Consider the following 57,671-nt stretch of genomic DNA (forward strand, 5'->3'; position numbering starts at 1 on the left):
AAACGATTTGATTCATGGTATAATGTTTAAACATAAGGATACCTCCGTTAATTTATTGTGTGGTAACTTTAATTTTATCAGATGGTATCCTTATTTGAATTCAAAAACCAGTTAAATCTAAAAAAAAATAAAGAGTGGCACTCACCCCATCTCATTAGGGTGAGTGCCACTCTATTTTTTATTTACTGGGTTTTGTCCCAGCCTCTTTATTTTCCCTTATTCATAGCATCTCCCATCAGCTATGCAAGTTGGGATAATATTTTGGAGAAGTCAACTCGATCTCCTAGTGTTGGTTGTTTTGTTGGCTTCATATATGCTTTATCTTTTTCGATGGCCTTAAAGACCTCATACGTTGTTAAAGCATCATCTAAGGCGCGATGATGTCTACCGATGCCTTTACTTCCATATTCCTCAAGCACTCTCCATAGCCCACTTTGATTTTTATGACCGAAAAATCTTTGATACTCTTTAGATAGATCACGCTCTCTTTCTTTTATTGGGCATTCTAGATTAGAGTATCGGCAATTGTTACGTAGCACTTTCATATCTTGATTTCCCCAAGTAACAACTTTTGTTGGCCCAAATGACATATACATGTTGAGCAACTCCACAAGGTGGGCAAGTGGTATACCTTGATCAACCTGCTCTTGTTGAATACCTAAAAAGCCAACACAACGTTCTGTTAGTTTTGGAAACAATACAGGCTTAACAAAAGACGAATATGTATCATATATTTTTTCGTCAATGACTGATACAACACCAACCTCAATAATTTCAGGACGAAACATACTTGGATTTCCCTTACTTTGGCTCATAGTAAATTCAAAATCAATAAATAAATGTTGTTGTGTCACGTAGATCCCCCCATTTATTTTTTTCTTTCATTTTATTGATGTGACTCGCCAGCGAATGTGTATAAAAAACGTTCTTGACTATTACTTACAATTCTAAAATTTTGATGAAACTCGTTTCTGTCTTTTTATACGTAACCGTAGTACAATTGGTTTCATATTTTATTTTTTTCGATATAAAATAATCTTTTGCGTTGTTTGCGTTCGTTCGATTTCAAACGCCTAACACAAGTATTTAACGAACTTTCGACTATGGGTCTTTATGCAACTTTAATTTTGGAGTGAAAAACATGATTGAGATTGACAAAAAACAGCTGCAAATCCTAAGTAAAGCCTGCTTCAATTGCAGTGATTCATATTTTCAACCTGGACATTCTAGTTTACCTACTATTGGTTGCTGCAGTTACAGTCCTGTAATCAGTCTTTATGAAATTAATCAAATGGTACAACAAACTGACCGTAATTTTTTTATTAATACAATTTATAAGAATGATAACTGTACCATTAATGACTATAACATTATTATCCATGCGCATGTACATCCTCTTTTTGAAGAAGAAAACACGGATCAACTCTCATCCATCGAACAATCTGATTTAAAATTAAGTTATTCGACCTGTCAATTCTTCAAAAGGAATAAAGGCTGTTCGCTCAAACCTTCCTATAAAAATGCAACATGTCGATCGTTTATCTGCTCTACCATTGAAAATCAACTAGACATTCCACACCAAAAGCAGTTAACGGAATGGTCTCGATCTATCCAACTTGAGACCAAAACGTTTAACGATACCCACCAAGCTATTTTAAAAGAGAAAGGGTTATCCTTAACTAAAAATGTCAATGCCATACTCGCTTATCTAGAAGACCTCTAAAACAAAGGTTATTTTCTTATTCTTCAAAAACTTCACGCATAGCGTGAAGAGCTTCGCTTGGCTTACGTTCCAAAAGCAAGAGCAATAATCTTTGAGAAATGAGCCAAGGTTAATAAATTTTATAAATTTTCTGCCTATTTTAGTGAAATCAGTTGACCATCCTCTACTTCTGTTATAGTATAGTTATAAGAAAACAAACTGTTATAAAACAGACGGGAGTTAGGAGGCGATTGTCAATGTGTCAAACTGAAAAATATCGTCATGTATGGTTTCTTTATTTATCTAATTGTGAAAAATACGGGATCGAAAGTAAATTAGACTTTTATCAGTTTGTAAATTCTATGACCGTAGATCAAATTGAGCAATTATTTGAACAATCACAATAACCCAATAGAAGAAAGTCATTCATGGAGGTCAGCGAATGAAGGATGATGTTAGTGCTGTCATATTTCAATTATAGAAAACGTCTGTTTCAATCAACATCGAAACAGACGTTTTTATTTTGTTCACGTTCTTATGATAAGATTAACATATATAAAGAGATCGGGGAGATTACTACAAATGAAAAGGTTATTACTGGGCATTATATACTTATATCAAAAAATAATTTCGCCACTGAAACCACCTACCTGCCGCTTTCATCCAACTTGTTCGCATTACGGATTTGAAGCGATTAAGCGATTTGGGGCTATTAAAGGCAGTTGGTTGACGCTAAAAAGAATATTAAAGTGTCATCCGTTTCACCCAGGTGGATTTGACCCCGTCCCAGAAAAAGAAAAACATAAAAAAAACTAAACGAGGTGATCCTTTGAATTATAATCATGATATTGACTACGATCGAGATGGCGATCGCGAAGATGAACTAACTGAAGAAGAAGTCGTGAATATGCTCAAATCTAGTTTACGTCAAGAAGAAGAAATGTTGAAAACATACACAATTTTAGCAGAACGTATTCATGATAATGATGTATTAAAAAATCGATTAGAAAATTTTGCACAAGGTAATGCCAAACGTTCCCGCCAACTAGAAGATGAAATTAATCAAAACGAGGAAACTCATTAAGTTTGGAGGACTCATAGGACCTTATTTTGCTAAATTCTATAAAGGCTTAAGTTACGTACGGAGGTGCTAATCATACTATGATTAGCACCTCCGTTTTGTATGTCCTATTCAATAATCCCTCCTCGATACCTTATTAACCCATTACATTAGTGTCACATTTTCTCAATTAACCTCAACTGTAGTTTCTTCCTTTTCCTGAATCGCTAATTTCAACAAGTTCTTCAGGGTATGGCTCAAAAAATGTTTGTTCGAGCATATAATCATTTTCAAATCGATACGCCCATGCTTTTAAAATACTTACAACGCTACTAATAGGAAGTTTCTTTTCACGATACTTTTCTAATGTCGATAAAAAGTATTCCTTTTCTTTCGTTGATAAATTTGGAGAAAAATAGCCGAATATGCGCTGGCAGACATTGATGTTTGAGGTGTATCGAGGAATCCGACTAAAAAGCTGATACAATTCATCTTCATATAAACTAAACGTTTCTTCAATGGATCTTTTATCTTTATTACTTAGGATTTGTCCGAGAAGTTTTAACCTTTTTTGGTTATATGCCATAAATAAATATTTATTTTTCTTATGAAAATCATTGAGTTGACTTAGTTTTAAGGATGATTTTACCTTTTTAAACTCTGTCGTCGTAAATAATTTCGTTAAATAGTGTTCCCGGATCTTAAAGTTTTTTAGTCTTCCTTCATCTTCAATTGATGTTTTCGGATAATACTGTAGTACTTTCGCTGTAAACGCACCACTACTCGTTCGAACAGTCGGTGACTTTTCTAAACCTGAATACACTTTTACATCTGTGATTCCACAACTAGGTGAGCGATTTTTCAGAATAAATCCATCAACATCTTTTAACTCATCTAAAAAGCTATCTGCAAATTCTTCCATATCTGTTGTCAAATCTTTTCCTGTTTTCGGTTGTACCAAACGGTCTTTTTCACCTTCAGCAACAAGACGAATAACTTCTCGAGGTGTTCCTAAACCGATTTCGACTTCTGGACATACAGGAATGAATTCAACATACGGCTTTAAATTATGTACAGTTTGGTCCGTTAATTTATCTCCATTATAGCGGCAAGCAGAAAATTCAATACATTGACTGACCACAACTTTTGGTTTACAAAACTCTTTCATACATCCACCAACCTATTCTAGTTAATTCATTAAACTTACCTGTTATCGCAACGTTTTATTAGAGTATGTAATCCTAATTTTAAAATGCAAATTCTTCATTTAATGTTTGATAAGTGGTCTCCCCTATTATCAAAACAGTGCCTATACTTTTTTCCTAAGGATTTGATGCTCTAAATTCTTTTAGTACTAATGTATAAAATTGTACTGGAAAAAGGATAATAATCGAAGAAGAAAATGACAAGCATTAAGTTTAATTTATACGATTTTTGGTCGAAATCCAATGATTACCTCCGATAATTTCAAAATGGAAACTGTCTGATTATTTTTATTGCAAAGGAGATTAATTACTTATGCACAAAATTGCCTTATTAATTCTCATAACCGTTACGATGTCTACATTTATAGGCTGCCAGGATCGTCCTGAAGATATTACACAAAGTATAGAAAAACAACATATGCGAGCTACTGATGGGATTGAACCGCTCCACCCTTCAAATAAAGACCAAAATAAAACAAGAAGAGATGTAACTCAGAGTGCTGTTTCCTATGCTTCAGAATTTGGATTTTACTTAAACCAATTATACGCTCACCTAGAACCGTTAAATAATTTGTTCTACACTGAAAAACCAACAGAAAAGGATGTCCGTGATGCTCGAGAACACGTTCGAAAGGCTCAGGATTGGAGTGAGTATATCATTAGTTTAGATACACCTCCAGAGTTCGAAAATCTTTATACAGTACATAGTAGTACCCTCCTTGAACTTGACTCTCTTATGAAAAGTTTAGAGGATATGGACTTAAATGATGAGGTCTACTTTAGAAGAGCTCGATTATATTACGAAAATAGTATTATTGCCGTAAAGTCCATGGAGCGTGAATATAAAGGCGTACTCGAAGAACAAGGTATTAAATAAAAAAAATTACAGTGCCAGGCACCTTCACTACATTAAAGTGATGAAGGTACCTGGCACCGTTTAAGGTTATTATTCAGGTCTTGGGAAGATGTTTTTTCTAATTTCTGATAGTTGGCCACCAATTCCTTGGAACGGCTCGGCAATATCGTTCCCTTCAAGTGCTGCACGAATACGATTTACATTTCTTCGATCTGTAGCGATACGCACTCGATCTAGATCAACCACTTCAGATAGCTCTTCTTCAACTTCTTGAATAAGCTTCGGTCGATTTTGTTCTGGTGACTCAATACCAATTAGCAACACACCTTCATGGGGGAGCACATAAACTTCGTTGATATTCTCGATTGCTAACAATCTTTGTCGAATGGAATCCTTAGTATCAAGATTTTGAAGCTTTTCGTTATCAATTTGCTTATGTCTTAAATGAGGACGATCCCCAAGCACATACTTTCCTCTTATTGTATTAGGAATATTATTGTAAATCCTTGCTCCGCTTCGATTTGTACCTTGTGTTTTAAACCCTAAATTACGTTCGCTTGTATAATACATATTATTTTCAGCAATCGGTTGTGCTCGATCGGTACGCCCCTTTGGTACACCATCGGGAACCATCATATCACTTATAGGACCTTCATGATTTCTAGCTTGATTGGTTCCAAAACCACTAAACCCCTCTTCACGAAAATGATTTGCCCCCATTGGGTGCTTCTGTTCCACAACGCCACATCCGGAGAACATCGCTAAGAACAACATAAGCATGACGATAACCAAGGTTAGTTTTTTCATCATAATTCTCCTTTCTTATTACTTATAAGTTGTGTACAATTAGTCGATTTCATGAGAAGAAGTTAGCGGAAATTGTTTCTTTACAAGAGAAAAACTTATAGAAATATACTCATATCTTGTCGATTTGTTGTTTTTTATAAAAGTTCATGACTACTTTTAGGGAATGTATTTAATTATCACTAAAAATACGTATAATTGTCGTTGTGTGTAAAATAAATTCAAACTTTCTCACATAGTAGCAGTCAGACCATAAGTTTACACAAAAATTAATATTGATGAAAAATGGAGTGGAAGAAATGTTATTATATGCGATTGAACGAAAAAGAAGTCAGATGATCTTACTAGCTGAAAAGTATGGCTATACTTCCGAGGCAACGGTTAAGTGTAGTCAAGAATTGGACAAGTTATTGAACCTGGCCCAGCAGAATACCTGTATGAATGTGAAGATGGCCAAATAGCACCAATTATTGTTTACCTTGCACAGCTACTATTGTTAAAAAAAAGCATCTTTACCACTATACTTATATAATTAACCCTTTGTTTAAAAGTAAGTACTTTCTTCTACTTCGATGTGTAAGGAGTTATCTGTGGACGGTGTAAAAATAGCTTGTCAAGAAATTCTTATACGTCTTCAACTAATGGATGGCGTCAAAATCTCTTATCAAACACAAGAAGAGATCGAGTGTATCATTAGAAGTACATATACCACCTTGTTTATGCTGATGGCAACTTGAAGACGAAAAACAACAAATAAAAATATCATAGTTGCTAATTCTACAAACAAAAAGTGCCAGCAACTTTTACACTTATAAAGAAACTGACCAATTTTTCTTTATAAGTACTAGTGTTCTGGCACTTTAGAAGACATTAATTAATTACTTTCCCACGTTCAAATGGACGTTGCAAAATTCTACCAAGGTCCCTCATAAAATTTTCAGCTTCTATACCTTCTTCATAAGGAGCTCCCTCTCTCAAATTATACAGTTGTCTTTGGAATTCGGAAAACCCTTGGTCATCGTGAATGACACGAATTTCAACATCATTTGCGATAGATGAATGTACTGTTTCTTCCACCTTGTTTTCTATTTCATCGTTCCACTCTTCGGTTGTATAAACACTTACTAAGACTATTCTCCCTTGTATATATACATGTGCGTCATCAACTTCTTCTAATTGCAACAGTTGCTTCGTTAAAGGCCTGTTTCCATTATAAAATTCAATGTAATCCGCATTATCAGTTCTAGTGTTTGTCCCGTGACCTGTATTTCTTCTAGACGTAATAAGTTGTCTACTTACTAATGGAGTTCTCCCATCAATAGCCATCTCCGGATCTAACTCGGGAACTTGTTGTTCTTCACGGATTTTCTGAATTCTTTGTTCATTTTGTTGAACTCCTGCCCCTGTACCACAAGCAGTTAAAACAATAACAAAAGCCATTAACGATAAAAAGCAGAAACATACTTTTTTCACGGTACACTCCCCTTTCTTTTATTATCGTTTAATTTTTATCAACATAATACCCCTGTAAACTATAGGAAATTGCAAAAACAGCAGTGTTAAAGCAACGTTTTGAAACGAGCCTCGCCTTAATAACTGAAAGATCGTGCGCCAAATCGATGTTGACTATAGATACATCCAGGGGGGAATGGAGATTTTTAGAAAACCTAAAAGAATTTTCGATTAACCATTGCAATCAATTCAACAATTTGTTAAGGTAGACACAACAAATGAATATTCTTTACTTCTAATTGAAGTGAGGATAGAGGTGCAAAAACCATGAGTAAGCAATGGGAGGAGGATGAGCTCTATTGAACATTGTTGAAAGGGGGATTTGCCGAAGTCTACGGTTCTCATACTAACCAAGGGCTGGTTCTGTATTGAATAAATGCAGTACTGTCATATAGTACATACTATATGGAGGGCTATCTTACGCAAGGATAAATGTCTAATTGTCATTCCTAGCAACAATGAGCAGCTCTTCTCATTGTTGCTTTTTATTGTTATTACATTTGTATTTTGAAATGCACTAAGGGGGAAAATAAAATGAATTTTGGAAAAGTCTTAACAGCTATGGTTACACCGTTTGACGTATATGGAAATCTCGATCTACAAGCTACCGAGCAATTAGTAAATCACCTGATCGCGAATGGTTCCGACGGACTTGTTGTCGCAGGAACTACAGGTGAATCACCTACTTTGTCTACAGAAGAAAAATTAACACTTTTCAAACAGGTAGTTCAGGTTGTAAATGGTCGAGTACCTGTCATTGCAGGAACAGGTTCAAACAGTACATCAGCATCAATTGAACTAACAAAACAAGCAGAAGAAATTGGTGTCAATGGCATCATGCTCGTAGCCCCTTATTATAATAAACCTTCTCAAGAAGGACTTTATCAACACTTTAAAGCGATCGCTGAGCAAACGAAATTGCCTGTTATGATCTACAACATTCCTGGGCGCAGCGCTGTTAACATCTCGGTAGAAACAACTGTCCGTTTATCGTTCATTCCTAATATCGTTGCAACTAAAGAAGCAAGCGGTGACTTAGAAGCAATGGCGAAGATTATTAGTGAAACAGATAGCAACTTTAGTCTCTATAGTGGAGATGATAGTCTAACATTACCGATCTTATCAATTGGAGGTACAGGCATTGTCTCGGTTTCTGCCCATATTATCGGGAATGAAATGCAAAACATGGTAACAAGCTTCCTGAAAGGAAATGTATATGAAGCTGCAGAACAACACCGCACCTTATTACCATTAATGAAATCACTATTTACAGCACCTAGTCCATCACCAGTTAAAGCAGCGTTAAATATGAAAGGAATTACGGTAGGTTCAGTTCGCCTTCCTCTCGTTCCTTTAACAGAAGAAGAAGAACAACAATTACGAACGACCATTCTTCCTGAAGTTTCTTACAATGTTGGATAAAAAATGGCTTAAATAGGGCAACTTTTACCTAATCACTAAAACCCCGAGATGACCTAATGAGGTTCCTCGGGGTTTTCTCTATCCAACCTTTTGCACAGTCCTCTTTTTAAATACTCGCCTCGTCACATATTCATCAATGAACCCGGTACCTAATAAAACACCTAGTACGATAAAAACAAAACCAGTTAATTGTAATAACGTTATTTGTTCGCCTAACCACAAAGCTGAAAAAACTAATCCAAAGAAAGGAACAAAATTATTAAATACAGCTGTCTGCCCTGCCCCAAGTCGGTGGATCGCAGCATTAAATAAGAAATGACCTAAAGCTGTAGCGAAAATCGAAGAAACTAAAAATATGCCCCAGATCCACCCGGTTTGTTCGATCATTTGAGACGTTCCTGCCGGCTCTGCAAATAAGCTGAAAACAAATAAAAAACTGGATCCTACAACTAACATTACTGCTGTCATTACTCTTGAATCGATCGTATTTGTTCCTTTCTTAATATATATAAAAGAAACCGCCTGAACGAACATCGCAATAAATATAGAGACATCTCCCGCATTTATCGATGTGAAACTTTCTCCACTTTGTAAAATGATTGAAGCTACACCACAGAAAGCGAAAACAATACCAATAACCCGTAACCTCGATAATGTATCTTTTAACATGACAGAAGCCAAAATTGATGTTGTCAGAGGCAGTAATGCTAATATTAATGCTGTATTAGAGGCGGTTGTCATTGTTAAACCCCAGGCCAGGAAAAAATGGTGACCCGTCACTCCGAAAATCGTTGCTATCAAAATGTATTTCCATTCTACCTTTGTGAATTTCCTTAATTGTTTAATAAGTATACATACTGTAATTGCTACAACTCCCGCTAAGAAAACTCGAAAAGACGTCATGGTAACCGTTGGAAAAACATCAACAAGCATTTTAATAAATACGACATTCATCCCCCAAATAACCATGACCATCATTAGCAATAGGTATGTAAAAATATTAGAGTTTTTGTTATTCAAAGTTGATCTCCCCTTTTATAATAGCTGCAACCAATGAAACAGATAGAGGAATAATGCTAATACAAACATACAAACAAAGACAAATTGACTGTTCTTTTTGGCAATATCAATCGAAGAATAGTTCATCAATCCAGAGGCCATTAAAACCGAACCAGAAAAAGGTGACACTTGCGTTGCTAATGTCCATGCAATCAACAAAAGGATGGCCATGAACTCAGAACTAACGGAAAAAAGTTGCGGTGACAGTGCACTACCAATTCCAATTACGATGACAACCGGATGAATTCCAAAAATCGATAAAAGAATGGCAAAGCTTATGACGATTAAAGCCATTACATAAATATATCCTTGTGACACAGTCAAGATCATTTGAGATACATGGGCTCCAATATCGGTTAATGAAAGTGCTGCACCAAAAAAACCTGCACTAATAAAAATTACAATTTCATTTTTTAAGCGGACAAAACATTGATTAACATAAGAAAACAGCTCTCTTATATAATCTTTGAACTGATTTGAAAAGACCGCCCATAATAATGGATAAAAAAATCCGAGCAGCGATACAACAGTTAACATATTAACGGGCAAGATGAATTCTAGTAGGAACGAACATATAAATAGCCCTGCACCAAAAAGCACTAATCGACGGAGGGACGGGAGCCCTTTTTCCTGTTCTTTTCTCGACGCCTTAGGTTGAACATGATTTTCATCATCCTCGAATTTCAATCGAGGAAAGAAGATAATGGAAATGAGCGCGTATATCATTCCAATGATTAGTCCGTATAACCCGATTGAACCCCATGAGACATCGAAGAGTACTAACACAAGTCCTACATTTACAAAATAGGGAGACCAGAACATACAAAAACCAAAGGCTCGAAGTAAGATCATTACCATTTTCTTTTTAAAAAAATTGGATAAACTTCCTTCTATAATTCGATGTACCAGAACCATTGAACCTAAATTAAGTACGGCACCCATCGTTGCTGTTAGTAGAAACCCTAGACGATAAGGATGCGAGTTACTGTTCTTTTCCTGTTCCATTCGTTCAATACGAACTTTTAACGTTGTCAATAATCCAGCTAATGAAATAAAAACCCCTATTAACGGTACGAGCAAAAAGAGGGATAATAAATTAATGTTATAGCCAAAAGCTAATAAAAATGAAGTTGCATCTGTATCAGCAATAAAAAAAACAACCATTCCAATCGTTAATAATGGAATCGTAATGATGATGCTGCTCTTTCTGACAAAAGGTAATGCAGCAAACAACAAAACTGCAGCTAATAAACTATACGTCACACTCAATAGCAAACTAGAATAAAAGACTGATAATAAATACAATGTAACTGTTAAAAAGCAGACCAAGCCTATAATTGTATTCCACTTCATACTCATATATATCTGCTCCCTTACAACTGAAAAAAGCTGCATATGCAGCTTAACCTCTAAAACTTAAATTATAAAAATGTAAACAAAGATATGATATATATCCCTATACAAGAAAACCCAATCGCAAAAAATATAGCAGCTAAGCGCTTATTGGCCTTCATAATAAAGAAAAAACCTAGGCCGCCAAACACCCCAGTTAATAGAAAGAAACCAATTCCTAATAAAACAATCATCATTCCTGGATCCATTTATACAATCTCCTAACAGTTCTTATCTCTATATTAACAAATATTTTAGATTTTGTAACGGATTAAGAATTATTTCAGTTCAAGCCTTTTTAAAATGATATCTATTGGTACACCATCTGATGTATCAATATCACTAAAACTTACAGTTCTCAAATCCCTTTTCCCTACTTCTTTCGTTTGATTATCTTGTTGTTCAGTCTTCAGGTTTCGAGCATCCCAATCTTTTGCCCAGGATATACTGTCCACTTTTTGTTTTTCTACCGTCATTCGTTCTAAGGAAGAAGCCGCCTTTCCTGTTTTCGGCTTTTCTTGGGCTGATACTAATTGTACAATAACAACACTCCAAACGACTCCAAATAACAAAGCCGCTAGAACTACTACAAATCGTTGTTTTACTAAATCCATAAGAACTTTTCCCCCACCCTATATATACCTCTTTTTATCTAGTATTCTTATATTATCATAGGTATATATTCTCTAATAGATGGGTTTTAGACATTTTTTTGACTTTTCTTCCTGACTAGTCACCTATTCATGACGTTCTTTATACTCATTTTTATTTTCACAATATCTTTATCGAACACTAATTGTATCTATTTTCCTATGTTGAACTGGAAAATTTGATCTTCAAATATTTGCTGACCTTGGGCATACGTTCGTTCACAGAATGTCACTTGCTTTGATTTACTAATCGTAATAACCGTCGAACATCTCGTTCCGTATGCCTCCATTTTAATAAACATTGGTGATAAATGTTTTTCTAATTCTATTCCTACCCCTGTTTCAGGTAATAATTGTTCTTCTGCTTTCTCGTCGTTTGTAAGACCCTCTAATAATTGACCTATGATATCGTTTTTCTCGTTTCGAAGAGTTTGTTCTACTAAAGTTTTTCCACGCTTAACTTTTGGCCACGACGTATTTAATAAAGCGTTACTGACACTATGGATACCAGGTTGGATCTGTTCAATAGTATTTTGGCGATTGGAGTAATAAAAGAGTTCCTCTACAGTACCACATAATAAATTAAATCCTAAATAATCATTCCTGCGATCTCTTACTGCGTTTAGGTAGTCTCTTGCGGATAAGTCATTTTTTAAGAAATCAAGCACTAGTTCTCCACGCGACTTTTCATCTTTCTTTTCTCGTACTTCACGATAATTTGTCAGTGCAGCGAAACGTCCTTTTGTCGTAACACCAAGCCACGTTCCACCCTGCTCGAGGTCTTTTCCGGCAATGAGACCAGGTACTTCTTTCCAATAATCAGCCTTTGCTGTAGGTCTTTCAAAAAATTCATCGCGGTTTGCTGCTAAGATTAAATCATATTGGTCATGTGATTGATAGGCAAAATTAATTAAACACATCATGGACACTCCTTGTAGTTAAAGGTAAAAGATTGGTATAATTTTTTAGACATAGTATAGTATGAAACTTTATTTCACTCAAATCGTAAATACTAATACGAATGGAAGAGGAGGCATAGATATGACTGAAAAAGAAACGTATTCAAAAGAACTTCTTGATATGTTTAAAGAAGAACAAGATGTAGATAAAGTTTTACATAAAATTGGCGGACTAGGTGAAGCGGCTCAAAAAGAAGCAGGAGAATCTCTTGAGGCGTTGAAACGACCTGTAAAAGAAATGTTGTCTCAGCCCAATAATGACCTACCCGCTCAACTGCACAAGTTAAAGGAAGTCGTTGGTGAACTCGAACCTGATTATTTAAAAGATGGGCAACTAAAAAAACTCGTTAATAAAGTATTACGTCGCAGTCCAATTGAACAGTATGCAAAAAAGTATCAGACCGTTGAAGCTCAAATTGAGGCCATTATTGGAGGCCTGCTCCACGGTAAGGATAAACTTCAAGAAGATTCACTCATGCTTAAAGAGTTAAAAGTGGTTGCAAGAAAACGTATTACAAACTTAAATGAGCAAATCGAAATTGGTAAACAGTTAAATGAAATGCTTGAAGCTGAGATGACAACGGAAGAATGGAAAGATAACGCCACGGCTCTACAAAAAGGACAGCAAAAAGTGATTTCCCGTATCAAAAATATGTCTCAAGCGATTATGGTATTGCAACAATCTGTCGCTTCCATCGATCTTATTATCGAGAATAATGATAAGTTAGAAGAAGCGATATTTAACGCAATTACTATGACGAAAAACATTATAACAGTAACTGCATCTATCCAACTTGCATTAGGAAACCAGCAAAAAGTGATCAAAGCCGTTCAAAATGTTAATCAAGCTACAGAGTCAATGTTACTTACGAATGCACAGATGTTAAAAGATAATACAGAACAGACCTTAAAAACGTTAGAAGAGCCGGCAATTGCTCTTGAATCATTTAAAAAGGCCTATGAGGATGTGTTTTCTGCTATCCAACTTACTGAACAATCGAATGAGCGGATCATTTCCAGTGGAAAACGGTTCATCGCAGAAATAGATGAATTAAATGATCGAATGAAAACAAAGTTACTTCAGTAGATTGCTCATTGGCCATTTAAAGGAGCGAAAGCGATGTTAAATCGTTTACTAGAAATTCCTTGGATAGAAAGTATTTTACCTGATCGACTTCGTCCCGTCCAAGATGAAATTTTATCAGACGAAGCAACATTGGAAACTTTACATGAAGCTGAACGCATTCTAGAACATGTCATAAAGCAATCAGGTAAATATAGTAAAAATCGAACTGTGAAAAAGAAACATCATGAATATGTCATCACTGTAAAAATTAAAAAGAAAATGATTAGTCTAACGATTTTAGATACGTATTATTCTAAATCAAAGTATAAAAAACGTATTTACATCCAATGTTACCGTAAATACTTCAAAGCAGATCACGGTGTCGGAAAATGTAAAGAAGCATCGATTCACTACACAAAAAATAAAAAAACTTTTGTACGAAGTGTCAAAAAATCACCATTTACACAAAATTTATTTTATAAAATTGATAAATTAGATGATGCCTTACTTGGACAACTTATTCAAAGTGATAACAAAGAAGAAAATTACACCCCGCAAACCAATCAATTAAAAAGTAATGATCAAGTAAAAAGTTTAGTTATGGAAACCAATCGGTTGATCAGCCATACACGTAAGCTTCATATCGATCCACTTATTGAAAAAAGATTAGAACAAATTATTGATCATACTGAAATGTTATTGCCTGACTTTTCATTACTAGAAATTGAAGAAAGACATATGATGAAGCGAATGTTAAATGAAGACATTCCTAACTTAGTCCATACGTATCTCTCTTTATCCCCTGAGAACAAAAAAGAACAGCGAGAAAATGTCTTCGTAACATTATCTAAAATGGAGTTAACTCTCATTCGTTTAAAAGAAGACCTTGAAAAAGCACGAGTCCAACGGATGGAACATTTATTAAAACTCAATCATTTAAGATATACCAATGACAGACACGAATAACTAAACAGGTGATGCTTAGGTCACCTGTTTTCAACTTTTAAATCGTTTAAATTTTTCAAATATTACATCGATTACACTTAAACTGCTTTACATCGCTCGCCCCTTCTTATAAACTCTGATTGTAAGGGTTTTCAAGTATGATAGAATTGAAACTAGGAGGATACTATGACACAAAAAATATTTGATTTAGGAAATCGAATTCATCTCATTGATGGATTTGACCTTGGGTTACCTTATCGAACAGGTACATACGTTATCCAAGATGAAAAAATTACAATTGTAGAAACTGGGCCGAGTCTTTCCGTTCCTCATATTTTAAATGGTCTTAAAGATTTAAACATCGACCCTAACGACATTTCTTACATAATTGTTACTCACATTCATCTAGACCATTCTGGTGGCGCTGGATTACTTTTAAAAGATTGTCCAAATGCTAAAGTTGTCGTTCATCCTAAAGGTGCTCGTCATTTGATTGACCCATCTCGACTCATTTTAGGAGCAAAAGCCGTTTATGGCGATGACTTCGATCGATTATTTGATCCAATCTTACCTATTCCTGAAGAAAAAGTGATTATTAAAGAAGATCTAGAAACTTTAGCATTGAGTGAAACATGTGAACTAACTTTCTACGATACCCCAGGACATAGTGATCATCACTTTAGTATTTATGATCCAGTCAGTAACGGTATATTTACAGGTGATACGATTGGTGTAAATTATAATCAAGTACTTGCAGATACTGACATTCAGCTTTATCTTCCTTCAACATCACCAAATCAATTTAAGCCTGATGCCATGTTAGCTTCTCTAGAAAGAATTCACGGTCTGAATGTCGACTGTGTTTATTTTGGGCACTTTAATGTTGCCCGGGATGTTGAGGAAGTGTACAAGCAAATTAAAACGTGGTTACCTATTTTTGTTGAAATTGGTGAAAGAGCTGAAGAAACAGGAAAAGACCATCACTGGATTGCAGAACAACTGTTACTAGCTGTCAAAGAAGATTTACAAAAGTATAATATTCCTGACACACACCCTGTTTATGAATTTATTAAACTAGATACATCTGTTTGTTCAATGGGCATTGCAGACTATCTTGCTAAGAAAAAACGTTAATGTGATAAGGCTGACACTACGTCGGCCTCTTTTTTTTTGACTTTCAATTAAACTAAACCTATTTTTCTAGCGAGAGAATTTACAAACGAAATTTACAGAAACCTATTTATCAGATAAAATTAAAACAAACCACATTCCATATTTCTATGAACATATTATAATTCATAAAGCGAGGGTAACCATGGACCGAAAACAAGCTGAAACACTAGTAGGCAAACTAGTTATTATAAACGAGAACGAACAAGGACAATATATTGGAAAACTCCAAGAAGTTATTACAGCACCTAGAAAACCGTGGCGAGGATTAGTGAAGATCGTCTCTGTCGAAGCTCTACCAAAACCTACTATTCAAAACGGTGTTGAACTTGGTTTACCTCTTTATACAGAAGGAGAAACAATTGAAGTAAGCGGTACAAAGATTGTAACCTTTGAAGGCGATAGTGCTGCTATCACGTACAAGGAAGGTCTCGAATTAGCGATCATTAAACAACTTAACTATCATAATGATAAAAGTAAAGAGCATTCTACAATATTTGAAGCATTATCTGGTTATCTACATGAAGTCGAACCTACTAAGGCTCCTACAATTCTTCAAGGTTTATCACTAATAGAAACAGCTGATAGTGAGCAAACAGATTACTTATATTATACTCTGGAGAATCGAAATAACAGCCCTATTCTAGTTGAGGAAATTCATAGAAAAGAAGTCCCGTTGAACGGCTGTCCGTTTGAATTTGAATTAAAAACAAGTCGTGGCTGGGTAAAAGGGTCCTATTATTCAAATTGGGTGTTTGAAGCTTTATCTGGTAGAAAATATAAACTGAAGGAAGATAAAGTTCTACGTCTAAACAAACAACACCTTGAACCATACGAACTATTTTTAAATGAACTTGACAAGCCAGCTCTTCAGTCTTTTGAACATTTTTTAAAAACAAATCATTTAACGCATCAACAAATGATAAACTGTCATAACTCTTTAGTAGGTCAACTATTATTTACTTCTGAACAAAAAGAGTTTATTGGCACAAACTTTATCACGTATAAAGATCATAACGACATGATCATCATCCAACATCACTATGAGCGTAAATTAAATGAAGGACTAGATACTGTTTATGATCGCTTTGAGTTAACCTCTTCTAGAGGGATCCGTTCCATCGTAACGTACACAAACTCGTTTACATCAGGGAAATAAGAAAAGCGTAAGCACCCGTTTTGCGACGCTGAACTGGAGCACACCGTATGAATTAAGGAAACACGGCGAATTCTAATGAGCCGATGTTGACTTATCGTAAGGAGGTGAGCGAAGTCTCGCTGGGCGCTGGAGCCTAGACATCATCGAAATATTATACTTTCTCACCTAAGTTAAAAAGGAGTGATCAATGATCACTCCTTTTTACTATGTGATAACCAAGATAACATAGCTAGACCTGTCTTATGATCTAAATCAACAACAGAAAACGTCTTACCAAACAAACTTGACAGTACTGACAATTGTATCGTCGTTAAGGACCGATAACGTTGGATAGGTGAAGAAACCAATTCTCCACTTTGCACCTTATTTTTTTTAATCAAAACGATATTCTTAGACAGGACTCGATAGGATAAGGTTACTTGATTTTCCTTTGTTCCGATAGCTGCATCACGGTATTGCAAAAAGCCTATAAACGAAAGGAAAATGAATATTCCAGCAAAATAGACGACAGCTGGAAAGAAATAAGCAATTGCACCAAAGATTAAAACCGGCAATAATAACATTCGAAATTGAAATCGGATCCAGGCCCGTTTTGGTGCTCGCACTAACTCTTCACTAATCTTATATTCCTGAATAAAAACTTCAAGTGCCTTATTTATATCCTGATGTCTGATCAGTGGAAACAATACTGTAGATCGTTGCTCTTCATTGGTCCCGCCACCTTTACTTTCGACATATACAGCACTGTAACCAAACGGTTGACGAAATATATTTCGGACAATTCTTACAGCCGTTACCCGGTCAGTTTGTAACGTGAGTTGTCTTCTTTCTAATAAGCCCCTAGTAATCGTTAATTCATTTCCAACCTTTTCAACAGAAAAGTTCCCATACTTAAATACCGTAATGACAATCGAAATGATCCAAGCAATAGCAATAATAAAAAAACTATAAAATAAAACTACTACATAAGACGTACCTGTAAAATACTCAATGAACTCATCAAATATCGTGATCGAAAAGAATTGTTCAATTTGCGGAAACAAAGCAATGACGGCAGAAAGAACAATTCCAATACCACTTGAAGTCATTGATGCAATCACTAACTCTTTTTTAGAGAGCACCCATTGAATAGGCTTTTCTACATCAAGCTCACCATGAACCTCGTCTTCTACTGGGATATTATTTGATTGAGGTACACTATCCTTTTGTAAAAGAAAATTTCTAGTCTTTATACCTTCTTCTTTACTTATGGCAATTAAATGAACTTCAGGTTCGTTCCCACCGCCAGCTGTTTCAATTTTTACACTGATTAATCCAAACAATCTTTGAATTAATCCTGAGGTCAAATCAACGCTCTGTACGCGTTCAAGACGGATATATCTCCGTTTCTTGACGAAGACGCCCTCTTTCACTCGTAATTCACCTTCAACCCATTCGTAACGAAAGGTGAACCAGTACAAAATACTATGTACGAGTGAAAAAAACATGAGGAAAAGGATAATATAAAAGTAGATTGATCCGAAAAGCGTTGTATCTCTTGTCGTTCCAAATATTAACCCAAACAGGATTGGGACAATTAAATGTTTTAATGAAGTAAAAAAAGAAATGAGTATCGCTGACCAATGAAGTCGATAGCTTTCATTATTCATCATCATCATCCGCCACAGATGCTAATTTAACAATTTGATTTCTTAACTCATCTGCAATAGGAGTCGTTAAAGCTGGAATTCGATGCGTTGTTGCAGCCGTCGAAATGGTTACGGCCGCTAAATCAAATTTTCGTAATAACGGTCCTTGTTCTGTATCAACATGTTGCACCCGAATCATTGGAATTAAGGTACGCCTTACAATAATCACACCATATTGCAGTTCAATTTCCTCATCGTACACTTCATAACTAAATCTCTTCCAACGAAAATACGGGGCTACAATGACATTGACGATAACAAAAATAACAAACGCAGGAATTAAGATATACAACATCCACACAGGCATTGGAAAATATAGCATTAAAATACCATAGCCAATTGGAACTAATGCGACAAATAGAGATTCTATACTGGCTCGAATCCTCCAAACCGTTAGCGCTTGTCTAGCAATCGCTAGACTTGGAGCAGGTCGTGCACTCATAAACTCTTGACTACTCATCATCTGTGACATAAATGATATTCACACCTAATGATTTCAATAATTCAATCACTTTAGTGTTCAATTCATTATCATGAACCAACCCTAAAGATTCAACGAGTTCCAGTTCCTCTAAGTATCCTTCTTCAGCATCTTCAATTAATTCAATAATATCTTCTAAGTGTTTTTCGTTTAGTTGTTGAATTAACTCTTCTTTGTTCACTGAACAAACCTCCCATTAACATACTCATTTTATTTTAACGTGAATATTCATCAATTGGAACATTTCCCATAAAAAGGTTTGGTTTGTGCTCATTTCTTTTAAAACTCCTTAAAAAATACGCTTATAACTAGTCATTACTATCTTTTTTTAATACGGCTTCCGTCATTTGTTTCCAAACAGACCCTTTAGCTTCTTCCCCTTTTTGAATTCGCTCAATAGCCATATTAATTTGCATACTGACTTCAAATTCACTGTCATTTTTAGCTTCATTTAATGCAGGGAGTACCTGCTCATCGCCAACTTCATAAAGAAACATCGCAGCACGCCAACGAACAAGTTTACTTTCATCTTTTAATGCTTCTACCATAGCCGGGGTTGCCTCTTTATTACCAATATCTGATAAACAATCACCTGCCGTTCTTCTTACTGTTACCGACGTATCTTTTAACGCTTTATATAAGTATTGAAGCCCCGCATCTTCAAGCATCCCTAAATATACAGTCGCCTGTCTGCGGATGGAGGCTTTCTCATCTTCTAATGCTTTTAACAAAATTGGAAGGTCTTCTTCTGTTGGATTCATCCGATCAAGAGCTTCATACCGTTTTTTCCAATCGGGATTTTCCAACATCTCCATTGTTACTTTCTTATACAAGTTTTGCTTATCCACTGGTTTGGAAGAACTTTCTTCACTTAATAACTGGTTAATTCGTTCCTCAGAGTAGGCTGCTTCAATTTCTTCTGCAACGGTTTTAGCAACTTCTTCTAACTCACCATACCTCACATCTTGCTCTACCCATTTTCGTTCTAGTACAACATTATCGTTATCTGATTGAACTTTTTGTAATGCAGCCATAAACCGCTCGGGTAAACCAACACGTACTTCACGCTCTCCATCCGTTACTTTTACTTGCATTGGAATTTGTTTAAACATTTGAAGCTGTACTCGTACTTCTCCAAACGACTGCTCATTATTTTGTGAAATTTGACCTTCTTTCTCACTTACGGGTGCCTCACCAAAAACTTCTCGAACTTTTGGTAAAATAACTTTCCAGTCGAATTTTGCATTTCTCTCTAGTGCAATAAAATCTGCAACGTGATAAACCCCTTTTATCCCTTCAACGGTAAACAGTTGTTGAATGAATTCAGGTGCGTCATTTGCATTTTCTTTTGTGTAATTATTACGTTTTCCTGTTGCCAACGTTTCAGATAGTATTAGCTTCATTGTATTTGGACTCGGAGTTGGTTCAATTGTTTTTATATACATGGTCATTCATCCTTCCACTATCTTTTTATATTTAGGTGTTTTCGTATACTTAGTTGCTTTTAGGCCGTTTTTGCTTCACGCAATGTGTGAAGAGAATAGAACCTTTAATTATTATTATGCTACCATATCACTTCAATCTGTTCTAAATATGTGCTTTATGATCGGATAATAGGGTTTATGTATAAATAGAGGCTGTGTCAATAGAGACCCTATTAACACAGCCTTACATTACTTTTGCAAGTCCATTCATTATTTCAATGAAAGTTGCTCGTTCACCAAACGTCTCTCGTACGACCAGTTCCTCATCTAGTATTATGGTAGTTGGTACACCTTTACATTCGAATAAGTCATAAACTTTTGTACCTTCATCTAATAATACAGGAAACTGATACTGATTTTGTTTCGTGTAATTAATACCCTCACGTTTATTTCCTTCTCGGCCTACGACATTTATCGTAATAAAACCTAACTCACTTTTGTTCATTTTCTGATACAGCTGATGTTTTTGAACAAGATCACGTTGTGAATCAGGACACCAGGACGTCCAAAAAGTAACCATACACGGTTTCCCTCTAAATTCTGATAAACTGACTTCACGATTTTCCTGAATGTCGAATAATCGAATACTTGAAATATCCATGGAACAGTTTTTAGCAGTGCGTATTAAATGCAGACGTTAGATTAGTAACGATACTTTCAACTGATTGATCTTCAATTTGCTCTCTCGGAATGAAATGTGCGATTTCCTTCCCTTTGAAAAGAGCCATTGACGGTGAAGATGGTTCATATCCTGTAATATATTCACGCATCTTTGCAGTTGCATCACGGTCTTGTCCAGCAAAGACAGTTACAATGTGGTCTGGTTTCTTTTCGTTATTTTGAGAAACAACAGCCGCCGGACGTGCTAATCCAGCCGCACAGCCACAAACCGAGTTAATAACAACAAGTGTAGTTCCTTCTACTGTTTCCATGAAATTTTCAACTTCCTCTACAGTAGTTAGTTCTGCAAAACCTGCATTTGTTAATTCTGCTCGCATAGGCTGAACAACTTGACGCATATATTCTTCATAAGACATTGACATATTTCATTTCCCCTTTCCATTCCATACAAAATCATCATACTATAGTGAAAACATTTAAATCAAATTTAAAAGAACGTATTAATACTTCTCTAGAATTTTATCTAGGTACTCAATCGAACGAAAAGCATAAACTTCCTCAACAATTTTTCCATGTTTCAAAATTAATAATAAAGGTACACTTTTAATTTTTAAGGAATGTGCAACATCAGGAACTGCATTAATATTACACTTATTAATTTGTAAAGTTGGATGTATCTCAGTTGTAATCACTTCTAACATTTTTGTTGCTAACTTACATGTCCCGCAAAAAGGGGAAAAAAAGTAAACTAAAGATACTCCTACTTGACTTCCTAACATTTGAATTAATTGATGCCTCGATATTTCTTTCATTAAACCACCTCAATCAAAATGGGAAGAAAAAAGGAATAGCAAACAACATAACGATAAATAATAGCAGTTGAAGCGGCACACCAATCTTAACAAAATCACTAAACTTATAGCCCCCAGCCGTCATAACGAGAGCATTTGTTGGTGAAGCCACTGGTGTGGCAAATGCCATACTAGCAGCAATACTCACAGATAACAGCAATGGATAAGGACTAACTCCCATATTAATCGCCGCAGTAACGGCAATTGGTGCAAATAAAACCGCTGTAGCTGTATTTGAAATAAATTGACTAAAGAACATGGTTGCTAAATAAAACCCTGCTAGTACAGCGAGTGGACCATACCCTCCTAAAACTGAGATAAGTCCATCGGCCAAGAACTGTACTCCACCTGTATTCTCAAGGGCTGTTGCCATCGGCAGCATCGCCGCAATTAAAATTACGCTTTCCCAATTAATTCTTCCGTATGCATCGTCCATATTACGTAAGCAACCTGTAATGACCATTAATACAGCAGCAATAATAACTGCCGTTACAGCAGGTACAATCTCAAATGTCATTAAGAGTAACATCATAAGCATTATAACCCCAGCAATTGGAGCTTTCCCACTAGCTGCTGCCATACTTGCTTGTTCTTGCGGCTGTCCAACAACAACCACATCTTGTGTTTCTTTCGCTAGTAATTCAATATCAGCCCATGCCCCTTGAACGAGGAGCGCATCCCCAAAACGAAGCTTTACATTGGACATATTATCTAACACATATTGACCTTTTCGATTAATCCCAATTATATTTAAGTTGTACTTTTCCCTAAATGCTAATTTTTGTATTGTCGAATTAATAAGCCTAGAGTGTGGTGTTAAAAGTACTTCAGCAATTCCTAATTCTCTAGAAACTAGTTTTTCCGCATCTGTTGAACTCTCGTCGGTTAACTTCAATCCATAGTCTTCACATAATTTTTCTATATTTTCTTGTGGCCCTTGTAGATATAAAATATCTTGTTCGTGAATTATACTTTTTGGGCCTGCCATTTCATGATAAGTCACTGGTAAGATCTTTGTTCCATCTTTGGATCTTCGTTGAATTTTTAATACGCAAAGTTGATAGTTTCCAGGAAGTCTAATATCAGCTAATTTTTGATTTGCCATTTGAGACCCTTGCAATACCCTCACAGTGTATAGCTTATCACTAATTTGATAATTCTTTGCCATCTCCGCCGGGCTTATCGTACCATCACGTCTATCCTGATTTTTCAGACCATCTTTCGGTAATAAAAGAGGACCGAAAATAACAAGAAAGACAATTCCTGTTACAAAAGCGACAAGCCCCAATGGTGTAAAATCAAAAAAAGATAACCGTTCATACCCATAATCGGCTAACGTTTGACTTACAATTAAATTTGGCGGTGTACCGATTAAGGTCAGGACACCTCCTAAACTACTTGCAAATGCTAGTGGAATTAGAAATTTTGCTGGACTCTTTTTCATACTCATTGCCAAACTAACAACGACCGGTAATAAAACAGCCACTGTCCCTGTATTACTCATAAACCCGCTTAAGATCCCTACAATGATCATAAGTAAAATAAGAAGCCTTAGTTCACTGTTTTTTGAAGCTCTCATTAATATATGACCTGCCTGGCTCGCGAGACCTGTTCGGAAAATCCCGCCCCCCACAATGAAAAGACCTGCGATCATAATAACCACTGAATTTGAAAATCCATTCAGTGCCTCTTGGGTTGAAATGATACCGGTTAAAACGAGGGTTAACAATGATAATAAGGCCACCAGATCAGTACGAATATTCCCTATCATAAAAAACACAGTCGTAACAGCTAATATTGTGAAAGTTAGAATTAATTCCGGCTCCACCTGCGCCACCTCAAAAAATGGAGCCTGACCATTTAACAATTCCTTTAAGTCAGGCTCAAATGAATTTCCCCTCAATTCAATGTTCTATCAATGGATTATTCGATTAGAACATTACGATTTTATACGTACTATTGATCAAACGAGTACGTTTCTTTTTAATACTTCATTCGCTTTTGAAAGTGCTGCTCCCTTTTCAATCGAAGCCCCTTCTTCTATGAGAAGGTCTTCTAAAGCACTAAGCATTAACGTCACATTTTGTTGTTTAGCGTTATAGCCCATTAATCCAATTCTCCAGACTTTTCCTTTTAATTCTCCTAAGCCGCCTCCAATTTCAAGATCATATTTTTCTAACAAGCGACTTCTTACCTTTGCATCATTCACACCATCTGGAATACAAACTGAAGTTAATTGATGGAGACGATGTTCTTTATTAACTAGCAGTTTAAGCCCCATTGCTTCTAAGCCTTGTTGAAGAGCTTCTCCGTATAACGCATGACGAGCATATACATTATCAACACCTTCATTAACAATTAATCGCAATGACTCACGTAATGAATAAGCCATCGTTATTGGTGCTGTGTGATGATAGGATCGTTCTTCTCCCCAGTAGCTAACAATCATCGATAAATCCAAATACCAACTTTGTACTTTTGATTTCCGTTTATTCATGACTTCAACAGCACGGTCACTCATTGTTACAGGAGCTAACCCTGGAGGTGCACTTAGACACTTTTGGGTACCACTATAAGCTGCATCAATTTTTAATTTATCAATTTCAGTTGGGCAGCCTCCAAGTGATGTAACCATATCACACACAAGTAAAGCATCAGTATTATGTACAATTTCACTTATCTTCTCTAATGGTTGTCTAACACCAGTTGATGTTTCAGCATGGACGAGCGCGACTAATTTAGTATCTGGATGATCTTCCAACGCTTCTTTTACCTTTTGGGGGTCAATAATTTCTCCCCACGGTGCCTTAACTGGAATAACAGTTGCACCGCAACGCTCTGCAACATCAACCATACGCGTGCCAAATAGGCCATTGACACCAATAATCACCTTATCTCCGGGTTCTACCAAATTGACAAAAACAGTCTCCATCCCTGCACTACCGGTTCCACTCATGGCAATCGTTAATTTATTCTCCGTTTGATAAACTTTTCTTAATAAATCCATCGTCTCATTCATAATCGTTAAAAACGCAGGATCAAGATGTCCTAACAATGGAGTAGACATAGCACGTAAAACGTGTGGATGAACATTACTTGGTCCTGGGCCCATTAAAACTCGTTCTGGTGGTAATAATTCTGCTACCATTTGTTTCACACTCCTAAACAATTATTTACTACTACAATACCATATTTTTAATAATTCTCCTTTTATTTCTTAGTTTATATTTTAACTTATAGCGCTGTTAAAGAGAATTGTTTAACATAGCTTAACTTATAAAAAAGTTGAATCTTCTGGGAGTTCGCCTACACACATATAACAAATTTTACATAGCTTATAACTGTAAGATGAATTAATTGAAGGAGGTGCTTAGAATGGGACACACTTATAGCGGTGGTTTCACTCTAATTGTTGTATTGTTCATCTTGTTAATTATAGTTGGTGCAGCTTACACTTGGTAATTAAAAAAAGCAACGGTCCTAGTTCATCAAACTAGGACCTAACGCTAGACAATAACAATGGCACTGATACCTTCTAGGTTACTTTGTGCTCGTTTTCACTCTCATAAAGAAAAGAGGCTGATTTTTTGTCAGCCTCTTTTCTCATTAATAATCTGATCGTTGTAAGATCATTTGATTTTGCATTTGTCTAAGACGTTGTTGTGCTCTACCTAACTGGTCTCTTTGTTCGGCCGTTGCACTTCTTGATAACGCCTCAATTTCTTGACTGATTTCCTCTAATTTTTGTTGAGCATTTGTATACTCGGCAGCATCTCCCTCTTGAACTTGCATACCTAAACTCAATTGTTCTTGAGCTTGTTCAATGACCTGATTTGCTTTTAATAAATAGAAATCGACTTGTTGATGGATAGCCACACCATTTCCTCCTCTTTACAATCACAGTTCAATGGTATTAATTTGTCTTTTATTGAACTGTTTTATTCCTGAGAACTGAACATTTTCTTTTTCTATCAATAAGTCTTAGCTGCTTTTGCTACGCAACAAAGTATGTATATACGAATCATAAGCAATATACGTATTTGGAAACACTTCACACGCTTCTGTTTTTAATAAATCCGATTTACCCTCATACCTGGCACTAATATGTGTTAAAATCAGCGTCTTCACTTTTGCATTTCTTGCAATTTTAGCAGCGTCATAAGCTGTAGAATGGCCATATTGATGAGCCATTTCTTGATTTTCGATACTAAAAGTTGCTTCGTGAATAAGTACATCTGCATTTATAGCTAATTTAACAGCTGCATCACACGGTTTGGTATCCCCTAAAATAGTAATAATTCGACCTGAAATGTCTGGTCCAACAAAGTCTGCACCATCAATCCATTCACCCGAACTCAAATGAACTTTCTCTTTGGCTTTTATTTTTTTATACAGCGGTCCAGGCGTAATTCCTTTTTCTTTTAATTTGTCCACTAACAGCTCCCCGCTTTGAGCTTTTTCTTCTATGCGAAAACCATAGGTAGGCATGACATGCTCTAATAATAAGCATTGAACCGAAACATCTTTATCTTCAAAGATCTTCCCTTCTTCTAGCTCTACAACCGATAAAGGGTACAGTAAAGTTGTATTTGAAAGAGAGAGACATTGCTCAATATATGCTTTTATACCCTTTGGACCGTAAATCGTAAGTGGTGTAACTCCACCTTGAAAAGAACGGCTCCCAAGCAATCCTGGTAAGCCGAAAATATGGTCTCCATGAAGATGGGTAATAAATATTTTTTCAAGCTTACTTAACTTAATGGAAGACCGCAGAATTTGTTGTTGAGTACCTTCCCCACAATCAACCATCCACAAACTCCCGTTGCATTGTAAAAAACGGATAGCAATTGCACTCACATTTCGTTTCGTTGATGGTACCCCAGCTCCTGTACCTAAAAAATGAAATTCCAACTAACTTCCCTCCAACTATGAAAATTCTTGTTTGCTTTAAACTTATATCCCAATGTAACAGTTCATTTTACTATGTGAATCGGCCTACTTTCAATAAAATAGTCATGGTATTACTTTATTTTAGTAATAAAGTATTAAGACAAACTAGCTTCGTTCTATTCATTAGGAACACTCATACAATAGCTCATAAAGTGTCATTTTCATAATTTTTATATCGAAAAGTCTTATGAGTCCTACATATGAAAATGATGATGTTCGTGAGTGAACTATTGTCATCATTCGTTACGTCTAGTGAAGAACATTCAGGCATGGAATGTAAAAAAACAGCTTAGGAGGAAGATGATGACTCTATTTCAATATTCGACTGGAACTCTTTTAGCATCCTCAGTTATTTTAAGTTCATTGATGAGTGTAGGTGAAAGTAATTTAGATGTTAGTGAACAAACATTATCATCAACAGAACCAAAAGTAGACACACACGTAATTAAGCGTGAACCCTTTTTAACATTACGTTTTGGTAAAGAAGGAGAAGCTGTATCTCAGTTGCAATTTTTCTTAGCTACGTTTAAATACTATAATGGGAAAATGGATGGACTATATGGACTACTTACGAAACAAGCAGTAAGAGACTATCAAAGATCTCACTCTTTAAAAGCTGATGGAATCGCAGGACAGAAGACATTAAATCACCTTTATCATGAACATACGGATGTATTTCATACGATAAGTCAGAAAAAAATGAGTGACATTGTACATTACCAAGAAGATAAAAACGATACAACTTCTGTCCTTCTTTCTGCTGAGCCATCTGAAACATTAACGAAAATATCCGAGCTTTCTTCTGATCTTTTATTGACGGTCGGGGATAAAGGAAAAGCTGTCACCTTAATCCAAGATAAGCTTCAAAGTTTAGGATATTATAAACAAATAGATGGAATATACGGACCGAAAACCAAAACGGCAATAATGAACTACCAAATGGCTCATCAACTCAATGTTGATGGGATAGCAGGACCTCAAACGATACAACATATGACTAGTGATAGTAAAAAGAAGACCTATACAGATTACAAAAAAACAATAGAAAGAGCACCCCAAAATATCCAGCAAGAACAAGCTGTTGTTATTTCTGAAAAGACAAATACACATGTAGAAACCACCGTTGCATCTACTGACAGTACAACTGCTGTCACAGAAGAGGCTGTGGACTCATCTCCTAAGAAACCTAAAAAAGTGGAGGAGAATGTTTCAACACCTGCAGCCAATACGTCTGTTATCTCAACTGCAAAGTCCTTAATAGGAACACCTTATAAATGGGGTGGAACGACAAGGGCTGGTTTCGATTGTAGTGGTTTTTTACAATATGTTTATAACCAACATGGAAAGTCGATCCCAAGAACAACATCATCTATTTGGGGATCCAGTACTTCTACCTCTAGCCCACAACCCGGTGACCTTGTCTTTTTTACAACATATAAATCAGGACCTTCCCACGTAGGAATTTATCTCGGTGACCGTCAGTTTATTCATGCAGGTTCATCAACAGGGGTAACGATTAGTAGTGTCGATGGTTCATACTGGAACTCTCGCTATCTCGGAGCAAGAACGTTAAATTAAAATGAACGTATCTTTTACATCTAATAAATAGTAGGAACACTACATTAAATTCATCAAAACCTAACGTTCCCTGGTCCAGACTTTAGTTATAGAAAAAGCGGAAAGGTGAGTACATCACCTTTCCGCTTTTTTAAATGGCTGTTTTCGTATACTTTGTTGCTATTGCTTTGGAAAAAGAGCCTTTTTTAATTCCAGTCTATTTTTGTACTTGAGTCGACATAGCTGAAAATTGCGCATCTTCCTCTTGTACTTGCTTTTCATTAATAGGACTCTTTTTATATCGTCCAATAATTGAACTTGCAATAAATATGGCAGCTACAGAAAGTAACGCATTCGACCAACCGACTAATATTCCAGCTAAGAAGATAATTAAGAAATCACTTGCAAAAATAGTAATCCCACGGTTAATTTTGAACCTTTGATCTAAGTATAACGCTAAAATGTGGATACCACCGAGTGAAGAACCATTATTTAAAACAAGCGTAACACCTATTCCAATAAAAAGTCCCCCTACAATTGTTGCGAGCCAATCTGGGAAAGGCGTCACTTGAAAAACCTGAAACCATTCACTAAGAAAAGAAATCGCAGTAATGGAAACAAGGCTGGAAATTGTAAACCTCATCCCTAACTTTTGAATGGAGATGACAAAAAACGGTAAGTTTACAAGGAAGAATAAAATCCCCCAAGACCAAGTCGTTAAGAAGTCTAATATTGTAGCGACTCCTGCTGTACCTCCAAAGGTGAACTGATGAATAGCCAATATCCTTAAACCTAATGATGTTATTAATAATCCGGCTATAATAAATAACCAGCGTGTTATTAATTGATTCAATGAAATTCTCTCCTTCTATGTATCTACTATTAACAATACGCAAATCTACTCAACTTTTCAATGCATAACAGTGAATATTTATAAATTCGAATTTTCTAATTAATTACAGTTTTTTGGCTAATTTGTGAAAAGTAAGGAAGGTGTGATTTTTATCACAGTGAAGTTTTTACCCATCGCTTAACATGTATTTTAAATACATGTTTGATATTGGAGGGATCTTTATGTTTTGTCATCAATGTGAGCAAACACCTACTGGTGGATGTAAGATCGTTGGAGTTTGTGGGAAAAATGAAGATATTGCTAGCTTACAAGATACAATTGTTTTTGCATTAAAAGGAATTGCTGCGTATGCTACTCATGCTAGACAATTAGGTTATTCAGATCCAGAAGTTGATAAAGTAACACATGAAGCACTTTATATGACATTAACGAATTCAAACTTTAATATGCAAGAACATATCGATATGGCATTAAAAGTTGGGAATGCTGCTGTACGTATCATGGAACTGTTAGACCGAGCTCATACAGATCGCCTTGGTATCCCGCAACCGATTACTGTCAGTCAAAACAAAGTTGAAGGAAAAGCAATTATTGTTACTGGACACAACTTGCTCGCCCTTGAGGAACTATTAAAACAGTCCGAAGGCAAAGGAGTAAACATTTATACACACTCGGAAATGTTACCTGCCCATGGATATCCAGAGCTAAGAAAGTACGCGCACTTAAAAGGGAACATCGGTAAAGCTTGGTTTGATCAGCGTCGTTTGTTTGAAAAATTTCCTGGCGCAATTCTTGCAACAACAAACTGTGTAATGCCGATAAAAGGCAGCTATTCTGATCGTTTCTATTCCTATGATATTGCTGGTTTAGAAGGTGTCCATAAGATAGAAAATGATGACTTCACTGGATTAATCCAAAAAGCACTGGAATTACCTGATGCTAATATGGAAAGTGAAGATACATTAACAACTGGGTTCCACCATGAGACCGTTATCGGCTTAGCACCTGAAATTATTGATGCGGTTAAAGGCGGAAAAATAAAGCGTTTCTTTGTCATTGCAGGTTGTGATGCACCTGGTCCTGGCGGGAATTATTATCGTGAATTAGCTACCTCACTCCCTAATGACACCATTATTTTAACAACATCCTGTGGAAAGTTCCGTTTTAATGATGTTGAATATGGAACGATCGCTGGAACTAATATTCCAAGGTTTGTAGATTTAGGTCAATGTAATAATTCTGTATCAACTGTAAAGATTGCAATGGCTTTAGCAGATGCGTTTGATTGTGAAGTAAACGAATTGCCAGTGAGCATTGTTTTATCATGGTTTGAGCAAAAAGCAGTTGCCATCCTACTAGGACTATTTAGTTTAGGAATTAAGGATATCAGAATCGGACCAAAGCCACCCGAATTTGTTACACCTGGTGTATTAAATGTACTTCAAGAAGCTTTTAATCTACAACTCATCAGCAATGCAAAAGATGATATGGAAAGCATGCTGTCGCTAAATTAATTCAAAGATAAAAAGTACAAAAGTAGCGTGTCAGGTTAACGCGTCAGTTATTAGCGATAAATTTTGAATAGTACACAAAATAGAGGTGCAAATCAAACTATGATTTGCACCTCTATCTGTAGTGAGAGAAGTAGCATTTCTATTTATCTCTTGTTTAGCGGTCTCAGAGGCCGTTATTCGCAGCAAAAACAGCAGTTTTATTAGAGTTTTTAGAGTTATTTCTCTCGATCTGAAACCACTGGTGCCTGGCACCAGTCTTTTTTTACCATTGTTTAGTTGTGTGAAGTAGATTATCTGAAGCTGAAGCAATGTTAGACGATGCTTTTGCAATTTCACCTATTACTCGCGTAAACTCGTCTAGATCGGTTTGAATTTCTCTATTTTTCTCTTTGGTTTCTTTCATTTGGTCAATAATCTCGATAAAAGAAGCTTCAGTAACCTTCATATTTTGATTACTTTGTTCAACCAATGTTTCTACTTTTTTCATGCTGGCATTATTTTTATAGATTTGTTCATTTGTTTTTTCAATTAATTTCTTTACGCCTTCAACCGATTGATTGGTTTGCTCTGAAAGTTTTCGTACTTCTTCCGCAACGACAGCAAATCCTTTTCCATGTTCACCTGCACGCGCTGCTTCTATTGCTGCATTTAAGGCCAAGAGGTTGGTTTCATTTGCGATCGATTGAACAATCGTTACGATTTCATTAATTTGTTTTGCCGTACCTTCGAGTTCAGTAATATCTTTGGTAATAATATTTGTTGTTTCTTGGATATCTTTAATATTATTGCTTAAATGATCAATTTGCTTCTTACCATTGTTCGCTTTTTCTTCTGCAAGACTAGCAATTTCTAGTCCTTTAGTTGACTTAATGGCCATTTCATCTGTTTGCGCATTTACTTCTTCAATCGCTGAATTCGTTTCCTGTGCTAGCGAGGCTAAACTAGCTGACGTTTCATCCATTAATGCTTTTACTTCACTCTTCGTTTCTTCTTCTTTTTGTTTTAAGCGTAATATTTCTTCATCATAAGCTTCCACCACTAATTGTTGTTCAAGATTAATTAATTTAGTTACGGCTTTCAAAGCAATTAAGATGTCACTTCCATTTTCAAATTCCTTCTCAACAAGTCCTACAAAATGATTGAGCAACCCTTGATATGCACAGATATACCATTTTTGTTCTAGACCAATTCGAACATGCGCTTTTGCAATACGAATACGTTTCTCTATAAATACCTCATCTATTGTACCACTGAACATTTCGATTAAGTGAGTTTGTAATGTTCCTTTTAATCTATCTATAGTAGAGTGATTAGAAATAATGTTTACTAAATCCGGTGACTGCCCAATTGTCGAATAAAACATATCCGTAAGAACTTCCACATTTCTTTCTACAAATGGCTTCAATTCCTGAATAACCTTTAAATCATCTAGTGTTAAATTTATGATTTTCACTTGCTCCTTCAATTCTTTTTTATCACTAGGTATTATGAGAAAAGCCTCATGCTTCTGACTTTTTTCTGCCAGACTCTCCTCTTGTTTAGAGCGAAAAAATTGTGTAATCCCCACTACTTAACTCCCCCTACATTTTTACTATACTATCATTTTATTATACCAATAGAATTCTAGTAATTCTACATTTTCCGACAATATTAAAAAACAAAGCTATGTTAAATAATACTGTGGAAATCCGTTGATTTTGGGCTCATCGTGTGAAATGTTAATTTCACACGCCTTTCAGGAACTAAAAGGTTGAAAAAATAACATGTAATTATTGGAGAAAATGCATTTTCTCCAATAATTACATGTTATTTTTTCAGGAATGAGACCAAAATCAACAATACTCATTAACAGCGCTAAAAACAAAAAGGGCCGACTATTAGCAAAATGTCAGCCTCTTCCCTTAGTGATCTCTATCCATGTTAATTAGCATTCGCTAAATTAAATAATATGTTTATCAATAATATGAACGAGCTCTACAATTTCTGGTTTACTTACTTGTGCATCTGCACCTACTCTTATCCCTTTATGGTAGAGGTCACCTGTAATTAATGACGAGAATATGATTACTGGTAAAACATTTAAATGAACATCATCTTTAATTCTCTTGGTTAAATGGTGACCGTCCATCTTCGGCATTTCCAAATCTGTAATGACTAATTGTATCTCTTGTTCAACAGCTGTTTCAGATTGCTTAAGCTGTTCGAGAAACTCCCACGCTTCTTTACCGTCATCGAAAAACTGGACATTCACATAACCAGCTTCAGATAATGTATCTTGAAGTAATTTTCTTAAAATTGGAGAATCTTCTGCTACAATAATTTTTTTCATACTACGTTCCCGTTTTCCAAGCGACTTTAATTGACCTACATTAATTCCAGATTCCGGATTAATATCAACGACAATTTTTTCATAGTCCAATAAGAGAAGCATTTGCTCATCCATCTTTACAACACCGATCGTCGATGCTTCTAAGCCTTGTGATAATTCAGTCGGCTTCTCAATCTGTTCCCAAGAAATACGGTGAATTCTTGATACATTATGAACGTGGAATGCAACTTTCATTTGATTTAGTTCAGCTACAATGAACTTATCTTTCTGACTGTCTTCTGAAGGAGGAAAACCTAGCACTTTTGCTAAATCAACTACTGTAATGACTTCATCTCGTAATCGGATAATCCCCTCTACATTCGGATGACTATTTGGTACTTTCACGATAGGTAATGGGTTGATAATTTCTCTTACCTTTAGAACATTTATACCAAATGTCCCTTCATCAATCGTAAATGCAATTACCTCTAGTTCATTAGTTCCACTTTCAAGCAAAATTCCTTTATGTTCGGACATTTTACTTCCTCCCCTACTCATATCTCTTTGTAGTACTATACTACCATTAAACTTGTTAATAATCACGCTTTAGATGAGCAGGTTAAACAAACTTTCATTTTTATTTATTTCATTGTACTCGAAGCCTTTTTTATTTAAGCGTTCAATAAAGAGATGGTAATCTTCATCACGTTTTAATTCAATCCCGACTAATGCAGGGCCATTTGCTTTATTGTTCTTTTTCGTATATTCAAATCGAGTAATATCGTCTTCTGGTCCTAACACATCTTCAATAAATTCGCGAAGCGCCCCAGCTCGTTGTGGGAACTGAATGATAAAGTAATGTTGTAAACCTTCATAAATCAATGAACGCTCCCTCATTTCCTGCATCCGACCAATGTCGTTATTTCCTCCACTAACTATACATACTACGGTTTTTCCTTTAATTTCATTCTTATAGAAATCAAGGGCAGCGATAGGCATTGCGCCAGCAGGCTCAGCAACAATGGCGTTTTGATTGTATAATTCAAGGATCGTTGTGCATATTTTCCCTTCTGGAACAAGGACAATATCATCTAAAACGTTTTTGCAAATATCAAATGGAAGTTGTCCAACCTTCTTAACTGCAGCTCCATCTACAAATTTATCAATTTTATCAAGCTCTACAACTTGACCAGCATCAATTGAGTTTTTCATTCCTGGTGCTCCTGCAGGTTCTGCTCCGATGATCTTCGTTTTAGGACTAATACTCTTAATGTACGTACCAACACCCGATATTAAGCCACCGCCACCAATTGAGCTAAACAAGTAGTCGATTTTTTCGTCAATATCATTCATAATCTCCATTCCAACGGTTCCTTGACCCGCAATGATCTTTTCCTGATCAAAAGGATGGATAAATGCCATTTTATGTTCCGTACTGTATTTCATTGCTTCATTAAAAGAGTCATCAAACGTATCCCCTGTTAGCATTACTTCCACATACTCTTTTCCAAAAAACTTTACTTGATCTACTTTTTGACGCGGAGTCGTAGAAGGCATAAAGATTTTCCCTTTAATTTTTAAAGTACGACATGAATAGGCTACTCCTTGAGCATGATTTCCAGCACTTGCACAAACTACGCCTTGCTCAAGCTCTTCTTGCGGATGACTTTGGATTTGATAATAAGCACCTCGTATTTTAAAAGAACGAACAACTTGTAAGTCCTCTCTTTTTAAGTACACATTACACTGATATCTTTCTGATAAAACTTGATCCTTCTGTAAAGGTGTGTGAAAGACAACATCCTTTAACGTTTGATTCGCAATAATAATATCTTCTATATTAATTTTCCCCATTGTGTGTATTCCCTTTCTGAAGTAGAAATTAATTAGGTTGTCTTTATAAATGGCTTTTATCGCTGTGTCGTCCTTCATGAATTTAATGAACTAAAAACATGAAACATAAGGAACAAATACTTATAAGACAACCTTTTGACCGAACGAAATATCCTTTAACATCTTATCATAAGTTCATTACTTTGAAAAATCTTTTCAAGGCAATTTATATTGCCATTCCCTTTATAGAAAACTATAATGTAAATGTTGGTATCATTTGTAATGACAGAGCTGATCTGTCATAATTATGCGTAAAAAGGGGTGGATCGAAAATGATCAAAAAATTAACGATGCTTACAGCGTTTTTATTTACTTTACTGCTTCTGCCAGTTACTTCTGTCTTAGCTGCAGGAGGTGGAGAAGCTGCTGAAGGTGCTGCTGAACCATCTGGTCTAATCATGACTTCATTAGCCGTTCTTTCTTTTGTTACTTTAGTTTATATGATTTTTCTAAGCCTAACAGATAACAACTAAAACGCTTCCTTACATAAAAGGATATAAAGACGGGCGCGATTATTCGCGTTCGTTTTTTATCGAAGTCATATACACACGAAGGAGGCAATCAGGTGGCTTGGGATATTTTAAACATAATAGGGACGATTGCGTTTGCCTTAAGTGGAGTAATTGTTGCGATGGAAGAAGATTATGACTTAATGGGAGTCTATATTTTAGGTTTAGTTACTGCTTTTGGTGGTGGTGCCGTTAGAAACTTACTAATAGGTGTTCCTGTTTCTGCTTTATGGGAACAAGGTAATCTTTTTACAATTGCAGTAATCGTTATGACGATCGCCTTCTTTATACCTTCACTTTGGATTAACCATTGGATAAAATGGGGAATTTTCTTCGATGCAGTAGGGCTTGCTGCCTTCGCTATTCAAGGAGCAATGTACGCTGCAGCAATGGGACACCCATTAAGTGCAGTCATCGTAGCAGCAGCATTAACTGGAACTGGTGGTGGTATGATCCGAGATGTTTTAGCTGGAAGAAAACCACTTTTTCTTCAAAAGGAAATATACATCGCATGGACGATGTTAGCAGGACTTGGAATAGGTCTTAACATTGTAAGTGGTACTGCAGGTCTAATTTTACTTTTTATACTTATTGTCACTTTAAGAATGTTATCTGTTTCCTATCAATGGAAGCTTCCACACCGTAAGTTAAACGCCTAAACAATAAGGTGACTTAATAAGGGTAGAACAGAATGTGCCCCTATTAAAGTCACCTTTTTATTAATATGGCTCTTTTCTAAAAGAATGTTGCTTTTAGCTATTGGACCGTAACCAAGCGAAAGCTTGGTTGTTCACGCTTTAGCGTGAAGCTTTTGAATATCAATCAGCCAGATGGATAAATGAATTTATCCATTAGGGCTGATTGATATTTAAAAAACGGTCCAATAGCAACAAAGTTTACGAAAACAGCCATTAATATTTATTTTTCTACTTCTAATAAGTAATCTTCATATGTAATCCAATCACTCCAACTCCCTACGTAAAGACGCACATTGGGGAAGTCAGCTTCTTTCAACGTCAATACATTAGGACAAGCTGTTACACCCGAGCCACAGTATACGATTATTTCCTTCTCTTTATCTAGCCCCTTTAAACGGCTACTTTGTTCTTCAACAGTTTTCCATTTTTGATTTAAAGTTAAGGCATCCTTCCAGAAGAAATGACGAGCATTTGGAATATGTCCGGCTACCTTATCTACAGGTTCTTCTATTCCTAAGTAACGCTTTTCTTCTCTAGAATCCAGTAATATGTAATCTTCGTTTTTAGAATTAACTTTATCCATTAATTCATTTCGCTCAATTAGTAATGAAGGTTGAATGTTTATTTTAAAATTATGGGTAGATATTTGCGGAATTTTATCAGTTACATCATGACCTTTTTCTTTCCACTGACTATAGTTGCCGTTTAATACAAAAGTCTTTGAGTGACCTAAGTACTTTAGTAACCACCACATCCTCGATGCAAATGGTCCTCCTTGGTCATCATAAGCAACAACAGTAACATGCTGGTCAATGCCAGCGGCAGATAATTTACCTGCTAATTCTTCTATGTCTGGAAGAGGGTGTCTTCCCCCATGTTCTTTTACCTTACTGGATAGATCTTTTTCTAAGTCAAAGTAAAAAGCTCCTGGTATATGGTCTTCTAGGTAAGCATTAAATCCTTCGTGTGGTGCTCCTAATTGAAATCTACAATCAACAATTCTTACATTCGGGTCTTCTAAATGACAAGAAAGCCATTCCATTTCTACAACATTTTTCACCCAATCACTCCATTCAAAAGAAAGTGTTATTAGAATTTTCTTTCATATTAACACAATATTTATTCATTGGGTTGTTTAATTTGAATGAGGATGGTGTCTAGAATGTAATCGATCGATTTAATTGTATCTTTAAACCGCTTTGATTTTGTATCTTTTTGAAAAGCTGCAACCGACGTTTCTAACAATTGGTCATAAGCATTTGAAAGTTGCATTGGATAAACATATGTTGGCCTGTACTCCCTTACCCATTGCTCTGCTAATTCTCTCCACTTGTTTGCAGTCATAAAAACACGATCAGCAAAAGGCTTTACGTCCGTATAAAAATCAGCAGTAAAGCCTTCTTTAATCGTATAGGTTGTATATTGTTCGCGTGAAGTATCATTAAACTCCCGTAATTGTTTTGTCAGTTCGATTAGTTTATTTATTTCTTCCTGTGTCATGAAATTCACCTCACAACACATCATAACAAAAATAACTTAAAATGAAAAAAGTTGCATTAGGGAACGTCTTTTGGGTGGCATTTCTTCTAATGGCACCGTCACATTCTGCTTTATGACTACATCCATCTCGTCTAGCCTTTGTTCAATCGAAAGAAGACTTTTGCTCATTGCTTCTATTTCTTTACGGTGATTAAGCAGTTGATACGTAACGACATCATCTGCTTTTGCAGCCAGTCTTTGTTCTAAATCTTCAATCCGTTGCATCATTTGCTCTAATTTTTGCTCGTATTTAAATGTTGGCATGACTTCCTCAGGCTGTTGACTATCACTAATAATACTTGGATTGGAGACCGTGACATCCTTCATTTTTTTTCCTTCACTAAGTTGTCCTTGAATTTCCCTTAGCGTTTCGACTTGTGGTGTTTGAAATAAATAATGTCCGTGTTCGTTCAATTGACAATGGATATTAAAATATTTTACCCATCGTTGTACCGTCGTTGGATTTACCCCCAATAGATCAGAAACTTCTTTCGTTTTCAACACATTTTCCATTAGAAATCCCTCCATCACTTTTGTTAATGTAACTATTCGAAGTGGATTATTACTTTCCCTTCGCACTTGACAAAACTAGTTTTTATTCGTCAAAGAAAGTGATGATCTTCCAAAATCAGTCGTTCTAAAGAAATCATATGTATGGTTTTTCTACTTCAACGAATACTATAAAAGACCAAATAAGTGGAGGGTTAGAAATGGCTAAAAACAATAAACGTTCAATGAAAAAACAACAAGAAGCACAGCCTGATAGTCAACAAAATCAAAATGCTCCAGGGTATGGTGATAAGAAATTAACAGGGCCTAATCGCCCGGCTGAATAAGGCTGACACAATGTCAGCCTTTTCTTTGTCCTATAACTTTACTTATTATCGAAATGCTTTAATTAATGCAGTCTCTATTTTCATGGCTAAAAATAATTCTGCCATTTTATGTTGATACCAATTCGTTAATATATATTTCCTCTTTGGTTCCGTCAAGCTCTTAAAGAAACGTTTCACGTTACGAGTCGACAACGACCAATCTTCATAATCATGTCTTTGATGAAGTACCGGTGAATAAGCGGTTCTTAGGATAGGTGTATGTTTTGAAATTTTCCACTTCACGTACTTTTCATAATCTCTTCTAGAGCCTGTTGGTTCGACTTGAAGCCCAAATTGATGAATTAGCGAACTTTGCTCAGATTTAAAAAGTAACCATGCTAACTTCTTCCCCAATTCAATTCTTCTTTCAACTTTCTGAAACTTATCGACACTAAACCCATAGAGGTTACCTTCAAAAGTCGGGAAAAGAACCGTATTGAAATGTAAATGCTCCACTAAAAAATACGGCAACGATTTAAATACATGGCTCGAGTAGAAAGGATGCTCAATTACAGGCCGCTGTATCAAATGCTGTTCATTAATAATAAGGGCAGTACAAAGCCTCTCTAAATTTCCACAATTCCAGAATATGTTCCATTCTCGTATCATGAATTCACTTACATCAAAATAGGGTAGTAAATGAAAAAGTGGTCGTTTTTCGTTCTTGGAAGCCTCATAAAGGAGTAGTTGTGGATAAGCATCCGAAAAAATAAACCAATTGGCGCGTTCAAAAGTTAAAAATAATGTGTAACTATATTGAGGAGCTATTAAAGTTTCATACCAGTTACTTTTTAAGTCCGTCATATTCCAACCTGCATTACGAGAAACCATACTAGCTAACAAAGCCCACCAAATCTCTTGATTGTTTTTATAGTAATTCAAGTAAGCTTTCGTACGACTTATATTATCTACATTTCCTGACATGGTTTTTTTTTGTATCGTACTGACGATTTGACTTTCCTTTTTCAACATCATTGTATCATCCTTTTTTAACTTCTCTGATTATCCGTTTTATGATATGATTACGTGATGAGAATTTTTGTTCTCATTACTTCTTAGACTATTTTACTGAAAAGAGACATACTCTTTGAACGAAAGGTTGCTGATTTGCATTGGCTATCCGTTATCCAAATGGTAAAAAGTACTCCGCACCCGTTAACCGTTCAAACACTAACAAAAAAGAAACATTCAGTAATCGCGGGATGACGCTAGAAGAAGATTTAAATGATACAAACGCTTATTATTTGAGTCGTGGAATTGCTGTCATCCATAAAAAACCGACGCCATTACAAATCGTCCAAGTTGATTATCCAAAGCGAAGTGCTGCTGTTATTAAAGAGGCGTACTTTAAACAAGCTTCCACTACGGATTACAACGGTGTGTACCGTGGGCGTCACATTGACTTTGAAGCAAAGGAAACAAGAAATAAAACATCATTTCCGTTGCAAAACTTTCATCTTCACCAGATTGAACACATGAAACAAGTATTAGATCAACAAGGTATTTGTTTTATCATTTTAAGATTTACATTGCTGGACGAAATATACTATTTAAATGCTTCTCATTTAGTTGAGTATTATGAAAATCAAAAAGACGGAAGAAAATCAATTCCAAAAGCAGAAATTGCTCAGCTTGGTTATTTAATAAAACAGGAATATCACCCAAGAATTGATTATTTAAAAGTAGTCGACCAACTTTTTTTTCAAAATTAATGTAACGAAACAGACACAAAAAACGTTAATAGAAAAAGATACAATAAAAATAGAGCAAAGTTATTTTTATTCTTTCGTTTAGATGGAAAGGAAGAACAAACATGAGTGAAAATATTAACACACGAACTGGGCGTCGCCGTGCTAAAGAACAATCGAAGGCGAAACCTAAAAAGAAAAAAACAGGAATTTTCAAAAAGCTCTTAATAGCAATGGTTGTATTCTTTACTGTACTTGCTGTTGCGGGTGGTATCACCGTCTTTTCTATGATTGCAACTGCACCACCGTTAGATGAGGATAGACTTATGCTAGCTCAGTCTACTGAAATCCTTGACCAACATGATGCTTCCGTTACACTTCTTGAAGCAGTTGAGAATCGAATTTATGTAAATATTAATGATATTCCTGAACTGGTGGAAGATGCATTTATTGCAGTTGAAGATGTTCGTTTTCGGGAACACTTTGGTGTAGATGTGCGACGTATGTTTGGCGCAGTTGCTGCCAATCTTACAGGTGGATTTGGTGCGGAAGGTGCGAGTACGATTACACAACAAGTCGTTAAAAACTTGTTTTTATCACCAGAAAAAACCATTTCACGTAAAGTTCAAGAACAATATTTAGCGATTAAATTAGAACAGCAGTATTCTAAAAATCAAATACTGGAAATGTATTTAAATGCGATCTACTTTGGGGGCGGTGCATATGGTGTTCAACAAGCTGCCATTACCTATTTTAGTAAAGATAACTTAGAAGATTTAACGATCGAAGATGCGGCTCTTCTTGCTGGGCTTCCGCAACGTCCAAACCATTTTAACCCGTTAAACAACCCTGAGGCGGCTGAAAAAAGAAGAAATACGGTTATCGCCCTAATGGAGCGACACGGAAAAATTACAAGTGAGCAAGCTCAAAAAGCGAGAGCTGTTTCGGTTGAAGATCAACTAAATCCAGCAAAGCGTGAAGCGAGCGCTTATCAAGCTTTTATTGATCAAGTCATCACTGAAGTAGAATCTATTGAGGGAATTACAACGAGTGACATTTTTACAGCGGGCTTAAAGATTTATACTACCCTTGATCCAGACGCTCAAACTCACGTAGAAAAAGTATTACAAACCGATGAGTTTATTACAACGTACCCAGCTAATGAAGACTTCCAAGCCGGTGTAACGCTTATTGACACAGCTACTGGCCAAATAAAAGCCATTGGTAACGGACGTCATCAAACAGGGGTTCAACGCGGATTTAGCTTTGCAACTGCTAAAAAACAACCGGGATCGACCATTAAACCTGTCCTAGATTATGGACCAGCAATTGAACATTTAAAATGGTCAACAGGTAAGATCATTGTGGACGAACCTCATACGTACTCAAATGGTACAGAGATCCGAAACCATAACCGTAATTATGCGGGACCAGTAACAATGAGAAAAGCATTAGCTGACTCTTTAAACATTCCAGCGATTAAAGCACTACAAGAAGTCGGTTTAGAGAATGCTCGTGATTTTGCGGTTACTCTTGGCATTCCTTTTGAAGACAACCAAATTTACGAACCATATGGTATCGGAGGTTTTACAACGGGAATTTCGACTTTTGACTTAGCAGGTTCGTATGCAGCCTTCGGAAATGAAGGGGTGTACATTGAGCCTCATACGGTTCGTAAAATTGAATTTCCTGATGGAAAAGTTATTAATATGGCACCAGAACCAGTGGTTGCCATGAGTGACTATACTGCATTTATGATTAGTGACATGCTTAAATCTGTTGTTAGAAATGGTACAGGTACACATGCAAACATCCCTAATCTCCCACTTGCAGGAAAAACAGGAACAACCAACTTCGAAAAAGAAGATCGAGAAAAATATAAAATTCCTGATGGCGGGGTTCCTGATGTTTGGTTTGCCGGGTATACAACACGCTACACCGCAGCTGTTTGGACAGGTTATGATCGAAAAGGGGAAGGTAATTACCTCATTAATAATGATCGAAGACTTGCTCAACAGATCTTTAAAGTCATTATGGAGGAAGTCTCCCAAAATATTGAAACACCTGACTTTAATCAACCTGACTCGGTAGTTAAGGTTGGTATTGAACGAAAGACAGGTTTACTACCTAGTCCATTTACACCACAAAGTGAAATCGTCTATGAATATTTTGTAAAAGGTACTGAGCCATCGAGAGTATCAGAAGCCTTTCAAAGTATACCGAAGCCTTCTGATTTAAAAGTAGGCTACAAAGAAGACAGTGACCAAATCATCCTCACTTGGGGTTATCCGAGCAATCAGAAAGATGCGGTTACATTTAATATTATGCAAAGTATCGACGATGGCGGATTTGAACCAATTTACACAACAAAAGATATGCAACACATTATTACGAGTCCAACAGCAGGTGCGACGTATCGTTTCCAAGTCATTGCAGTTGCTGATGAAGATCCTAGTATAAAAAGTGATCCTGCTCAAGGCGAAGTTAAAATTCCTGTAGTTGAAATCGAGGAGCCAATAGAAGAAGAACCAGAACAACCTGTTGAACCTCCAGTAGATGAAGATGAGGAATTGCCAATTGATCTTATTCCAGAACCTGAACCAGATCCTGAAGACGAGGAAGAAACAGCAACAAGTGCATCTACAACTCCTAGAGAAGAAGAGGAAGAGGAAGAGGAAGAAAACTAGAAACGTTAACAATAAACATTTATTTGGAGAGAAGAATACTTCTCTCCTTTTCTTATTATAAGGCTCTTTTATCATTATCATGGTTTGTTACTCTTTGCTTTTGAACCGTAAGCCAAGCCGATGCTTGGCTCTACACGCATAGCATGAAGCTTAAACGGTCCAAAAGCAACAAAGTATACGAAAACAGTCTATTATAAAAAACCGAGCCATGAGTGCTCGGTTTTTTTATAGTTAACTAGTCTATATTTTTATGTGAAAACCGATTTTACTCCTCATTTCCACCAAAGATCTGCTTTGGATTTTGAACAAGTATTGTATTGATTTGACCTTCAGAAATTCCTCGTTCTTTAAGAACTGGAATGATATTCTCAAAAATATGGGTCATATGCCAATTAGTAACTAGACTCCCTAATTCCGCAGGAAATTCAGGAGATTTACCTAACCAAACATTTACTTTATCATGGGACATCATTAGTTGTTCAGCATACCCAGCTCCTATTAAACCTAATAGTACACCAATTCGGTCACTATCCATCGGTGCCCCGACAAATCCTTGTATACCAAAACGGTCAAACCCTACATAAACCCCATGTTCAAGTGTACGTATATGGTATCTTAAATCGGTATTCCCATCCATATGACCAATTAGTATACGTTTAGGATCTGCGCCTTCAGAAACGAGCAGTTCAGCTTGTTCAGGTCCCATTGTTCCTTCCTGTGTATGTGTAATGATCGTTACCCCTGTTTCCTTTTGTACTTTTGCAGCAACCTTGAAAAACATTCTCTCATAATCTGTTATTCTTTCTTTCCCTGAGCCCAGTTTAATAACTCCAGCTTTTATACCCGTATCACCTATTCCCTCTGTAAGCTCTCTCATATACATTTCATAGATTTCTTCTTCTGCTGTACCTAACGCTTGTTTAAATTTAAAATAAGCCGGAGCCCCTTCTCCTTCATAATAGTATCCCGTTGAACAAATAATATTAAGCCCTGTTTTTTCAGCAATCCTTTTTAATAGCTCTGGGTCTCTTCCAGTATCATTAGGTGTAGCATCTACAACCGTTTTTACCCCATGTGCCTTTAGTTTTGAAGCCGTCTCAATACTGGCTCTTAAAATTTCATCTTTATCCACTGGGTATAAAGAATTGCCATAAAAACCAGGATAACCAAAAAAGAAATGCTCATGCATCAACGTTTTACCAAGATCCTCCACTGCAACTGGTCCAAGCACTGTGTTTACTGTCTTACTCATTTTTTACTTCCCCCTTTTTTGTAAACTTACGGAATGTATCTTAATTCAGTCTTGATCACTTTCCCATTTGGGTTTCTTGGCAATACATCCATGATTTCAACATAAGTTGGTACCTTATATTTGGCGAGTCGATCTCGAACCCATTGTCTCACTTCTTCCACTGTTAAGCCTTCACCCTTACGCGGGACCACACAAGCTTTAACGACTTCACCATATGTTTTATCCGGTACTCCAACAACAGCTGTTTCCATAATTTTTTGATTGGAGTACAATACCTCCTCCAGTTCAACGGAATATATCTTTTCACCACCACGATTGATCATATCTTTAAGTCTATCTTTAATTGTAATAATGCCCTTTTCATCGAGGACTCCTAAGTCCCCTGATGAAAACCATCCACCTCTAATTGCTTTTGTAGTTGCTTCTTCATTCTCCCAGTACTTTTGAATGACCATCGGCCCTTTAAATAGCAATTCTCCTACTTCTCCTGGAGCTAACTCTTTCTTCGTTTCAGGATCTACTACTTTTACTTCAGCAACTGGCACTGTAGGTCCTACTGCAGCTATCTCTTGCAGTTGCAACTCATGAGGCATAATAACGACAGGAGATGACGTTTCTGTTAATCCATAGGAATTATGCAATTCAATTCCTGGAACCCATTTTTTTAGTGCTTTTAACGTCTCACTCGGCATAGGAGCGCCTCCAAAACCACCTACTCTTAGGGGAGATACATCAAATGTCTCATGGTCTGGATCTAGCAATGTCATAACATAGACCGTAGGTGAGGCAATGACATGAGTGATTTGTTCATCCTGCAATGTTTGTAGAAATTCTTTTGGTTTAAACATTGATAGGAGGACTGCCTTCCCGCCTAAAAATATAAATGGTACTAACTGTGCGGCTAGACCTGTAATATGAAACACAGGAACAGCAATGACTGTGTGATCATCAGATGATAGATTATAACAATACTTGTAATTCAATGCCGTATGAATCATATTGAAATGTGAAATTAAAGCCCCTTTTGGTCTTCCGGTTGTACCAGATGTATACATGATAAATGCGCTATCATGTTCGTCAACTGCTTCGTCTACAATCGTTTCAGCCGGTGTATTTACGAGATTAATATATGGTTTTGTTCCTTCTGGAATTTTTGTATCTGTAATAAAAACATGTTCAATGTTTGTCTCTTCTACTACAGATTTAATATTCGGCCACCATTCTAGATTAGCAATAATCATTCTTGCTCCAGAGTTGTTGATCATGTACTTTAATTCCTGAGACTTTAATTTTGTATTTAATGGCACGGCTACGGCTCCGAGTTGTAAGATCGCATAGACACTAACCACAAATGGGATACCATTCATTAACAATAGTGCAATTCGATCTCCCTTTTGGACTCCATACTTATATTTGAATTGATAAGCTGCATTATTTACTTGCTCTTGTAATTGCCGATAAGTCAGTCGTTCATTTTGATGAACGACTGCTATTTTATCTGGATAACATTTAACACTTTCAGTTAATGTTTCACTAATGTTAGAAGGCCTTTCCTTGTAAACTTTCATCGGAACACCAGCTACTTCCTCCTCATGAATTAACCTTTCAACTTCATTCCAGTATTTTTGCACATCTTTCCTCCTCCTTTTCTTTTTGTTCATTTATTTTGTAACATAGTAGATTTAGTTACATTTATGTAAGCGTTTTCTAAAATCCGCTTGTTCTAGCAATTTCCTTATATACCTATTCGAACATCCTAAAATTATTCTTAAATTAAACAAGTTTAAGCTCCGACTGAGGCTTAGGTTTGCTCACTGATAAAGTCTCTCAACAAAAAGACGACTATAAATCCACTTCCTGAATTTAAGTCGTCTATTTCTTATCTATAATTGATACTATTTATGATACACACACAATCCTTTTAGTAAACAAATCTCTTCAACTCTTCATATTCGTTCATTAACGCTGATTTGGCTTCTGCATCAAACAAAGCTTCAAATCGATTAAGCTCGTTTTGTATTGCCTCTATTAAACGGTGTTTTAAGTCCTGTTCGATAGTTTGAAGCTTCTGTTCAAATTCATTAGACATTATCTTCGAGCTTACATTGATCATTTCCCTAGAACTTTCGACCCCGTCAGCCACAATTAATTCTTTAAATTGTTTTACTACACCATTTTCAAAGAAATCCTTTTTAGATTTCAACAATGGTAAATACTTTTTCGTATCTACTGTTAGAGCCGTATCACTTAGTTCAACAGTAATAGCAGCTATCTCGATTTCCGCTTCACAATAAATGTACGGTAACTCTTTTTGAAGCATGGTAATTTGATCATTTAACCAGCTTTTCGCACGCGCTTTCATTTTTTCTTCCATTCGGATGACGGTAGCTTCCAGCTCTTGTTTTAAGAAGTATTCTCCTAAGCCACGCCATTCTTTTATCGCTCCTGTCAACTGTTCATGAAGTTCCTTTTTACTATTTCCAGTTAAAACAGCTACGTTAATCGCACTTGCAAAGTAATCATTTAAGACGAAGCGCATACGATCACGCAAATATAAAACAAGTTGATCAAATTCCAGTAATATATCTCTTAGTGCAAAGGAGAACGATGCCTTTTGAACATTATCTATTTCAACTTCAATTGTTTGCTTAAGTTTTTCATGCTTAAGCTTTTGCTCATTAGCCTCTTCATTCATAAAAGAAATACTATCTTTAATCTTATTCGTAAACTGTCTCAGCTCTTCAGTGATCATTTTGACACTTAGTTGTTTAAGTTCTAAGATCGTATATTCGTAAAAAGAACGTTCAAACGCAGCAAATGTTGTTTCATTTTCAAAATGTTCTTTTTTAGCTTGAAGCCCTTCTTTACTAGAAAGGTGATACAACCTTGGTTTTTCAATACCGTTGCGTCTCAACTGATCATACACATGTTTTCGAACTCCATTTAACTCTCCTTCACTACTAGCTAAATCCGCAGCGTTAATAACGAAATAAAGCTTATCATGACCAAAGCTTTCATTAACTTTCCCCATCTGTTGAAGGAAATATTGGTCAGCTTTTGAGAAGGCATGGTTATAATACGTTAAATAGAAGATGGCATCAGATTGGCGCATTTGTTGAAAAGCCACATTGGTATGGCGACCGTGGATCGAGTTGACACCTGGAGTATCGACAAGAATAATTCCTTTTTTGGTAATTGCGCTATCAAAGTATATATTTACTTTTTCAATTAAACACGCTTTACTTTCTTCAGCAACTAATGATTGCATTTCTTCGTGAGACACACTAAATTCACTGCCTAATTTCCATTCAGTAGAAGCAATACTTTGCTGAATCGTTAACAAATACTCAGCATATGTTTTTTGCCAACTAGAAACATAGTCTTTCATATTCGGCTTCCATTGAGCAAGTCGTTCAAGGTCTAACGATTCATCTAGTTGCTCACTGACAGATTTAATTTCGTAATTTAATGCATCTACCGATTTCACGGTCACCTTTGCTGTTCCATGAGGGTAATCTGCAGTTGATTGTTCAACCGTATTAACCGTTGCCGTCGTTGGATTCGGTGATACCGGTAAAATATTTTCTCCTAATAAAGCATTCGCAAAGCTTGATTTACCCGCACTGAATGCACCAAACAATGAAATGATGAACGTTTGATTTTCATAACGATGAATTCGTTCCATTAAGTGATTACGTTCCTGAGAAACGATCACTTGATCTTTGTGGTCATGTAGAACATTCTTAATCGACTGTAACCATGTCAACGTCTCTTCTTCAGAAAAATCAACCGCTGACTTTTCTTCTGTCACTTCCCAACTCGTATCAATAACCCCTTCTTCTGGTAAAACCACATTAGCAAAACCATTTTCCAGTTTTTCAGGATACGATTGACTTGAAGCATTTTTAATCTCTTCATTATATTCTCGCTCTGGAGGATATGTTGATATTTGGTCTTTAACGATCTCGATGTTTTCGTCAAAGTTGGCTTTAACTTGATTTACTTGTTCTACATAGGTCTCAATATCTTTAAACTTAGCTAATTGGGCTTCTAGCGCTTTTTCTTCTTCACGATAAGCTTCCTTTAATCCTTCAATTTGTAAATCAACAATTTCTCTAGCCTTGTTACGAATGTCTCTTACAATAATTGAAGTAATTTCTTTTGAAAATGCAAACACATAGTCACGACTTGCATGATCTGATTTAACATTCTTTTTGAGTAACTCATCTGTTACTTCAAAAGACAGCTGATTAATCGCTGCTTCTAACTCTGCTACGTTTGATAATTTCATTCGGTCAATCTTTTGAAAGTAAGCTTGAACATGGAACAACAATTGTGTTTTCACTTTATCTTGCAAGTCTTGAACGAGTAGTCTTAACCGTTCATCTTGAACTTCTTGCGTCTTTTTCTTTGCAAATAAAAAACCTACTTTAAAGCCGGGTTGAATACTTTCAATCCAATTTCTCGCAAGATCTGTCGTTGTATATGGGAATAAGATAACATCTTTAAAAAGACCGCCTAATTCATCATCAAACGATTTATAAATTGCCTTGTCATAATGGCGAACTTCTACTAGTTTTGTCTTTAGATGTTGTTGCTCATCTAATTGGGAAGTCTCATAGCCTTTTTCTTTCATCTCATCTAGCAGTTGATCAACTGCATCAAGTTTGTCTTCTTGTAGTCGATTTTCAACCGCTTGGTAAAAACCTTGTTCGAGTCGTAACCTTGATCCATTTAACAATTTATCACTATGAAAAAGTAAGGATTTAATCGTTTTTTCAAACGTCTTAAATTGATTTAATGGATGGTCTGGCTTTTTCATCGTTGTAAAAAATAATCCTAGATGTCGGATTTCCCAACGACTAAACACATCTTGAACCGATTGTCTAAATACGGATAATGGGATTTCTTGTTCATTGTGCTTATCCACTTGGTTTATTATGATATATATCGGTTTCTTTTCAAGGGAAAGCTGTTTTAAAAAATATAAGTTCGTTTCGGATTGAACATGGTTGTAATCCATAACATAAACAATAGCATCTGTCGTATATAATTGATCAACTGTTACTGCTTCATGCGATTCATCGGTAGAATCGACCCCTGGTGTGTCAAGTATACAGCTATGTTCCCCTAAAAACGGTAACGGTGCCGTAATGACCATATTCGAGATTTCATTCCCATTCATTCCCCATTCACGTACTTGTGTCCAAGGAATTTCACCTTTCCACTGCTTTTCCTCGCCGTCTTTCGTATGTAGTGTTAAGCCTAGCTCTCCATTCTTAATGCCGATAATGTTAGCACTTGTAGGAATTGGGCTTGTCGGTAACACTTCCGCTCCAAGTAATGTATTCAATATCGTTGATTTACCTGCTGAGAAATGTCCGCAAAAAGCAACCTCAAATGTTTTTTTATCTTGTTTTTCTGCTAATTTCTCAAGGCGATATCGTTCTTCTTGAGAGTACGGAATTAATTCTGTTTTTAATTTCTCTTTTACAACTGTCATATGTCTCCACACCATCCTTATCCCTTTACTATAACGAATTTTCTAAAAAATGAGAAGAACGTAATTAAATTTTATTGACAGATGTTAACCATTCCAGTTCTTCAATAGCATGAACTATTTATATGGATATGTGAGGTACTGCACGAAAGTGAATTATATGCTTAAATCTTTTTGAGTTAGTGAGCGATAGTACATTTTCTCGGTTTCCTCAAATAAGGCCTTTAACTGGTTATAAGAATGAAAATGATCTGGCTCTCTTCGTATAAAAGCAATTCGTTCACTTATGTTTACCGGTTTATAATGGAGTTGATTGATGTGAAGTTCTAATTGCTCAAGGTTGGTAACAGGTACATGGTTTGTCCAATATATGGCTTGAATTAATTGAGCAACCATCCGGATCATTACTGGTTTGGCCGCTTTTCGGTCGCGTTTCGAATACAATTCATTGAGATCGTCTATTGTTTCCTTCCACTGTACAAAAAGCTCGGGTACGTGGGTGGTTGACTCAAACCACGGTTTGCTGTTCGGTTCATTGAGTGCCTCTAGCATATCATCATAAAATAAAATAGTTGATGCCTGGTCTTGATTACTCGAATTAAATTTAGTTTCTTCTACATAGAACGGGAATACACGAAAGGATAAAGGAACAGGGTAACTTTTTTGCATTACCCTTTCGCTCCTTTGGCTTTCATTCGTTTTTTCCCTTCTCGACAAATGTCTAATAAAGGACAAATCTCACATTGTGGAGATTGAGCCTTACAATGATAACGACCAAAAAAAATGAGTCGATGATGGGTAACCGACCATTGTTCTTTCGGTATTTTTTTCATTAATGTTTCTTCCACTTCACGTACATTGTCTTTCCAACGACAAATGCCTAGTCGCTTGGATACTCGTTCGACATGTGTATCAACTGCAATCGCAGGTGTATTGAAGGCGACGGATACGACAACATTAGCTGTCTTTCGTCCTACTCCAGCTAATTTCATAAGCTCATCACGTTCAGTAGGGATTTCACCGTTATATTGCTCAATTAATGATTGCGCAAGCTTTTTAATATTTTTTGCTTTACTTCTAAATAAACCAATACGACGTATGTCATTTTCTAATTCTTCTAAAGGAACAGCTACATAGTCTTCAGGTGTTTTATACTTGGCAAATAAACCCGGAGTAACTTTATTAACGAGTACATCCGTTGCCTGAGCTGATAGAAGAACAGCTATTGTTAGTTCAAAAGGATTAGAATGGGTTAATTCACATTCTGCTTCTGGAAACATTTCCCCCATTGTTTCTAGTACATACTGAATATCTTTTTTCGTAAGCATTATTCGTTGACCTCCAAAACTACTTCTCTAACCAGTTATACGTAGGAAAAGGTTCCACTTTTCGCTTTTCTTGTGTCGGTTGCTTTGATTGTTGATACTTACGGAATTTTTCGCCGTATGCGCGTGCTTGTTGTAATGTTTGAACACCATTTTTCTTCCACTCAAACAAAATACGATCGATGTATCGAAAGTTTAGTTTTCCTGAAACGACAGACTCACGTAATGCGGCACGAATGATTTCTGGTGAATGATGGTCCTGATCTAGCCACATCGCTAACGTTTCACATTCAATCGGTGATAGTGGTCGACTGAATTCCTGTTCAAAAACGGAGTAAATATTAAACTCTTCTTGCTGTTTCACTTCATTTTCCTGCTCTATTTTTTCATTAGTCATTACGTGGATTAACTTTTCCCATAACGGTTCAATACTATATGATTCAAAAAGTATCCCATCTTCATCTACATGTTCTTCAATAGATAGATAGCCTTTTTTCAATAATTGACCAAGGATTCTAGCACACTCTAATGAAGACGGACCTCTTGCTGATAAATTTTCTGGAGTCGGAAATGAATGTTGTTCTGATAAAAAGTCATATACTTGAAGAAGTAGAACAAACTCTTCCTCGTTTAAGCCAATTTTTCGATAATTTTTAAGTAAAAGCCTTGGGACTGATAGTTGACCTTCAGTGATCCATTGCATTAAAAAACGATTATTCATAAAAACACCTCATGATTATTATAACACGTAACTCCATCAACATCATTTGGCATTACTCGACAGTTTTCCCTATTATGAACTGTTATCGCTGTCATTTTAAATGATGTATTCGATCGTTTATGTCTATTTATTTGGGGTATCTTCTCCCTTTATAATCTACCTTTTTTCGTTACTTCTAATTGTATGAGGCAACAAAAAGGTCAGACCTTGTAGCTGTGTCTATAGCTATGAAGGTCTGACCCTTTATTCTTTTTTATAGGTCTTGCTTATCTTTTTACTTATGGATACAGACGGTTTAATAAGCGAGGGAACGGGATCGTTTCACGAACGTGTTCTGCCCCACAAATCCATGCTACTGTTCGCTCTAGTCCTAATCCAAATCCAGAGTGAGGAACGGAACCGTATTTGCGTAGCTCTGCGTACCACTTATAAGCAGCTGGGTCTAAATCATGTTCTTTCATTCTTTCAGCAAGCAAATCATGATCATGAATACGTTCTGATCCGCCAATGATTTCACCGTATCCTTCTGGAGCTATCATATCCGCACAAAGAACGACTTTGTCATTGTTTGGATCTGGTTGCATATAGAATGGTTTTAAGCTAGTTGGGTAGTGTGTTATGAACACAGGCTTATCATATGTTTCAGCAATTGCTGTTTCGTGTGGTGCACCGAAATCATCGCCCCAAACAATATCATCAAAACCTTTTTCATGTAAAAGTTTAATTGCATCATCATACGTAATACGCGGGAATGGTGCAACGATATTTTCAAGCTTACTCGTATCTCTTCCTAATGCGTTTAATTCAATCTTACAGTTCTTTAATACAGATTGAATCACATATGCGACATACTCTTCTTGTACTTTTAAGTTATCTTCAAACTCATAAAACGCCATTTCTGGTTCAATCATCCAGAATTCAATGAGGTGTCGACGAGTCTTTGATTTTTCTGCACGGAATGTTGGACCAAATGAGAATACTTTACCGAGCGCCATCGCAGCCGCTTCCATATAAAGTTGTCCACTTTGAGAAAGGTATGCATCTTCATCAAAGTATTTTGTTGCAAATAATTCAGTTGTTCCCTCAGGAGCACTTCCTGTCAGAATTGGCGGGTCAACTTTTACGAATCCTTCTTTATTAAAAAATTCATAGGTTGCACGAATGATTTCATTTCGTACTTTCATATTGGCATGTTGCTTTTTAGAACGTAACCATAAATGACGGTGATCCATTAAAAATTCTGTTCCATGCTCTTTTGGTGTGATTGGGTAATCTACTGCCTCGTGAATAACCTCAACATTTGTTACTGTTAATTCAAAACCAGACGGTGCTCTTTCATCTTCACGAACAATACCTGTTACATACAATGAAGACTCTTGAGTCATATTTTTAGCTTTTAAAAATATATCTTCTCCAACTTCTGCTTTTACAACAACACCTTGTATAAATCCAGTTCCATCTCTTAATTGTAAGAATGCAATTTTCCCGCTTGAGCGTTTGTTAGCTAACCAAGCACCTATTTTGACCTCTTGTCCGACAAATTGCCCGACCGTTGAAATTGTCGTCTTATTCACTATTTTCCCTCCAGCAATATATGTATATTTTCTATGTATAATTGTATATATACCAACAACCATTATACAAGCTTTTACTAATTTTGAGCAAGTTTTCATACAAGAAAAGCGCAAGGCGCCTGCTTATCGGCGACAAGCGCTGGAGGGCCAGCAATACGTGTCTTTCTTTTAAGATACGCTTGCTGGCCTGAAGGGACCTCGAGCCGATGGCACCTGGACCTAGACACCTTATAATTTTATACATTCTTACTCTATTGAAAAAAGGTTGACAGCACTTCTTGGTCTGTCAACCTTTTTAACAGAATTTATTACTTACTCTTTTTTTCAATGAAACGTTCAATTCTTGTCAATGCTTCTTGTATCGCTTCAAGTGAAGTAGCATAAGAAAGACGAACATTTTCTGGTGCTCCAAAACCTGAACCAGGGACAAGAGCTACCTTTTCTTCGTCTAATAAAGCAGTTACCCAGTCATCAACATTATCGTACCCACAGTTTATGGCAGCTTCTTTTGCATTTGGGAATAAGTAGAAGGCTCCTTTGGGTTTAACGCATGAAAGACCAGGAATTGCAACTAACTGCTCATATACTTTATGAAGACGCTCTTCGAAAGCTTGACGCATATTTTCAACTGAACCATCGTCTTCCGTGTAAGCTGCAATGGTACCAAATTGTGCATTCGCTGTCGGGTTGGACGTACTATGACTTGCAAGGTTTGTCATCGCTTTAATAATTTCTGCATTACCAGCCGCATAACCGATTCTCCAACCTGTCATTGAGTGAGATTTAGATACGCCATTAATAATGATCGTCTGCTCTTTCAACTCATCAGAAAGTTGAGCAATCGACGTGTGAACCGCTCCATCGTATACAAGCTTTTCGTAGATCTCGTCTGAAACAATAAGTATATCATGCTTTAAACAAACTTCCCCAAGTGCTCTCATTTCTTCTTCACTGTACATGGATCCCGTTGGATTACTTGGAGAATTTAAGATAAATGCTTTCGTTCGATTAGTTATAGCTGCTTCTAATTGTTCTTTCGTTACTTTAAATTCATTGCTTTCTTTTCCTTCAATGTAAACTGGATTACCGTCTGCAAGCTTTACTTGCTCAGGGTAACTAACCCAATAAGGAGTAGGAATGATGACCTCGTCTCCTTCATCTAATATCGCTTGGAAAAGTGTATAAAGAGCATGTTTTGCTCCAGAACAAACGATAATTTCGTTTGCAGAATATGTAATGTTCTGATCCTCTTTAAATTTACCGATGACAGCATCTTTTAATTTTGGTAAACCACCAGACGGTGTATATTTTGTTTGACCTTCCTCCATTGACTTTACAGCAGCATCGATAATATATTGTGGAGTGTTAAAGTCAGGTTCACCCGCACCTAATCCGATCACATCATGGCCTTGTTCACGAAGTGCTTTGGCTTTTGCAGTAATTGCCAATGTCGATGATGGCGTTAATGTTGAAACTCTTTTCGCTAACTTCATTTTCTCTCCTCTTTTCTATTCTACATTTAGATACACACTACTACTATAATCATTGTAAAAACATGAATCAACCGATATCTGAAAAATTGAATGATTTTGATTTAGTCATCTGTCTTTAGACTATACCTTTTTACAAATGTACCATCTTCAAAGGTAATATAATAAAAAGAGTACCGGTCATTTTGATCTATATATGTAATTTCGTATATAGGCAAACGATTTTCCAATCCAAGACGGACAGCAAGAAGCCTTTTAGGGGCTAATTCACTAACTGCAAATTGTCTAACTTCTTCTTCAGTTAACCCATTCTTCGCTGGTTTGACAACAATGCTTTCTGCCTCTTGTCCAACCCAAGCGATAAGATCCGTTTCACCATCTTCTTGTTGACCTTTAATGACGACATATGGCTGAGTACCATGGTAAAAGGAAACATCTTCAATTATACCTATTTCCGTTTCATTCAATGCTCTTTCTATTGCCAATTGTTCTTGCTCTGTAATTGGTGAACGCATGTTTTGGTAAAAGTATATAGACATCCCGATAGCTGCGATTAAAAGCGCACATACAATTGTTATAACCCACTTTTTCATAAACTAATCACCAATCTTTTATGTTCGGTAAATGGTAAACACCATCTTATTTGCTTCTTCGTCATCTAAAGCTAGCCCAAACATGAGGTCTTTTTCTTTCAAAGTTCGATTTAAAGCATCAACCACTTTATAAACATCCGGTGACTTTTCAATCTTTACGGTAGATAAAACAACCATTTTCTGTTCCATAATTATTCCTCCAAAAATATTAACTTCTTCCTATTTGAGTAACGATTTCTAACATACACATCGTTCACAAAGGCTATACTATAAGTAAGCTCCCATAAAGGAGGAGTAGCAATTGAAACACAATCAAATACAATGGCCCTACTCTCAGCTCTCAACAGCTGAACAGTTCCAACAAGAAAAAGAATGGTTCTCTCTTTCGTCTCCAGTACGTTCTAATCAAGCAAAAAAAATAAGATGTAGTATAAGACAGACTCAATTTCCATCGCTGCTAAATCGCGGGTAAAACAGTTACAAAAAATAACTCCTACTCACACCTCATTAATCCTGTATCTTAATGGTACAGGATTTATTTTATTACCTTAGCATCTTTCCATAATGGTCATTGCATTCTGCAATAATTTTTTCTTCATCAAGAAATAAACACTCACTGTTTTTAACTAGTTGCTTACCTTTGACATACACATCTACTACATCTGCACCACTGGAAGAGTATACGACATGAGATAGGGCATTCATTGCCGGTTGGAGATGTGCTTGCTGTTCTTGCATAATGATAAAGTCTGCGTCGAATCCTCTTTTAATGGCACCTATTGTATTCTGTAATCCTAACGCTTTTGCGCCATTACCAGTAATCAACTTAATTCCTTCCGTTGACTTAACCGAAGTGGGATCTTCATTTATCCCTTTTTGTAATAACACAGCTGTTCGCATTTCCTGAATTAAATCCAGGTTATTATTAGATGCTACACTATCTGTACCTATGGACACGGTTATTCCTTTGGCAAGCATCTTTTGAATAGGTGCAATTCCTGAACCAAGTTTTAAGTTACTCATTGGGTTGTGAGAAACCGCAACTTGATGTTTAGCAAGAATTTCTAATTCTTCATCATTCACATGAACCGCATGTGCTACTAATGCTTCTCCATCAAAAAATCCAGTATTCTGTAAAAGTTCAACTGGTCGCTTTCCATACTTATTTACGTTTTCCTCAACTTCTTGAGCAGTTTCAGACATGTGGGTATGAACAGGTAAACCTAGTGCCCTAGCTTCACTTGCAATTTCCGCAATATAGTCAGGTGGGCATAGATAGGGTGAATGTGGAGACAACATCGCTGTTATTCGTCCATTCCCTTTACCATGCCAATGTTTAGCTATTGCAATCGCTTCGTTGAGCTTAGCTTTTTGCTCTTCTCTGCTACATAAACCAATAATCCCACGGGTAATAACAGCTCTCATACCTACTTCCTCAACGATATTAGCAATATCATCAAGAAACAAGTGATACATATCAAGAAATGTTGTTGTCCCAGACTTCAGCATCTCAACCATGGCTAGCTTTGAGCTTGCGATTACAGCTTCGCGAGTAAGTTTTTGCTCCATCGGCCACATTTTTTCTTGCAGCCACCGCTTAAGCGGTAAATCGTCAGAATGACCTCGTAAAAGCGTCATCGGTGTATGCCCGTGTGTATTTATTAACCCTGGAAGGAGCCATTGTCCATTTAAATTATAAAATTTGACTTTTTCCGATTTTATGTGATTAGGATACCCTGAACCTACCTCAATAAATTTTTCATCTTTCACATGTACATAGCCCGATGAATATACTTCGTCATTTTCATTAGCTGTAATAATGACTCCGTTATAAAAAACTTTGTCCATACTTATGTGAATCCCTTCTGTTCTAATTAATTCTCTTGGCTAGACTTTTTCAATTCGATACGGCGATATGAAACTCCTGCCCACTTGCGCGTACCGTCCAAATTTCATAATTGTCTAACGTACACTTAATCGATACTGCACCTATTTTTTTTGTTTGATAAACATCAATCCATGTTTCTTGTAATCGTTCTAATACATATTCGCTAGGCCG

Annotated in this window: 61 protein-coding genes and 1 riboswitch (1 of these 62 running past the window's edge); of the genes, 21 read left to right on the forward strand and 40 right to left on the reverse strand. The window is 36.3% G+C overall.

The genetic code is table 11. From position 1 onward, the window contains the following. Positions 1-239 precede the first annotated feature (239 nt). A complete protein-coding gene (kapD, locus tag ACNSTQ_RS10845; protein WP_418199837.1) occupies positions 240-854 on the reverse strand; it encodes a 3'-5' exonuclease KapD in 615 nt (204 codons plus the stop codon). A gap of 287 nt (positions 855-1,141) precedes the next feature. Between kapD and ACNSTQ_RS10850 the strand changes: the two genes are divergently transcribed. The 4 genes from ACNSTQ_RS10850 (at position 1,142) to ACNSTQ_RS10865 (ending at position 2,786) form a co-directional block, all read left to right on the forward strand. Further along, positions 1,142-1,723, forward strand: a complete 582-nt coding sequence (locus ACNSTQ_RS10850) for a hypothetical protein (RefSeq protein WP_418199838.1) — start codon at positions 1,142-1,144, stop codon at positions 1,721-1,723. Between the two features lie 236 nt (positions 1,724-1,959). Then, positions 1,960-2,109 carry a hypothetical protein gene (locus tag ACNSTQ_RS10855; RefSeq protein WP_275116467.1) on the forward strand — a complete coding sequence of 50 codons (150 nt, stop codon included), beginning with the start codon at positions 1,960-1,962 and terminating at the stop codon, positions 2,107-2,109. A 175-nt stretch (positions 2,110-2,284) separates the two neighbouring features. After that, entirely contained in the window at positions 2,285-2,518 is a 234-nt protein-coding gene (gene yidD / locus ACNSTQ_RS10860; RefSeq protein ID WP_418199839.1) for a membrane protein insertion efficiency factor YidD, read from the forward strand. A gap of 13 nt (positions 2,519-2,531) precedes the next feature. Then, positions 2,532-2,786 carry a hypothetical protein gene (locus tag ACNSTQ_RS10865; RefSeq protein WP_418199840.1) on the forward strand — a complete coding sequence of 85 codons (255 nt, stop codon included), beginning with the start codon at positions 2,532-2,534 and terminating at the stop codon, positions 2,784-2,786. Between the two features lie 172 nt (positions 2,787-2,958). Here ACNSTQ_RS10865 and ACNSTQ_RS10870 read toward each other — a convergent pair whose 3' ends face one another. Then, a complete protein-coding gene (locus ACNSTQ_RS10870) occupies positions 2,959-3,930 on the reverse strand; it encodes a YbgA family protein (protein WP_418199841.1) in 972 nt (323 codons plus the stop codon). Between the two features lie 350 nt (positions 3,931-4,280). Between ACNSTQ_RS10870 and ACNSTQ_RS10875 the strand changes: the two genes are divergently transcribed. Beyond that, positions 4,281-4,844: a hypothetical protein gene (locus tag ACNSTQ_RS10875; RefSeq protein ID WP_418199842.1), complete on the forward strand. Its 564-nt coding sequence runs from the start codon at positions 4,281-4,283 to the stop codon at positions 4,842-4,844. Between the two features lie 69 nt (positions 4,845-4,913). On the opposite strand, the gene ACNSTQ_RS10880 is transcribed toward ACNSTQ_RS10875, so the two are convergent. Then, positions 4,914-5,630 (reverse strand): YhcN/YlaJ family sporulation lipoprotein, encoded by a 717-nt coding sequence (locus ACNSTQ_RS10880; protein ID WP_418199843.1) that lies wholly within the window; start codon positions 5,628-5,630, stop codon positions 4,914-4,916. A gap of 296 nt (positions 5,631-5,926) precedes the next feature. On the opposite strand from ACNSTQ_RS10880, the gene ACNSTQ_RS10885 reads away from it, so the two are divergent. Both ACNSTQ_RS10885 and ACNSTQ_RS10890 read left to right on the forward strand, forming a co-directional pair. After that, positions 5,927-6,088 (forward strand): aspartyl-phosphate phosphatase Spo0E family protein, encoded by a 162-nt coding sequence (locus tag ACNSTQ_RS10885; protein ID WP_418199844.1) that lies wholly within the window; start codon positions 5,927-5,929, stop codon positions 6,086-6,088. A gap of 129 nt (positions 6,089-6,217) precedes the next feature. Then, positions 6,218-6,364, forward strand: coding sequence for a hypothetical protein (locus tag ACNSTQ_RS10890; protein ID WP_418199845.1), 147 nt, complete (start codon positions 6,218-6,220; stop codon positions 6,362-6,364). Between the two features lie 133 nt (positions 6,365-6,497). Here the strand turns inward: ACNSTQ_RS10890 and ACNSTQ_RS10895 are convergent, their stop codons facing one another. Further along, on the reverse strand, positions 6,498-7,100 hold the full coding sequence (locus ACNSTQ_RS10895) for a YhcN/YlaJ family sporulation lipoprotein (RefSeq protein WP_418199846.1): 603 nt from the start codon (positions 7,098-7,100) through the stop codon (positions 6,498-6,500). A 282-nt stretch (positions 7,101-7,382) separates the two neighbouring features. After that, positions 7,383-7,563: riboswitch (Lysine riboswitch) on the forward strand. A gap of 110 nt (positions 7,564-7,673) precedes the next feature. On the opposite strand from ACNSTQ_RS10895, the gene dapA reads away from it, so the two are divergent. Next, positions 7,674-8,561 (forward strand): 4-hydroxy-tetrahydrodipicolinate synthase, encoded by an 888-nt coding sequence (dapA, locus tag ACNSTQ_RS10900; RefSeq protein WP_418199847.1) that lies wholly within the window; start codon positions 7,674-7,676, stop codon positions 8,559-8,561. Positions 8,562-8,639: 78 nt separating this feature from the next. On the opposite strand, the gene ACNSTQ_RS10905 is transcribed toward dapA, so the two are convergent. The 5 genes from ACNSTQ_RS10905 to ACNSTQ_RS10925 form a co-directional block, all read right to left on the reverse strand. After that, positions 8,640-9,581: a DMT family transporter gene (locus tag ACNSTQ_RS10905; RefSeq protein ID WP_418199848.1), complete on the reverse strand. Its 942-nt coding sequence runs from the start codon at positions 9,579-9,581 to the stop codon at positions 8,640-8,642. A gap of 15 nt (positions 9,582-9,596) precedes the next feature. After that, positions 9,597-10,979 (reverse strand): hypothetical protein, encoded by a 1,383-nt coding sequence (locus tag ACNSTQ_RS10910; RefSeq protein WP_418199849.1) that lies wholly within the window; start codon positions 10,977-10,979, stop codon positions 9,597-9,599. 62 nt (positions 10,980-11,041) lie between these two features. Continuing rightward, on the reverse strand, positions 11,042-11,221 hold the full coding sequence (locus ACNSTQ_RS10915) for a hypothetical protein (RefSeq protein WP_418199850.1): 180 nt from the start codon (positions 11,219-11,221) through the stop codon (positions 11,042-11,044). 69 nt (positions 11,222-11,290) lie between these two features. Continuing rightward, complete coding sequence (locus ACNSTQ_RS10920; RefSeq protein WP_418199851.1) at positions 11,291-11,626, reverse strand: hypothetical protein; 336 nt, start codon at positions 11,624-11,626, stop codon at positions 11,291-11,293. Between the two features lie 188 nt (positions 11,627-11,814). Further along, complete coding sequence (locus ACNSTQ_RS10925; RefSeq protein WP_418199852.1) at positions 11,815-12,582, reverse strand: NRDE family protein; 768 nt, start codon at positions 12,580-12,582, stop codon at positions 11,815-11,817. Positions 12,583-12,703: 121 nt separating this feature from the next. On the opposite strand from ACNSTQ_RS10925, the gene ACNSTQ_RS10930 reads away from it, so the two are divergent. From ACNSTQ_RS10930 to ACNSTQ_RS10945, 4 genes are all read left to right on the forward strand, one after another. Further along, positions 12,704-13,708, forward strand: coding sequence for a toxic anion resistance protein (locus tag ACNSTQ_RS10930; RefSeq protein ID WP_418199853.1), 1,005 nt, complete (start codon positions 12,704-12,706; stop codon positions 13,706-13,708). 33 nt (positions 13,709-13,741) lie between these two features. Further along, positions 13,742-14,653, forward strand: a complete 912-nt coding sequence (locus tag ACNSTQ_RS10935) for a hypothetical protein (protein WP_418199854.1) — start codon at positions 13,742-13,744, stop codon at positions 14,651-14,653. 165 nt (positions 14,654-14,818) lie between these two features. Next, positions 14,819-15,766 (forward strand): MBL fold metallo-hydrolase, encoded by a 948-nt coding sequence (locus ACNSTQ_RS10940; RefSeq protein ID WP_418199855.1) that lies wholly within the window; start codon positions 14,819-14,821, stop codon positions 15,764-15,766. A 181-nt stretch (positions 15,767-15,947) separates the two neighbouring features. Further along, positions 15,948-16,961, forward strand: a complete 1,014-nt coding sequence (locus ACNSTQ_RS10945; protein WP_418199856.1) for a DUF2777 family protein — start codon at positions 15,948-15,950, stop codon at positions 16,959-16,961. Positions 16,962-17,152: 191 nt separating this feature from the next. On the opposite strand, the gene ACNSTQ_RS10950 is transcribed toward ACNSTQ_RS10945, so the two are convergent. The 9 genes from ACNSTQ_RS10950 to ACNSTQ_RS10990 all read right to left on the reverse strand — a co-directional run bounded on the left by ACNSTQ_RS10950 (position 17,153) and on the right by ACNSTQ_RS10990 (position 25,234). Then, a complete protein-coding gene (locus ACNSTQ_RS10950; protein WP_418199857.1) occupies positions 17,153-18,613 on the reverse strand; it encodes a PH domain-containing protein in 1,461 nt (486 codons plus the stop codon). Continuing rightward, complete coding sequence (locus tag ACNSTQ_RS10955; RefSeq protein WP_418199858.1) at positions 18,603-19,121, reverse strand: PH domain-containing protein; 519 nt, start codon at positions 19,119-19,121, stop codon at positions 18,603-18,605. The genes ACNSTQ_RS10950 and ACNSTQ_RS10955 overlap by 11 nt, the downstream gene beginning before the upstream one ends. Beyond that, positions 19,102-19,311, reverse strand: coding sequence for a hypothetical protein (locus ACNSTQ_RS10960; protein WP_418199859.1), 210 nt, complete (start codon positions 19,309-19,311; stop codon positions 19,102-19,104). Before ACNSTQ_RS10960 ends, ACNSTQ_RS10955 begins: the two co-directional genes overlap by 20 nt. Before the next feature lie 127 nt (positions 19,312-19,438). Next, positions 19,439-20,575 (reverse strand): conserved virulence factor C family protein, encoded by a 1,137-nt coding sequence (locus ACNSTQ_RS10965; protein WP_418199860.1) that lies wholly within the window; start codon positions 20,573-20,575, stop codon positions 19,439-19,441. A 223-nt stretch (positions 20,576-20,798) separates the two neighbouring features. Next, positions 20,799-21,215 (reverse strand): TlpA disulfide reductase family protein, encoded by a 417-nt coding sequence (locus tag ACNSTQ_RS10970; protein WP_418199861.1) that lies wholly within the window; start codon positions 21,213-21,215, stop codon positions 20,799-20,801. A 10-nt stretch (positions 21,216-21,225) separates the two neighbouring features. Next, complete coding sequence (locus ACNSTQ_RS10975) at positions 21,226-21,657, reverse strand: BrxA/BrxB family bacilliredoxin (RefSeq protein ID WP_418199862.1); 432 nt, start codon at positions 21,655-21,657, stop codon at positions 21,226-21,228. Between the two features lie 78 nt (positions 21,658-21,735). Further along, positions 21,736-22,047, reverse strand: coding sequence for a thioredoxin family protein (locus ACNSTQ_RS10980; protein ID WP_418199863.1), 312 nt, complete (start codon positions 22,045-22,047; stop codon positions 21,736-21,738). A 13-nt stretch (positions 22,048-22,060) separates the two neighbouring features. Continuing rightward, positions 22,061-23,914: an SLC13 family permease gene (locus ACNSTQ_RS10985; RefSeq protein WP_418199864.1), complete on the reverse strand. Its 1,854-nt coding sequence runs from the start codon at positions 23,912-23,914 to the stop codon at positions 22,061-22,063. Between the two features lie 135 nt (positions 23,915-24,049). Continuing rightward, positions 24,050-25,234 carry a pyridoxal-phosphate-dependent aminotransferase family protein gene (locus ACNSTQ_RS10990; RefSeq protein ID WP_418199865.1) on the reverse strand — a complete coding sequence of 395 codons (1,185 nt, stop codon included), beginning with the start codon at positions 25,232-25,234 and terminating at the stop codon, positions 24,050-24,052. Between the two features lie 227 nt (positions 25,235-25,461). Here ACNSTQ_RS10990 and ACNSTQ_RS10995 point away from each other — a divergent pair, with 227 nt between their 5' ends. Further along, a complete protein-coding gene (locus tag ACNSTQ_RS10995; RefSeq protein WP_275116904.1) occupies positions 25,462-25,548 on the forward strand; it encodes a YjcZ family sporulation protein in 87 nt (28 codons plus the stop codon). A gap of 144 nt (positions 25,549-25,692) precedes the next feature. On the opposite strand, the gene ACNSTQ_RS11000 is transcribed toward ACNSTQ_RS10995, so the two are convergent. Further along, positions 25,693-25,962: a DUF2524 family protein gene (locus ACNSTQ_RS11000; RefSeq protein ID WP_418199866.1), complete on the reverse strand. Its 270-nt coding sequence runs from the start codon at positions 25,960-25,962 to the stop codon at positions 25,693-25,695. Between the two features lie 105 nt (positions 25,963-26,067). Next, positions 26,068-26,997: a ribonuclease Z gene (gene rnz / locus ACNSTQ_RS11005; protein WP_418199867.1), complete on the reverse strand. Its 930-nt coding sequence runs from the start codon at positions 26,995-26,997 to the stop codon at positions 26,068-26,070. Between the two features lie 342 nt (positions 26,998-27,339). Between rnz and ACNSTQ_RS11010 the strand changes: the two genes are divergently transcribed. Then, the gene (locus ACNSTQ_RS11010) at positions 27,340-28,614 is read left to right on the forward strand and encodes a peptidoglycan-binding protein (RefSeq protein ID WP_418199868.1); all 1,275 of its coding nucleotides are present in this window, start codon (positions 27,340-27,342) and stop codon (positions 28,612-28,614) included. A gap of 196 nt (positions 28,615-28,810) precedes the next feature. Here the strand turns inward: ACNSTQ_RS11010 and ACNSTQ_RS11015 are convergent, their stop codons facing one another. Beyond that, on the reverse strand, positions 28,811-29,446 hold the full coding sequence (locus ACNSTQ_RS11015) for a YitT family protein (RefSeq protein WP_418199869.1): 636 nt from the start codon (positions 29,444-29,446) through the stop codon (positions 28,811-28,813). A 221-nt stretch (positions 29,447-29,667) separates the two neighbouring features. Here ACNSTQ_RS11015 and hcp point away from each other — a divergent pair, with 221 nt between their 5' ends. After that, entirely contained in the window at positions 29,668-30,960 is a 1,293-nt protein-coding gene (gene hcp, locus ACNSTQ_RS11020; protein ID WP_418199870.1) for a hydroxylamine reductase, read from the forward strand. A 262-nt stretch (positions 30,961-31,222) separates the two neighbouring features. Here the strand turns inward: hcp and ACNSTQ_RS11025 are convergent, their stop codons facing one another. From ACNSTQ_RS11025 to ilvA, 3 genes are all read right to left on the reverse strand, one after another. Further along, positions 31,223-32,527, reverse strand: a complete 1,305-nt coding sequence (locus ACNSTQ_RS11025) for a protoglobin domain-containing protein (protein WP_418199871.1) — start codon at positions 32,525-32,527, stop codon at positions 31,223-31,225. 372 nt (positions 32,528-32,899) lie between these two features. After that, on the reverse strand, positions 32,900-33,805 hold the full coding sequence (locus tag ACNSTQ_RS11030; RefSeq protein ID WP_418199872.1) for a chemotaxis protein: 906 nt from the start codon (positions 33,803-33,805) through the stop codon (positions 32,900-32,902). A gap of 69 nt (positions 33,806-33,874) precedes the next feature. Further along, positions 33,875-35,122: a threonine ammonia-lyase IlvA gene (gene ilvA, locus ACNSTQ_RS11035; protein ID WP_418199873.1), complete on the reverse strand. Its 1,248-nt coding sequence runs from the start codon at positions 35,120-35,122 to the stop codon at positions 33,875-33,877. 311 nt (positions 35,123-35,433) lie between these two features. Between ilvA and ACNSTQ_RS11040 the strand changes: the two genes are divergently transcribed. Next, a complete protein-coding gene (locus ACNSTQ_RS11040) occupies positions 35,434-35,634 on the forward strand; it encodes a hypothetical protein (RefSeq protein ID WP_418199874.1) in 201 nt (66 codons plus the stop codon). A gap of 92 nt (positions 35,635-35,726) precedes the next feature. After that, positions 35,727-36,329, forward strand: a complete 603-nt coding sequence (locus ACNSTQ_RS11045) for a trimeric intracellular cation channel family protein (RefSeq protein WP_418199875.1) — start codon at positions 35,727-35,729, stop codon at positions 36,327-36,329. A gap of 259 nt (positions 36,330-36,588) precedes the next feature. On the opposite strand, the gene ACNSTQ_RS11050 is transcribed toward ACNSTQ_RS11045, so the two are convergent. From ACNSTQ_RS11050 to racA, 3 genes are read right to left on the reverse strand one after another with little or no spacing between them, the layout of a single operon-like run. Continuing rightward, positions 36,589-37,428: a sulfurtransferase gene (locus tag ACNSTQ_RS11050; protein ID WP_418199876.1), complete on the reverse strand. Its 840-nt coding sequence runs from the start codon at positions 37,426-37,428 to the stop codon at positions 36,589-36,591. 59 nt (positions 37,429-37,487) lie between these two features. Continuing rightward, positions 37,488-37,868, reverse strand: a complete 381-nt coding sequence (locus tag ACNSTQ_RS11055) for a YppE family protein (protein ID WP_418199877.1) — start codon at positions 37,866-37,868, stop codon at positions 37,488-37,490. Between the two features lie 36 nt (positions 37,869-37,904). Further along, positions 37,905-38,420, reverse strand: a complete 516-nt coding sequence (gene racA / locus ACNSTQ_RS11060) for a chromosome-anchoring protein RacA (protein ID WP_418199878.1) — start codon at positions 38,418-38,420, stop codon at positions 37,905-37,907. Between the two features lie 197 nt (positions 38,421-38,617). Here racA and ACNSTQ_RS11065 point away from each other — a divergent pair, with 197 nt between their 5' ends. Then, positions 38,618-38,743: a hypothetical protein gene (locus ACNSTQ_RS11065; RefSeq protein ID WP_418199879.1), complete on the forward strand. Its 126-nt coding sequence runs from the start codon at positions 38,618-38,620 to the stop codon at positions 38,741-38,743. Between the two features lie 45 nt (positions 38,744-38,788). Here the strand turns inward: ACNSTQ_RS11065 and ACNSTQ_RS11070 are convergent, their stop codons facing one another. Continuing rightward, positions 38,789-39,757: a DUF2515 family protein gene (locus ACNSTQ_RS11070; protein ID WP_418199880.1), complete on the reverse strand. Its 969-nt coding sequence runs from the start codon at positions 39,755-39,757 to the stop codon at positions 38,789-38,791. Between the two features lie 137 nt (positions 39,758-39,894). On the opposite strand from ACNSTQ_RS11070, the gene recU reads away from it, so the two are divergent. Next, on the forward strand, positions 39,895-40,494 hold the full coding sequence (gene recU / locus ACNSTQ_RS11075; protein ID WP_418199881.1) for a Holliday junction resolvase RecU: 600 nt from the start codon (positions 39,895-39,897) through the stop codon (positions 40,492-40,494). A 101-nt stretch (positions 40,495-40,595) separates the two neighbouring features. Continuing rightward, positions 40,596-43,157 carry a PBP1A family penicillin-binding protein gene (locus tag ACNSTQ_RS11080; protein WP_418199882.1) on the forward strand — a complete coding sequence of 854 codons (2,562 nt, stop codon included), beginning with the start codon at positions 40,596-40,598 and terminating at the stop codon, positions 43,155-43,157. A gap of 265 nt (positions 43,158-43,422) precedes the next feature. Here ACNSTQ_RS11080 and ACNSTQ_RS11085 read toward each other — a convergent pair whose 3' ends face one another. From ACNSTQ_RS11085 to ACNSTQ_RS11130, 10 genes are all read right to left on the reverse strand, one after another. Continuing rightward, complete coding sequence (locus ACNSTQ_RS11085; protein ID WP_418199883.1) at positions 43,423-44,409, reverse strand: phosphotriesterase family protein; 987 nt, start codon at positions 44,407-44,409, stop codon at positions 43,423-43,425. 26 nt (positions 44,410-44,435) lie between these two features. Further along, the gene (locus ACNSTQ_RS11090; protein WP_418199884.1) at positions 44,436-46,040 is read right to left on the reverse strand and encodes a class I adenylate-forming enzyme family protein; all 1,605 of its coding nucleotides are present in this window, start codon (positions 46,038-46,040) and stop codon (positions 44,436-44,438) included. 290 nt (positions 46,041-46,330) lie between these two features. Next, positions 46,331-49,912, reverse strand: a complete 3,582-nt coding sequence (locus ACNSTQ_RS11095) for a dynamin family protein (protein WP_418199885.1) — start codon at positions 49,910-49,912, stop codon at positions 46,331-46,333. Positions 49,913-50,065: 153 nt separating this feature from the next. Continuing rightward, the gene (locus tag ACNSTQ_RS11100; RefSeq protein ID WP_418199886.1) at positions 50,066-50,578 is read right to left on the reverse strand and encodes a YpoC family protein; all 513 of its coding nucleotides are present in this window, start codon (positions 50,576-50,578) and stop codon (positions 50,066-50,068) included. Further along, positions 50,578-51,237 carry an endonuclease III gene (gene nth, locus ACNSTQ_RS11105; protein WP_418199887.1) on the reverse strand — a complete coding sequence of 220 codons (660 nt, stop codon included), beginning with the start codon at positions 51,235-51,237 and terminating at the stop codon, positions 50,578-50,580. Before nth ends, ACNSTQ_RS11100 begins: the two co-directional genes overlap by 1 nt. 19 nt (positions 51,238-51,256) lie before the next feature. Continuing rightward, positions 51,257-51,955: a DnaD domain-containing protein gene (locus ACNSTQ_RS11110; RefSeq protein WP_418199888.1), complete on the reverse strand. Its 699-nt coding sequence runs from the start codon at positions 51,953-51,955 to the stop codon at positions 51,257-51,259. A gap of 278 nt (positions 51,956-52,233) precedes the next feature. Then, entirely contained in the window at positions 52,234-53,529 is a 1,296-nt protein-coding gene (gene asnS / locus ACNSTQ_RS11115) for an asparagine--tRNA ligase (protein ID WP_418199889.1), read from the reverse strand. Between the two features lie 308 nt (positions 53,530-53,837). Next, positions 53,838-55,022 (reverse strand): pyridoxal phosphate-dependent aminotransferase, encoded by a 1,185-nt coding sequence (locus ACNSTQ_RS11120; RefSeq protein ID WP_418199890.1) that lies wholly within the window; start codon positions 55,020-55,022, stop codon positions 53,838-53,840. Between the two features lie 101 nt (positions 55,023-55,123). Next, on the reverse strand, positions 55,124-55,612 hold the full coding sequence (locus tag ACNSTQ_RS11125; protein WP_418199891.1) for a DUF5590 domain-containing protein: 489 nt from the start codon (positions 55,610-55,612) through the stop codon (positions 55,124-55,126). Between the two features lie 18 nt (positions 55,613-55,630). After that, a complete protein-coding gene (locus ACNSTQ_RS11130; RefSeq protein ID WP_275116522.1) occupies positions 55,631-55,801 on the reverse strand; it encodes a YpmA family protein in 171 nt (56 codons plus the stop codon). Between the two features lie 112 nt (positions 55,802-55,913). Here ACNSTQ_RS11130 and ACNSTQ_RS11135 point away from each other — a divergent pair, with 112 nt between their 5' ends. Continuing rightward, complete coding sequence (locus ACNSTQ_RS11135) at positions 55,914-56,084, forward strand: hypothetical protein (RefSeq protein ID WP_418199892.1); 171 nt, start codon at positions 55,914-55,916, stop codon at positions 56,082-56,084. Positions 56,085-56,155: 71 nt separating this feature from the next. On the opposite strand, the gene ACNSTQ_RS11140 is transcribed toward ACNSTQ_RS11135, so the two are convergent. Further along, complete coding sequence (locus tag ACNSTQ_RS11140) at positions 56,156-57,460, reverse strand: amidohydrolase (protein ID WP_418199893.1); 1,305 nt, start codon at positions 57,458-57,460, stop codon at positions 56,156-56,158. Between the two features lie 49 nt (positions 57,461-57,509). Further along, positions 57,510-57,671, reverse strand: the end of a protein-coding gene (locus ACNSTQ_RS11145; RefSeq protein ID WP_418199894.1) for a hypothetical protein. Its footprint extends 723 nt past the window's final position; 162 of the gene's 885 nt are visible here — the last part of the coding sequence; its start codon lies off the right edge, out of view; its stop codon occupies positions 57,510-57,512.

The organism is Alkalihalobacterium sp. APHAB7, assembly GCF_048323755.1.
Taxonomy (GTDB): Bacteria; Bacillota; Bacilli; order Bacillales; family Bacillaceae_F; genus Alkalihalobacterium.

What these genes read in the sequence shown, in the direction of transcription:
- ACNSTQ_RS10850 (WP_418199838.1), top strand. Translation starts at nt 1,142, where the DNA reads ATGATTGAGATTGACAAAAAACAGCTGCAAATCCTAAGTAAAGCCTGC.
- ACNSTQ_RS10855 (WP_275116467.1), top strand. Translation starts at nt 1,960, where the DNA reads ATGTGTCAAACTGAAAAATATCGTCATGTATGGTTTCTTTATTTATCT.
- yidD (WP_418199839.1), top strand. Translation starts at nt 2,285, where the DNA reads ATGAAAAGGTTATTACTGGGCATTATATACTTATATCAAAAAATAATT.
- ACNSTQ_RS10870 (WP_418199841.1), bottom strand. Translation starts at nt 3,930, where the DNA reads ATGAAAGAGTTTTGTAAACCAAAAGTTGTGGTCAGTCAATGTATTGAA.
- ACNSTQ_RS10875 (WP_418199842.1), top strand. Translation starts at nt 4,281, where the DNA reads ATGCACAAAATTGCCTTATTAATTCTCATAACCGTTACGATGTCTACA.
- ACNSTQ_RS10880 (WP_418199843.1), bottom strand. Translation starts at nt 5,630, where the DNA reads ATGAAAAAACTAACCTTGGTTATCGTCATGCTTATGTTGTTCTTAGCG.
- ACNSTQ_RS10885 (WP_418199844.1), top strand. Translation starts at nt 5,927, where the DNA reads ATGTTATTATATGCGATTGAACGAAAAAGAAGTCAGATGATCTTACTA.
- dapA (WP_418199847.1), top strand. Translation starts at nt 7,674, where the DNA reads ATGAATTTTGGAAAAGTCTTAACAGCTATGGTTACACCGTTTGACGTA.
- ACNSTQ_RS10910 (WP_418199849.1), bottom strand. Translation starts at nt 10,979, where the DNA reads ATGAGTATGAAGTGGAATACAATTATAGGCTTGGTCTGCTTTTTAACA.
- ACNSTQ_RS10915 (WP_418199850.1), bottom strand. Translation starts at nt 11,221, where the DNA reads ATGGATCCAGGAATGATGATTGTTTTATTAGGAATTGGTTTCTTTCTA.
- ACNSTQ_RS10920 (WP_418199851.1), bottom strand. Translation starts at nt 11,626, where the DNA reads ATGGATTTAGTAAAACAACGATTTGTAGTAGTTCTAGCGGCTTTGTTA.
- ACNSTQ_RS10925 (WP_418199852.1), bottom strand. Translation starts at nt 12,582, where the DNA reads ATGTGTTTAATTAATTTTGCCTATCAATCACATGACCAATATGATTTA.
- ACNSTQ_RS10930 (WP_418199853.1), top strand. Translation starts at nt 12,704, where the DNA reads ATGACTGAAAAAGAAACGTATTCAAAAGAACTTCTTGATATGTTTAAA.
- ACNSTQ_RS10935 (WP_418199854.1), top strand. Translation starts at nt 13,742, where the DNA reads ATGTTAAATCGTTTACTAGAAATTCCTTGGATAGAAAGTATTTTACCT.
- ACNSTQ_RS10940 (WP_418199855.1), top strand. Translation starts at nt 14,819, where the DNA reads ATGACACAAAAAATATTTGATTTAGGAAATCGAATTCATCTCATTGAT.
- ACNSTQ_RS10945 (WP_418199856.1), top strand. Translation starts at nt 15,948, where the DNA reads ATGGACCGAAAACAAGCTGAAACACTAGTAGGCAAACTAGTTATTATA.
- ACNSTQ_RS10950 (WP_418199857.1), bottom strand. Translation starts at nt 18,613, where the DNA reads ATGATGAATAATGAAAGCTATCGACTTCATTGGTCAGCGATACTCATT.
- ACNSTQ_RS10955 (WP_418199858.1), bottom strand. Translation starts at nt 19,121, where the DNA reads ATGTCACAGATGATGAGTAGTCAAGAGTTTATGAGTGCACGACCTGCT.
- ACNSTQ_RS10965 (WP_418199860.1), bottom strand. Translation starts at nt 20,575, where the DNA reads ATGTATATAAAAACAATTGAACCAACTCCGAGTCCAAATACAATGAAG.
- ACNSTQ_RS10970 (WP_418199861.1), bottom strand. Translation starts at nt 21,215, where the DNA reads ATGGATATTTCAAGTATTCGATTATTCGACATTCAGGAAAATCGTGAA.
- ACNSTQ_RS10975 (WP_418199862.1), bottom strand. Translation starts at nt 21,657, where the DNA reads ATGTCAATGTCTTATGAAGAATATATGCGTCAAGTTGTTCAGCCTATG.
- ACNSTQ_RS10980 (WP_418199863.1), bottom strand. Translation starts at nt 22,047, where the DNA reads ATGAAAGAAATATCGAGGCATCAATTAATTCAAATGTTAGGAAGTCAA.
- ACNSTQ_RS10990 (WP_418199865.1), bottom strand. Translation starts at nt 25,234, where the DNA reads ATGGTAGCAGAATTATTACCACCAGAACGAGTTTTAATGGGCCCAGGA.
- ACNSTQ_RS10995 (WP_275116904.1), top strand. Translation starts at nt 25,462, where the DNA reads ATGGGACACACTTATAGCGGTGGTTTCACTCTAATTGTTGTATTGTTC.
- ACNSTQ_RS11010 (WP_418199868.1), top strand. Translation starts at nt 27,340, where the DNA reads ATGACTCTATTTCAATATTCGACTGGAACTCTTTTAGCATCCTCAGTT.
- hcp (WP_418199870.1), top strand. Translation starts at nt 29,668, where the DNA reads ATGTTTTGTCATCAATGTGAGCAAACACCTACTGGTGGATGTAAGATC.
- ACNSTQ_RS11030 (WP_418199872.1), bottom strand. Translation starts at nt 33,805, where the DNA reads ATGTCCGAACATAAAGGAATTTTGCTTGAAAGTGGAACTAATGAACTA.
- ilvA (WP_418199873.1), bottom strand. Translation starts at nt 35,122, where the DNA reads ATGGGGAAAATTAATATAGAAGATATTATTATTGCGAATCAAACGTTA.
- ACNSTQ_RS11040 (WP_418199874.1), top strand. Translation starts at nt 35,434, where the DNA reads ATGATCAAAAAATTAACGATGCTTACAGCGTTTTTATTTACTTTACTG.
- ACNSTQ_RS11055 (WP_418199877.1), bottom strand. Translation starts at nt 37,868, where the DNA reads ATGACACAGGAAGAAATAAATAAACTAATCGAACTGACAAAACAATTA.
- racA (WP_418199878.1), bottom strand. Translation starts at nt 38,420, where the DNA reads ATGGAAAATGTGTTGAAAACGAAAGAAGTTTCTGATCTATTGGGGGTA.
- ACNSTQ_RS11065 (WP_418199879.1), top strand. Translation starts at nt 38,618, where the DNA reads ATGGCTAAAAACAATAAACGTTCAATGAAAAAACAACAAGAAGCACAG.
- ACNSTQ_RS11070 (WP_418199880.1), bottom strand. Translation starts at nt 39,757, where the DNA reads ATGATGTTGAAAAAGGAAAGTCAAATCGTCAGTACGATACAAAAAAAA.
- ACNSTQ_RS11080 (WP_418199882.1), top strand. Translation starts at nt 40,596, where the DNA reads ATGAGTGAAAATATTAACACACGAACTGGGCGTCGCCGTGCTAAAGAA.
- ACNSTQ_RS11085 (WP_418199883.1), bottom strand. Translation starts at nt 44,409, where the DNA reads ATGAGTAAGACAGTAAACACAGTGCTTGGACCAGTTGCAGTGGAGGAT.
- ACNSTQ_RS11095 (WP_418199885.1), bottom strand. Translation starts at nt 49,912, where the DNA reads ATGACAGTTGTAAAAGAGAAATTAAAAACAGAATTAATTCCGTACTCT.
- ACNSTQ_RS11100 (WP_418199886.1), bottom strand. Translation starts at nt 50,578, where the DNA reads ATGCAAAAAAGTTACCCTGTTCCTTTATCCTTTCGTGTATTCCCGTTC.
- nth (WP_418199887.1), bottom strand. Translation starts at nt 51,237, where the DNA reads ATGCTTACGAAAAAAGATATTCAGTATGTACTAGAAACAATGGGGGAA.
- ACNSTQ_RS11110 (WP_418199888.1), bottom strand. Translation starts at nt 51,955, where the DNA reads ATGAATAATCGTTTTTTAATGCAATGGATCACTGAAGGTCAACTATCA.
- ACNSTQ_RS11120 (WP_418199890.1), bottom strand. Translation starts at nt 55,022, where the DNA reads ATGAAGTTAGCGAAAAGAGTTTCAACATTAACGCCATCATCGACATTG.
- ACNSTQ_RS11125 (WP_418199891.1), bottom strand. Translation starts at nt 55,612, where the DNA reads ATGAAAAAGTGGGTTATAACAATTGTATGTGCGCTTTTAATCGCAGCT.
- ACNSTQ_RS11130 (WP_275116522.1), bottom strand. Translation starts at nt 55,801, where the DNA reads ATGGAACAGAAAATGGTTGTTTTATCTACCGTAAAGATTGAAAAGTCA.
- ACNSTQ_RS11140 (WP_418199893.1), bottom strand. Translation starts at nt 57,460, where the DNA reads ATGGACAAAGTTTTTTATAACGGAGTCATTATTACAGCTAATGAAAAT.